This is a genomic window from Chitinivorax sp. PXF-14 (assembly GCF_040812015.1).
Classification (GTDB): domain Bacteria; phylum Pseudomonadota; class Gammaproteobacteria; order Burkholderiales; family SCOH01; genus JBFNXJ01.
This window is the reverse complement of the sequence record NZ_JBFNXJ010000001.1, coordinates 394,682-451,308: the sequence shown is the minus strand read 5'-3', so window position 1 is coordinate 451,308 and position 56,627 is coordinate 394,682. Positions and strand designations below refer to the sequence as shown.

The 56,627-nt window shown below is 57.9% G+C and carries 58 protein-coding genes and 4 tRNA genes (2 of these 62 running past the window's edge); 16 read left to right on the top strand and 46 right to left on the bottom strand.

What is annotated here, in order from left to right; all coding sequences use genetic code 11:
- Together mog and ABWL39_RS02145 are read left to right on the top strand one after the other, a co-directional pair.
- On the top strand, positions 1 to 345 hold the 3' portion of the coding sequence (gene mog / locus ABWL39_RS02150; protein ID WP_367786717.1) for a molybdopterin adenylyltransferase. The gene continues 240 nt to the left of window position 1, outside the view; only the last 345 of its 585 coding nucleotides appear in the window; its start codon lies off the left edge, out of view; the stop codon is at positions 343 to 345.
- The gene (locus tag ABWL39_RS02145) at positions 342 to 1,019 is read left to right on the top strand and encodes an alpha/beta hydrolase (RefSeq protein ID WP_367786715.1); all 678 of its coding nucleotides are present in this window, start codon (positions 342 to 344) and stop codon (positions 1,017 to 1,019) included. Before mog ends, ABWL39_RS02145 begins: the two co-directional genes overlap by 4 nt.
- 58 nt (positions 1,020 to 1,077) lie before the next feature.
- On the opposite strand, the gene ABWL39_RS02140 is transcribed toward ABWL39_RS02145, so the two are convergent.
- The 5 genes from ABWL39_RS02140 to ABWL39_RS02120 all read right to left on the bottom strand — a co-directional run bounded on the left by ABWL39_RS02140 (position 1,078) and on the right by ABWL39_RS02120 (position 7,118).
- Positions 1,078 to 2,760, bottom strand: a complete 1,683-nt coding sequence (locus ABWL39_RS02140) for a hypothetical protein (RefSeq protein WP_367786711.1) — start codon at positions 2,758 to 2,760, stop codon at positions 1,078 to 1,080.
- 160 nt (positions 2,761 to 2,920) lie between these two features.
- A complete protein-coding gene (locus ABWL39_RS02135) occupies positions 2,921 to 4,615 on the bottom strand; it encodes a hypothetical protein (RefSeq protein WP_367786709.1) in 1,695 nt (564 codons plus the stop codon).
- A gap of 25 nt (positions 4,616 to 4,640) precedes the next feature.
- Positions 4,641 to 4,985, bottom strand: a complete 345-nt coding sequence (locus ABWL39_RS02130; RefSeq protein ID WP_367786708.1) for an STAS/SEC14 domain-containing protein — start codon at positions 4,983 to 4,985, stop codon at positions 4,641 to 4,643.
- Between the two features lie 103 nt (positions 4,986 to 5,088).
- Positions 5,089 to 5,949, bottom strand: coding sequence for a DMT family transporter (locus ABWL39_RS02125; RefSeq protein ID WP_367786706.1), 861 nt, complete (start codon positions 5,947 to 5,949; stop codon positions 5,089 to 5,091).
- Positions 5,950 to 6,011: 62 nt separating this feature from the next.
- Positions 6,012 to 7,118 (bottom strand): aromatic ring-hydroxylating dioxygenase subunit alpha, encoded by a 1,107-nt coding sequence (locus ABWL39_RS02120; protein WP_367786704.1) that lies wholly within the window; start codon positions 7,116 to 7,118, stop codon positions 6,012 to 6,014.
- 552 nt (positions 7,119 to 7,670) lie between these two features.
- On the opposite strand from ABWL39_RS02120, the gene ABWL39_RS02115 reads away from it, so the two are divergent.
- From ABWL39_RS02115 to folE2, 4 genes are all read left to right on the top strand, one after another.
- Complete coding sequence (locus tag ABWL39_RS02115) at positions 7,671 to 7,913, top strand: exodeoxyribonuclease VII small subunit (protein ID WP_367786702.1); 243 nt, start codon at positions 7,671 to 7,673, stop codon at positions 7,911 to 7,913.
- A complete protein-coding gene (locus ABWL39_RS02110; protein ID WP_367786701.1) occupies positions 7,910 to 8,806 on the top strand; it encodes a polyprenyl synthetase family protein in 897 nt (298 codons plus the stop codon). Before ABWL39_RS02115 ends, ABWL39_RS02110 begins: the two co-directional genes overlap by 4 nt.
- 41 nt (positions 8,807 to 8,847) lie before the next feature.
- Positions 8,848 to 10,704, top strand: coding sequence for a 1-deoxy-D-xylulose-5-phosphate synthase (dxs, locus tag ABWL39_RS02105; RefSeq protein WP_367786699.1), 1,857 nt, complete (start codon positions 8,848 to 8,850; stop codon positions 10,702 to 10,704).
- 125 nt (positions 10,705 to 10,829) lie between these two features.
- The gene (folE2, locus tag ABWL39_RS02100; protein WP_367786697.1) at positions 10,830 to 11,630 is read left to right on the top strand and encodes a GTP cyclohydrolase FolE2; all 801 of its coding nucleotides are present in this window, start codon (positions 10,830 to 10,832) and stop codon (positions 11,628 to 11,630) included.
- A gap of 125 nt (positions 11,631 to 11,755) precedes the next feature.
- On the opposite strand, the gene ABWL39_RS02095 is transcribed toward folE2, so the two are convergent.
- From ABWL39_RS02095 to tpiA, 29 genes are all read right to left on the bottom strand, one after another.
- Positions 11,756 to 11,831: transfer RNA gene (locus tag ABWL39_RS02095), tRNA-Thr, on the bottom strand.
- 62 nt (positions 11,832 to 11,893) lie between these two features.
- Positions 11,894 to 11,970, bottom strand: a tRNA-Pro gene (locus ABWL39_RS02090).
- Positions 11,971 to 12,029: 59 nt separating this feature from the next.
- Positions 12,030 to 12,407, bottom strand: coding sequence for a MerR family transcriptional regulator (locus tag ABWL39_RS02085; protein WP_367786695.1), 378 nt, complete (start codon positions 12,405 to 12,407; stop codon positions 12,030 to 12,032).
- Positions 12,382 to 12,690 carry an integration host factor subunit alpha gene (locus ABWL39_RS02080; protein ID WP_367786693.1) on the bottom strand — a complete coding sequence of 103 codons (309 nt, stop codon included), beginning with the start codon at positions 12,688 to 12,690 and terminating at the stop codon, positions 12,382 to 12,384. Before ABWL39_RS02080 ends, ABWL39_RS02085 begins: the two co-directional genes overlap by 26 nt.
- A gap of 9 nt (positions 12,691 to 12,699) precedes the next feature.
- On the bottom strand, positions 12,700 to 15,060 hold the full coding sequence (gene pheT / locus ABWL39_RS02075) for a phenylalanine--tRNA ligase subunit beta (RefSeq protein ID WP_367786691.1): 2,361 nt from the start codon (positions 15,058 to 15,060) through the stop codon (positions 12,700 to 12,702).
- A gap of 18 nt (positions 15,061 to 15,078) precedes the next feature.
- The gene (gene pheS, locus ABWL39_RS02070; RefSeq protein ID WP_367786689.1) at positions 15,079 to 16,062 is read right to left on the bottom strand and encodes a phenylalanine--tRNA ligase subunit alpha; all 984 of its coding nucleotides are present in this window, start codon (positions 16,060 to 16,062) and stop codon (positions 15,079 to 15,081) included.
- A 102-nt stretch (positions 16,063 to 16,164) separates the two neighbouring features.
- Positions 16,165 to 16,524, bottom strand: coding sequence for a 50S ribosomal protein L20 (rplT, locus tag ABWL39_RS02065; protein ID WP_367786687.1), 360 nt, complete (start codon positions 16,522 to 16,524; stop codon positions 16,165 to 16,167).
- Between the two features lie 12 nt (positions 16,525 to 16,536).
- Complete coding sequence (gene rpmI / locus ABWL39_RS02060) at positions 16,537 to 16,737, bottom strand: 50S ribosomal protein L35 (RefSeq protein ID WP_367786685.1); 201 nt, start codon at positions 16,735 to 16,737, stop codon at positions 16,537 to 16,539.
- 139 nt (positions 16,738 to 16,876) lie between these two features.
- The gene (infC, locus tag ABWL39_RS02055) at positions 16,877 to 17,395 is read right to left on the bottom strand and encodes a translation initiation factor IF-3 (RefSeq protein ID WP_367786918.1); all 519 of its coding nucleotides are present in this window, start codon (positions 17,393 to 17,395) and stop codon (positions 16,877 to 16,879) included.
- A 26-nt stretch (positions 17,396 to 17,421) separates the two neighbouring features.
- A complete protein-coding gene (gene thrS, locus ABWL39_RS02050) occupies positions 17,422 to 19,332 on the bottom strand; it encodes a threonine--tRNA ligase (protein ID WP_367786683.1) in 1,911 nt (636 codons plus the stop codon).
- 177 nt (positions 19,333 to 19,509) lie between these two features.
- A tRNA-Val gene (locus ABWL39_RS02045) sits at positions 19,510 to 19,586 on the bottom strand.
- 57 nt (positions 19,587 to 19,643) lie between these two features.
- Positions 19,644 to 19,943, bottom strand: coding sequence for a DUF2818 family protein (locus tag ABWL39_RS02040; RefSeq protein WP_367786682.1), 300 nt, complete (start codon positions 19,941 to 19,943; stop codon positions 19,644 to 19,646).
- Entirely contained in the window at positions 19,940 to 21,403 is a 1,464-nt protein-coding gene (gene nuoN, locus ABWL39_RS02035; protein WP_367786681.1) for an NADH-quinone oxidoreductase subunit NuoN, read from the bottom strand. Before nuoN ends, ABWL39_RS02040 begins: the two co-directional genes overlap by 4 nt.
- A 29-nt stretch (positions 21,404 to 21,432) precedes the next feature.
- The gene (locus ABWL39_RS02030; protein WP_367786679.1) at positions 21,433 to 22,926 is read right to left on the bottom strand and encodes an NADH-quinone oxidoreductase subunit M; all 1,494 of its coding nucleotides are present in this window, start codon (positions 22,924 to 22,926) and stop codon (positions 21,433 to 21,435) included.
- A gap of 42 nt (positions 22,927 to 22,968) precedes the next feature.
- Positions 22,969 to 24,999, bottom strand: a complete 2,031-nt coding sequence (gene nuoL, locus ABWL39_RS02025; RefSeq protein ID WP_367786677.1) for an NADH-quinone oxidoreductase subunit L — start codon at positions 24,997 to 24,999, stop codon at positions 22,969 to 22,971.
- A 49-nt stretch (positions 25,000 to 25,048) separates the two neighbouring features.
- Positions 25,049 to 25,354, bottom strand: coding sequence for an NADH-quinone oxidoreductase subunit NuoK (gene nuoK / locus ABWL39_RS02020; protein WP_367786675.1), 306 nt, complete (start codon positions 25,352 to 25,354; stop codon positions 25,049 to 25,051).
- Positions 25,355 to 25,385: 31 nt separating this feature from the next.
- The gene (locus ABWL39_RS02015) at positions 25,386 to 26,021 is read right to left on the bottom strand and encodes an NADH-quinone oxidoreductase subunit J (protein WP_367786674.1); all 636 of its coding nucleotides are present in this window, start codon (positions 26,019 to 26,021) and stop codon (positions 25,386 to 25,388) included.
- A gap of 51 nt (positions 26,022 to 26,072) precedes the next feature.
- Positions 26,073 to 26,561, bottom strand: a complete 489-nt coding sequence (nuoI, locus tag ABWL39_RS02010; protein WP_367786672.1) for an NADH-quinone oxidoreductase subunit NuoI — start codon at positions 26,559 to 26,561, stop codon at positions 26,073 to 26,075.
- 18 nt (positions 26,562 to 26,579) lie between these two features.
- Positions 26,580 to 27,626 (bottom strand): NADH-quinone oxidoreductase subunit NuoH, encoded by a 1,047-nt coding sequence (gene nuoH / locus ABWL39_RS02005; protein WP_367786670.1) that lies wholly within the window; start codon positions 27,624 to 27,626, stop codon positions 26,580 to 26,582.
- Positions 27,627 to 27,628: 2 nt separating this feature from the next.
- The gene (nuoG, locus tag ABWL39_RS02000; protein WP_367786668.1) at positions 27,629 to 29,995 is read right to left on the bottom strand and encodes an NADH-quinone oxidoreductase subunit NuoG; all 2,367 of its coding nucleotides are present in this window, start codon (positions 29,993 to 29,995) and stop codon (positions 27,629 to 27,631) included.
- A 37-nt stretch (positions 29,996 to 30,032) separates the two neighbouring features.
- The gene (nuoF, locus tag ABWL39_RS01995) at positions 30,033 to 31,328 is read right to left on the bottom strand and encodes an NADH-quinone oxidoreductase subunit NuoF (protein WP_367786666.1); all 1,296 of its coding nucleotides are present in this window, start codon (positions 31,326 to 31,328) and stop codon (positions 30,033 to 30,035) included.
- On the bottom strand, positions 31,329 to 31,802 hold the full coding sequence (gene nuoE, locus ABWL39_RS01990) for an NADH-quinone oxidoreductase subunit NuoE (protein ID WP_367786664.1): 474 nt from the start codon (positions 31,800 to 31,802) through the stop codon (positions 31,329 to 31,331).
- Positions 31,802 to 33,055, bottom strand: coding sequence for an NADH-quinone oxidoreductase subunit D (locus ABWL39_RS01985; RefSeq protein ID WP_367786662.1), 1,254 nt, complete (start codon positions 33,053 to 33,055; stop codon positions 31,802 to 31,804). The genes nuoE and ABWL39_RS01985 overlap by 1 nt, the downstream gene beginning before the upstream one ends.
- Positions 33,048 to 33,641: an NADH-quinone oxidoreductase subunit C gene (locus ABWL39_RS01980; protein WP_367786660.1), complete on the bottom strand. Its 594-nt coding sequence runs from the start codon at positions 33,639 to 33,641 to the stop codon at positions 33,048 to 33,050. The genes ABWL39_RS01985 and ABWL39_RS01980 overlap by 8 nt, the downstream gene beginning before the upstream one ends.
- A gap of 12 nt (positions 33,642 to 33,653) precedes the next feature.
- Positions 33,654 to 34,130: an NADH-quinone oxidoreductase subunit B family protein gene (locus tag ABWL39_RS01975; RefSeq protein WP_367786659.1), complete on the bottom strand. Its 477-nt coding sequence runs from the start codon at positions 34,128 to 34,130 to the stop codon at positions 33,654 to 33,656.
- Positions 34,121 to 34,477 (bottom strand): NADH-quinone oxidoreductase subunit A, encoded by a 357-nt coding sequence (locus tag ABWL39_RS01970; protein WP_367786657.1) that lies wholly within the window; start codon positions 34,475 to 34,477, stop codon positions 34,121 to 34,123. The genes ABWL39_RS01975 and ABWL39_RS01970 overlap by 10 nt, the downstream gene beginning before the upstream one ends.
- Positions 34,478 to 34,582: 105 nt before the next feature.
- Positions 34,583 to 34,667: transfer RNA gene (locus tag ABWL39_RS01965), tRNA-Leu, on the bottom strand.
- 8 nt (positions 34,668 to 34,675) lie between these two features.
- Positions 34,676 to 35,014, bottom strand: coding sequence for a preprotein translocase subunit SecG (secG, locus tag ABWL39_RS01960; RefSeq protein WP_367786655.1), 339 nt, complete (start codon positions 35,012 to 35,014; stop codon positions 34,676 to 34,678).
- A 13-nt stretch (positions 35,015 to 35,027) separates the two neighbouring features.
- Positions 35,028 to 35,756, bottom strand: a complete 729-nt coding sequence (gene tpiA / locus ABWL39_RS01955) for a triose-phosphate isomerase (protein ID WP_367786653.1) — start codon at positions 35,754 to 35,756, stop codon at positions 35,028 to 35,030.
- A gap of 187 nt (positions 35,757 to 35,943) precedes the next feature.
- Between tpiA and pstS the strand changes: the two genes are divergently transcribed.
- The 4 genes from pstS to pstB all read left to right on the top strand — a co-directional run bounded on the left by pstS (position 35,944) and on the right by pstB (position 39,776).
- The gene (pstS, locus tag ABWL39_RS01950) at positions 35,944 to 36,990 is read left to right on the top strand and encodes a phosphate ABC transporter substrate-binding protein PstS (protein ID WP_367786651.1); all 1,047 of its coding nucleotides are present in this window, start codon (positions 35,944 to 35,946) and stop codon (positions 36,988 to 36,990) included.
- Positions 36,991 to 37,119: 129 nt separating this feature from the next.
- A complete protein-coding gene (gene pstC / locus ABWL39_RS01945) occupies positions 37,120 to 38,121 on the top strand; it encodes a phosphate ABC transporter permease subunit PstC (RefSeq protein ID WP_367786649.1) in 1,002 nt (333 codons plus the stop codon).
- An 11-nt stretch (positions 38,122 to 38,132) separates the two neighbouring features.
- Positions 38,133 to 38,975 carry a phosphate ABC transporter permease PstA gene (gene pstA / locus ABWL39_RS01940; protein ID WP_367786648.1) on the top strand — a complete coding sequence of 281 codons (843 nt, stop codon included), beginning with the start codon at positions 38,133 to 38,135 and terminating at the stop codon, positions 38,973 to 38,975.
- 27 nt (positions 38,976 to 39,002) lie between these two features.
- The gene (pstB, locus tag ABWL39_RS01935; protein ID WP_367786916.1) at positions 39,003 to 39,776 is read left to right on the top strand and encodes a phosphate ABC transporter ATP-binding protein PstB; all 774 of its coding nucleotides are present in this window, start codon (positions 39,003 to 39,005) and stop codon (positions 39,774 to 39,776) included.
- Between the two features lie 68 nt (positions 39,777 to 39,844).
- On the opposite strand, the gene glmM is transcribed toward pstB, so the two are convergent.
- The 4 genes from glmM to ABWL39_RS01915 all read right to left on the bottom strand — a co-directional run bounded on the left by glmM (position 39,845) and on the right by ABWL39_RS01915 (position 44,733).
- Positions 39,845 to 41,212, bottom strand: a complete 1,368-nt coding sequence (glmM, locus tag ABWL39_RS01930) for a phosphoglucosamine mutase (protein ID WP_367786647.1) — start codon at positions 41,210 to 41,212, stop codon at positions 39,845 to 39,847.
- On the bottom strand, positions 41,209 to 42,045 hold the full coding sequence (gene folP / locus ABWL39_RS01925) for a dihydropteroate synthase (protein WP_367786645.1): 837 nt from the start codon (positions 42,043 to 42,045) through the stop codon (positions 41,209 to 41,211). The genes glmM and folP overlap by 4 nt, the downstream gene beginning before the upstream one ends.
- An 82-nt stretch (positions 42,046 to 42,127) precedes the next feature.
- Positions 42,128 to 44,029: an ATP-dependent zinc metalloprotease FtsH gene (gene ftsH, locus ABWL39_RS01920; RefSeq protein ID WP_367786644.1), complete on the bottom strand. Its 1,902-nt coding sequence runs from the start codon at positions 44,027 to 44,029 to the stop codon at positions 42,128 to 42,130.
- A 68-nt stretch (positions 44,030 to 44,097) separates the two neighbouring features.
- Positions 44,098 to 44,733 carry an RlmE family RNA methyltransferase gene (locus ABWL39_RS01915; RefSeq protein ID WP_367786642.1) on the bottom strand — a complete coding sequence of 212 codons (636 nt, stop codon included), beginning with the start codon at positions 44,731 to 44,733 and terminating at the stop codon, positions 44,098 to 44,100.
- A gap of 64 nt (positions 44,734 to 44,797) precedes the next feature.
- On the opposite strand from ABWL39_RS01915, the gene yhbY reads away from it, so the two are divergent.
- On the top strand, positions 44,798 to 45,220 hold the full coding sequence (gene yhbY / locus ABWL39_RS01910; protein ID WP_367786640.1) for a ribosome assembly RNA-binding protein YhbY: 423 nt from the start codon (positions 44,798 to 44,800) through the stop codon (positions 45,218 to 45,220).
- A 56-nt stretch (positions 45,221 to 45,276) separates the two neighbouring features.
- Here the strand turns inward: yhbY and ABWL39_RS01905 are convergent, their stop codons facing one another.
- The 8 genes from ABWL39_RS01905 to ABWL39_RS01870 all read right to left on the bottom strand — a co-directional run bounded on the left by ABWL39_RS01905 (position 45,277) and on the right by ABWL39_RS01870 (position 53,270).
- Positions 45,277 to 45,714 (bottom strand): DUF4149 domain-containing protein, encoded by a 438-nt coding sequence (locus tag ABWL39_RS01905; protein WP_367786638.1) that lies wholly within the window; start codon positions 45,712 to 45,714, stop codon positions 45,277 to 45,279.
- 24 nt (positions 45,715 to 45,738) lie between these two features.
- Entirely contained in the window at positions 45,739 to 46,215 is a 477-nt protein-coding gene (gene greA, locus ABWL39_RS01900; protein WP_367786636.1) for a transcription elongation factor GreA, read from the bottom strand.
- A 75-nt stretch (positions 46,216 to 46,290) separates the two neighbouring features.
- Positions 46,291 to 49,506: a carbamoyl-phosphate synthase large subunit gene (gene carB / locus ABWL39_RS01895; protein WP_367786635.1), complete on the bottom strand. Its 3,216-nt coding sequence runs from the start codon at positions 49,504 to 49,506 to the stop codon at positions 46,291 to 46,293.
- Between the two features lie 12 nt (positions 49,507 to 49,518).
- Positions 49,519 to 50,676: a glutamine-hydrolyzing carbamoyl-phosphate synthase small subunit gene (gene carA, locus ABWL39_RS01890; protein WP_367786634.1), complete on the bottom strand. Its 1,158-nt coding sequence runs from the start codon at positions 50,674 to 50,676 to the stop codon at positions 49,519 to 49,521.
- A 177-nt stretch (positions 50,677 to 50,853) separates the two neighbouring features.
- Positions 50,854 to 51,336, bottom strand: a complete 483-nt coding sequence (locus ABWL39_RS01885; protein ID WP_367786632.1) for a MarR family winged helix-turn-helix transcriptional regulator — start codon at positions 51,334 to 51,336, stop codon at positions 50,854 to 50,856.
- On the bottom strand, positions 51,333 to 51,815 hold the full coding sequence (locus ABWL39_RS01880) for a glutathione peroxidase (RefSeq protein ID WP_367786631.1): 483 nt from the start codon (positions 51,813 to 51,815) through the stop codon (positions 51,333 to 51,335). Before ABWL39_RS01880 ends, ABWL39_RS01885 begins: the two co-directional genes overlap by 4 nt.
- A gap of 155 nt (positions 51,816 to 51,970) precedes the next feature.
- The gene (dapB, locus tag ABWL39_RS01875; protein ID WP_367786629.1) at positions 51,971 to 52,777 is read right to left on the bottom strand and encodes a 4-hydroxy-tetrahydrodipicolinate reductase; all 807 of its coding nucleotides are present in this window, start codon (positions 52,775 to 52,777) and stop codon (positions 51,971 to 51,973) included.
- A gap of 46 nt (positions 52,778 to 52,823) precedes the next feature.
- A complete protein-coding gene (locus ABWL39_RS01870) occupies positions 52,824 to 53,270 on the bottom strand; it encodes an outer membrane protein assembly factor BamE (RefSeq protein WP_367786628.1) in 447 nt (148 codons plus the stop codon).
- Between the two features lie 113 nt (positions 53,271 to 53,383).
- On the opposite strand from ABWL39_RS01870, the gene fur reads away from it, so the two are divergent.
- The 5 genes from fur to ABWL39_RS01845 all read left to right on the top strand — a co-directional run.
- Positions 53,384 to 53,809, top strand: a complete 426-nt coding sequence (gene fur, locus ABWL39_RS01865) for a ferric iron uptake transcriptional regulator (protein WP_367786626.1) — start codon at positions 53,384 to 53,386, stop codon at positions 53,807 to 53,809.
- Positions 53,810 to 53,882: 73 nt separating this feature from the next.
- On the top strand, positions 53,883 to 54,602 hold the full coding sequence (gene aat / locus ABWL39_RS01860) for a leucyl/phenylalanyl-tRNA--protein transferase (RefSeq protein WP_367786624.1): 720 nt from the start codon (positions 53,883 to 53,885) through the stop codon (positions 54,600 to 54,602).
- Positions 54,599 to 55,384, top strand: a complete 786-nt coding sequence (locus tag ABWL39_RS01855; protein WP_367786622.1) for an arginyltransferase — start codon at positions 54,599 to 54,601, stop codon at positions 55,382 to 55,384. Before aat ends, ABWL39_RS01855 begins: the two co-directional genes overlap by 4 nt.
- A gap of 74 nt (positions 55,385 to 55,458) precedes the next feature.
- Positions 55,459 to 56,481 (top strand): quinone-dependent dihydroorotate dehydrogenase, encoded by a 1,023-nt coding sequence (locus tag ABWL39_RS01850; protein ID WP_367786621.1) that lies wholly within the window; start codon positions 55,459 to 55,461, stop codon positions 56,479 to 56,481.
- Between the two features lie 17 nt (positions 56,482 to 56,498).
- On the top strand, positions 56,499 to 56,627 hold the start of the coding sequence (locus ABWL39_RS01845) for a class I SAM-dependent methyltransferase (RefSeq protein WP_367786619.1). Its footprint extends 642 nt past the window's final position; only the first 129 of its 771 coding nucleotides appear in the window; the start codon lies at positions 56,499 to 56,501; the stop codon falls past the right edge of the window.

Below are 56,627 nucleotides of genomic sequence, written 5' to 3'. Positions count from 1 at the left end.
CGGGACGTGACGCCGGAGGCCACGCTAGCGGTCGCGGACAAGGTGATGCCGGGCTTCGGCGAGCAAATGCGCCAGATCAGCCTGCACTATGTCCCCACGGCCATCCTGTCACGCCAGGTCGGCGTGATTCGCAAAGGTGCGCTGATCCTCAACCTGCCGGGACAACCCAAGGCCATCAAGGAAACACTGGAAGGCGTGCGGGACGAAGCCGGGCAATCGATCGTGCACGGCATTTTCTCAGCCGTCCCATACTGTCTCGATCTGATCGGCGCGCCTTATGTCGAGACGAACGAATCGGTGTGCAAGGCGTTCCGCCCCAAGTCGGCACAAAGGCCGGCAACGTGAGCGAAGCATACCTGCCCTGCGAAGAGCTCGACTGCCCGGATGCACGGTTCAGCGTGATCTGGCTGCATGGCCTCGGTGCCGATGGCTACGATTTCGTTCCGGTGGTGCCCGAGCTCAGGCTGCCTGACAGTCTGCGCGTACGTTTCGTCTTCCCACACGCGCCGCAGCGCCCGGTCACCATCAACGGCGGCTATGTGATGCGCGCGTGGTATGACATCCTCGAGACGGGCAATCTCTCGCGTCGGCTCGACGAAGCCACGATTGTCGAATCGGTGGCACAGATCCACGCCCTGATCCGGCGCGAGATCAGCCGCGGCATTCCGGCCGAACGGATTGTCCTGATCGGATTCTCGCAAGGGGGGCTGGTCGCCCTGACGGCCGGCCTGAGTTTGGCTGAGCGCCTGGCTGGCGTCGTGGCGCTATCCACCTACTGGCCGACCATGCAAGAGCCGGCGCTACAGGTGGCGTCAGGCTCGACCTCCATTCCCGTTTTCCAGGCCCACGGCGAATTCGACCCGGTCGTCGGCCTGCCACTCGGCCGCGCGGCATACGAGCGGCTCGTGTCTCTCGGCCAGACCGTCGAGTGGCACGATTACATGATGGAACACGAAGTCTGCCGAGAGCAGTTGCGGGACCTCTCCCTCTGGCTACAGGCAAGGTTTTCAGCCGTTTAGGACAATAAAAAACGGGCGCAGAAAGCGCCCGTTTTTCTTCACCGTCGGCGGCAATCGATCATGCCACGTCGGATTCGACACGAACCCAGACCCAATCGGTCCCCTTGGCCAAGACTTCGCGGGTCCTCACCTTGAGCTCGCGCCCCATCGAAATCATGGTCAGCGGCTTGTCCTGCGCGTAATCGGCCGATCGAATGACAAGCCCGTTCACCTTTTGCGGATTCGACTTGGCCGGGGTAAACACGCCAAGGCCATTTGACAGCATGGTAGCGGCATCGACCCCCTGAATCGTGTAGCCACTGTTGCGGCTATCCCGCTGCTTGACCTCGACCGCGACCGGTGAATACGCCAGCACCTGCAAACCAGCATACATCTGCCCGTCGCCGACACGCGACAGGCGACGCACGACGGCCAATTGCCAATGGTCGGTGCGCTCCGGGCGTAGCCCTACCAGCACATCGAGACGAATCCAGTCATTCTCGACGACCGGCAACACGGCGCCATAGCCGCCATCGCTCTCGTTATTGACCACCCAAGTCTCGTACTCGCCAATCGTGTGCTTCTGGAAGTTCTCGGCCAGCGCCTGGGCCTGACGCTGACGGGTGCGCTCGGTGACAAAGCCGTACTGGCGCATGTCGAGCATTTCCTGGACGTCGACGTCGAGCTTCTTTTCCCGCGTTGTCGTGCGCTCGTTGTCGTATTTCACATGCATGAAGATTTCCTTCATGCCGTACATCACGTCGAGCATTTTCTTGACCTGCACACGATCACTGACGCGATGCGCCTGCATCGCGGGATCGGGCGACCAAGCGGCATCCAGCAGCTTGATCAGCTCCGACGCGCCCGGCTGGCGGAAAGCTTCGTCCAGTGTCAGCGCCTTGCCACCTTCAAGCGCATTGCGCGCAGCCGTCACCTGCTCGGAAAGATCCTGCGTTCCCCAGTAGCGACCAAGGCTCACGGCCGGCACATCCCCCATCAGCTTGACGACCGGAGCTGACCCAGCCAGGTCGACCAGATAACGGTGCCGCCCCGGATGGAATTTCCGCTCCATCACCATGTGGTGTGACCAGATATCCAGCCACTGGTCCGTCATGTCCAGCTGGCGCGGGCTGAGCGCGCCGGTATTGATCGTGGCGAGCATCATGATCTGCAGATACTCATCCGCACAGGAGGTGTTGCGGGCCTTGATGGAGTCGTACAGCAGGAAGGAGTCGCTATCGACGCCCCTGAGCTCGGACAGCCGGTACAGCTGGTGTATGGTCGCCCAGAACTTCTTCTCGGGCGCCAGAAAGCGGAAGTATTGCCACTTCGCCTGCATGCCCAGGTAGCGCAGGGTACGGGCGAGCACCCTGGGCAACATCGGCCCGATGGGCGACTCGGTGTTCTCGCGCGACTCTTTGATGAAGATCAGGTAGGCATGGATCATGTGGTGAGCCAGCGTCATGATCTGATGCCACAGCTTGCTTTCCAGCGTTTTCGGCATACGCGGGTTCTGCAGGTACTGCAGACATAGCGTTTCGTACGATTGCTGCACCTGGTCATCCAGCCACATCAACGCCTGCAGTGACGACGCCGTCGCACGCGCATCGCCGCCAATGAACTGGTTGACTACCTCCGCCACGGCCTGTTCGGTGGACGACACATCGCCGGACTGCACCTTCTTCCACCAGAGTTGGGCGGACTTCAGATTGTCCAACGGATCCACCGTCTTTTTCCACGGCAGGTTGAGCTTGTCTAGCATGGGCGATGCAATCCACTTAACAGGCGTATCCATGTGCGTGCATTCAAAATGAGAGCTATAGCTCTAATATAAACGCACAGCGGCAGAAATGCCAATAAAATATGTCACAAATCAGATATTGATCAGCCCCGTCAGCCCCGGCCCTTGCCAGGAGCCGATGTCAGCATTCGGGGCCAGACAGCTGGCACAACACATTGAACTCGACGATCTCGAACCCATCCCCCTGCTCACGCAGGGAAATGGGCTCCAGCAAATAAACCAGATCGCGCTCGGCCAGTCGATACTGGCGCCCGATCAGGTAGATCCCGCCGCGCATCAGTACCGAGCAGGTCTCCGCCCCGGCAATCGATGTCCCGACAAGCAAGGCATATTCCTCGCCGAGCTGTCGCTCCGGATCGGGCCGATCGAGCTCGATCCGCACGGGCGTCACGCAGGCGGCCACGACTTCGACCCCGATATGAATCTGGCGCTCCATGTCGTACTGCAGACGTCGAACGACGCCGACCTGCCAGTCAGCCAGGCGGTCGGTCTTGATCCCGGTCAGCGCGCCGATACGCAGCCAGTCGCCATGCAACTGCGGCAGCACCGCACCGAACCCGCCCAGGCTGATGTCCTGCACCAGCCAGCTTTCCGCACGTTGTTCGATATCGGATACGGGCGGCACAACCTCATGCATCAGGCGCTGGGTTTCGTCGGTGACGAAGCCATAGGTGTCGATGTCGCGCTTCTGCCGCTCCAAGTAGTCGCGCGCGTCGGCACCGCCAGTGCAGGGATTCAGGCGCGCGAACATCACGGCACGCGCCACGTCGGCAAAGCCGTGCACGACCGTCAACCGGCCATAGGCCGGCAGGCGGGGCCATTTGCGTTCGGGGGGCGTGAGGCTCCAGTAAAACAACAGGTGTTGTAGCACCTGGCGCAGACTCGATACTGGCGCACCGACACCCGAACCACTGGCGCTGATGGCGGAGGGATTGTCGAGCGCGCGGGCCAGTTCCTGCAGCCGAACCGAGGCCATGCTAGGGCCGATAAAGCGCATGCGCGGGTTCAACGCCATGCCCATGACCAATCGGCCGGGCGGCTGCTGCGCGGAGAGGTCGAAATAAAATGCGCTGCGACTATCGGGCTCGGCCCCGACGACGAGATATTCGGCCACGTCGTCGATGGTCCGCTCGGCCAGGTCGATTTGCTGAGGCAACAGGCTGTCTGGCGACGAGGCCGCCAGGAACAGGGTTTTCAGGAATTCAGCCTGGGCGCAGCTCGGCTTCTCGCTGTGCTCATACAGTGACACGCTCGTCGTCTGCAGCCCCTGGGCCTCGACGAACAGCCACAATCGCGACAAGCCGCCCCACACCAGGTCCTCGACCGGCCCATAGTGAAGCTGCATGGCCTTGTGCAGCATCGAAACCGCATGCAGGCCACGCGAAGCCAGCATGGCAACCTGCGGTTTGGCGGCATCGGCACCGCGCGCGCCCATCGCGTAGGCATCGAGGACAAACAGGTAGGCACTGACGAGTGCCTTCCAGTAATCGCACAAGGCACGCCAGATGGCGCGCTCACGGAATTTCGCGGTACGGGTCTGGGTCAGGTATTCGCGCTGCAGCTTGCGCTGAAACCCGTAGCCCGCGTCGTCGAGCAACAGCAGAATGCTGGCCCGGACGTTGAGCTTGTAACCGCTGGCATGCGTCACCGACTCCACCCAGGCAGTAATCTCCTGCAGCGACTTGTACGGGTCACCCTGCGGCAAATCAGCCAGCAAACGTTGCGCGGCCTTGAGGTCGCGCATCGGGTGGTCGGGCTTGGGCGAAATGCGGCGCAGCCAGCTGGTCATGGACGAGAAGGAATCGTACTGAGACACGGTTTATTATTGATTTTCCACGTGTTTACTCGACGATCCAGGCTTCGGCGGCCTCGAAGGCATCGAACAGCTGTACATCGACATCAATGAAGAGGCGGGACACCCAGGCACTCCATGCCACCCATTGGTCGCGCGTCACCACGGCAATCTTGCCGAAATCGTTGGCATGCGCCCGGGTGAACTTGATCTCTTCCCACGCCATGTCGAGCGTGTATCCCGCCATGTCGCGCAGGTCCAGCAGCAGATTGGGTTTGCCGTGAAAGCGGATGGCGTACAGGACGTTTTCTTCGAACAGCTTGTAGTCAGCCAGCGCGAACTCACCAAATACCGCCACATTAACGCCGTAATCCTGTTGCTGGATCGTGATCATATTGTTTTCCCATCCCTGTCGGCCCATTGCTGGGCCAATGTCATATATTTGCATTGTAGTGTATGACAGGCGCACATGCACAGCGGCGCGCGGCTTCACACGGTCATTTGCGGCGTGCGGTCAGTAATGTGGCGAGTACGCCGGCCAGCATCACCAGCAGCATGCCCAGCCATGCCGACAGCGGCGGCACGTGCTGCCACAGCAGCCAGCCGGCCAGCGTCGAGAACACTACCGTACTATAGGCCAGGCTGGCCACCACCAGCGTCGCCCCGGTTGCGTAAGCCCGCGTCAGCGCCAGCTGCGCCAGTGTGGCAGAGCCGCCCATGCCAAGCAGGATGCCGGCCCCGGCCCAGTCGACAGGGCTGAAGCGATGCAGCAGCATCCATGCCCCCGAAGCGAACGTCGAGAACAGGGAAAAATAGAATACCACTCGCCATTCCGGCTCACCGGACTGGCCCAGGCTCTTCACATTGATCATGGCGATGGCGGCGAGAAAGCCCGATGCGAGGCCAACCAGCCCGTCGATCAGCTGATCATGTGCCAGCGTTGGCCGCAGCAGCAGCACGACCCCGGCAAACCCCAGCGCCAGCGCGAGGAGCAGCGGCAAGGGCGGCCGTTCGCGATAGAGCAGCACCAGCAGCGGCGCGATGAACAGGGACGAGGTGTAGTTCAGCGTTACCGCAGTCGGCAATGGCAGGCGCGTAATGGTAACGAAATACAAGGCCAGCGCGGAGAAGCCGGCGACACTGCGATTGAGGTGCAGGCGCCAGTTTGGCGTGCCCAGCGGATGGCCTCTGGCGACGATGATGGCCCATACCACCAGCAAGCCGACAAATGCCCGGTAGAACACCAGCTCCGCCGGCGTGAAGTAACGGGAGCCAATCTTGACGAACACGCCCATGCAGGCGAACAGGAGGCTGGCGAGCACCATCCAGAGCGCACCACGGGAGGAGATATTCAGCATTCAGCAATGACAAAGGGCGGGATCAACCCGCCCTTCACAGTCAGGATAGAACCCCGATTGTATTACAAGCGTGGCTCGATCTCGCGCCGCAGGAACTCATGGAAATGCCGCATGCCATCCTCCATCGGTGACTGGTAGGGGCCGACTTCGTTCCGCCCTTCGAGCCACAGGGCACGACGCCCCTCATCCATGCGCTCGACGATTTCCTTGTCCTCGACGCCGGTCTCCATGTAGGCGGCCTGCTCTGCCTCGGCGTACTCGGGCTCGAAGAGCACGATGTCTTCCGGGTAGTAGAACTCGATAACGTTGATGGTCTTGTCCACGGCGGTCGGGATCAGCGTCGACACCACCAGGCAATGCGGATACCACTCGACCATGATATTGGGGTAGTACACCAGCCAGATCGCGCCATGCTCCGGCGGCTCGCCGTTGCGATAGTTGATGACGGATTCCTGCCATTTCTGGTACGCAGCGGACCCTGACTTTTTCAGCTCGTCCAGCACCCCCACCGTCTGTACCGAATACCACTCACCAAATTCCCACCTGAGCTGATCGCAATCGACAAAATTGCCCAGGCCAGGGTGGAACGGCACTACATGATAGTCCTCGAGATAGACTTCGATGAACGTCTTCCAGTTGCACTTCAGCTCATCGACCTCGATCTTGTGCAACATGTAGTTGGAGAAATCGAGATCCTGCGCCACACCGAGCTTCGCCAAATCCTGGCGCACGTCGCGCGGGCCATTGAACAGCATGCCGTTCCAGTTCTGCAGCGGCGACTTGTTCAAATGCAGGCAAGGGTTTTGCGGAAAATGCGGGGCACCGAGCAATTCGCCGGCATTGCTGTATGTCCAGCGGTGCAGCGGGCACACGATATTGGGGGTATTGCCACGGCCCTTCAGCATGATGGCCTGACGATGGCGGCAGACATTGGACAGCAGCTCGACGCCCTGCTCGTTGCGAATCAACGTCTTGGCATGCCCGAACCATTCCAGTGTTTGATAGTCGTTGACGTTGGGCACCATGAGCTCGTGCCCAATGTAGCCCGGGCCGTTCTTGAACAGCACCTCCCTTTCTATCTCAAGGATATGTTCATCAAAGTACCAATGAACCGGGAGCTGCGGCTCGGCCGCTACGTGCAACGCGTTTGCGTTAGCCAGATCAGACATGTTCCAGACCCCTCTGTGAAGTCAAGTCATTCCGAGTCTCGCCAGGCGAGTTTACGGATGTGTTTAAAGATGAAAAAAGTGGAGGGCGCGTATTGTGCCCCCTTTACCCCCCCCCGGGCAAGCAATATTTGAAGCAAAAACATCCAAAAAATGAAGACCATAGCCAACCAACCAATTCACCCCAACCAGTCGGCAGCGGGTATGTGCAGAGGGGCCAGAGGGACCGGCAGCCCCTGCAGACGGTAAATAGACGCAATTCGCCCCGGTATTATGCAAGCACGGGACGCTTGTCGAGCATTCAAGGGGCGTTGCCGGCAAGCGTCATACAAGCTTTCTCCTTCTCACCCTCCGGCACGACAGGCGGTTTCCTCCGGATGGCGAGGATGACATGGGCGTTCCTGCACGGCTGGCCTACACTGAAGGCGATCGACCCTGACCCGCCACAGGGTCTCCACCTGCACTTGGGGCGTAACGCATTGGCCGCAAATTGGCCAGCCAAGGCTTGATCCGGTAAGATTAGGGGTTGCCCGAAAGTGAAAAACCGACCCCGGCATGGCCAAAACCGCTAAAGTCCCCGCACCCGAATCATTTGAAACCGCCCTGGCCGAGCTGGAAGGCCTGATCGCCGGCATGGAAAGTGGCAATCTGCCACTGGAAGCCGCACTCAACGCCTACAAGCGTGGCGCGGAATTGCTGCAATACTGTCAAGGCAAGCTGGTTGACGCCAGGCAACAGGTGGAAGTGCTGGAGCAGGACGGCCTGAAACGCTTTGGCAATGACGAGGAGGACGCATGAGCACCCCTGACTTTCTCGCCTGGGCAGGCAGCCGGCAGCAACATCTCGAAGGCACGCTGGCACGCCTGCTGCCCACCGCCGGCAGCTCCCCCGCCCTGTTGCACGATGCCATGCGCTATGCCAGCCTGGGCGGCGGCAAGCGGGTACGCCCCCTGCTGGTCTACGCAGCGGGCGAGCTGTCGCAGGCCAGCGCCGCTCACCTCGATATTGCCGCTGCATCGGTCGAACTGATCCACGCCTATTCGCTCGTGCATGACGATTTGCCTTGCATGGACGACGACACCTTACGCCGCGGCAAGCCGACCGTTCACGTTCAGTTCGACGAAGCCACCGCATTACTGGCCGGCGACGCCCTGCAAACCCTGGCTTTTGACCTGCTGGCCAACCATGCGGCGGCACGAGACGTGCAGTCGCAGCTGAAGATGCTTGGCCTGCTGGCACAGGCAGCAGGCTCGCACGGCATGGCGGGCGGGCAGGCAATCGACCTGGCTTCTGTCGGCCAAGCGCTCACGCTGCCTGAGCTTGAACACATGCACATCCTCAAGACTGGCGCGCTGATTCGCGCCTCGGTCATGCTGGGCGCCCTGGCCGGCGGCACGCTTGACGATGAGGAACGCACCCGCCTGGACCACTTCGCCAAATGTGTCGGCCTCGCCTTCCAGGTGGTCGACGATGTACTCGACGCCGAAGCCAGCACCGCCACGCTGGGAAAGACCGCCGGCAAGGATGCGGAGCACAACAAGCCAACCTATGTCTCGCTGCTCGGGGCCAGGGATGCCAAAGCACTTGCGGCGGATTTGCAGGCCGACGCGCAAGCCAGCCTTGCAGGCTTTGGCGAGCGCGCCCACCGCCTGGCCGAGCTTGCCGACTTTATCGTTACCCGCCAGTTTTAGCCCCCACCCTGCCGCCACCCCACGGCAGGCAAGGAAATTCGATGTACACGCTACTCAATACCATCAATCACCCCGCCGATCTGCGCCAGCTCGACCGCAAGTCACTCAAGCAGGTTGCCGACGAATTGCGCGAATTCCTGCTCGAATCGGTCAGCAAGACGGGTGGCCACCTGGCCTCCAATCTTGGTGCGATCGAGCTCACCATTGCCCTCCATTATGTTTACCACACGCCTGACGACAGGCTGGTGTGGGACGTCGGCCACCAGAGCTATCCGCACAAGATATTGACCGGCCGCCGGGAAGCCATGGCGCGCCTGCGCATGAAAGGCGGGCTTGCCGGCTTCCCCAAGCGGGAGGAAAGCGAATACGACACCTTTGGCGTCGGCCACTCCTCCACCTCGATCTCGGCAGCACTGGGCATGGCCGTGGCGGCCAAGCTCAAGGGCGAAGACCGCAAGACGGTAGCCATCATCGGCGACGGCGCCATGACTGCGGGCCAGGCCTTCGAGGCCCTGAACAATGCGGGCGCGATGGATGCCAATATGCTGGTCATCCTCAACGACAACGAGATGTCGATCTCGCCCAACGTCGGCGCGCTCAACAATTACCTGGCCAAGCTGATTTCGGGCAAGTTTTTCAACACCGTGCGCAAGGGTGGCAGCAAGCTATTGGAGTCCATGCCCCCCGTGCATGAATTCGTGCGCCGCGCCGAGGAACACACCAAGGGCATGTTTACGCCCGGCACCTTGTTCGAGGAGTTCGGCTTCAACTATATCGGTCCGATCGACGGACACGACCTCGACGTCCTGATTCCGACCCTGCAGAACCTGCGCGAACTCGACGGCCCGCAGTTCCTCCATATCGTGACCCGCAAGGGGCAAGGCTACAAGCTCGCCGAGAACGACCCGGTGCTCTATCACGGCGTCAGCAAGTTCGACAAGGCAAATGGCATCGCGGGCGGCAAGGGCGGCGGCAAACCGAGCTACACCCAGATCTTTGGCGACTGGCTGTGCGACATGGCGGCACTCGACAAGCGCCTGGTCGGCATTACGCCGGCGATGCGCGAAGGCTCGGGACTGGTCCGCTTCGAGCAGGAGTTCCCCGAGCGCTATTTCGATGTCGGCATCGCCGAGCAGCATGCCGTCACCTATGCCGCAGGCGTTGCCTGCGAGGGCATGAAACCGGTCGTGGCGATCTACTCGACCTTCCTGCAGCGCGCCTATGACCAGTTGATCCACGATGTGGCCATCCAGAACCTGCCAGTCGTATTCGCAATCGACCGCGCAGGACTGGTCGGGGCAGACGGCCCAACACACGCCGGCAGCTTCGACATCGTCTACCTGCGCTGCATTCCGAACATGGTGGTCATGGCGCCATCCGACGAGAACGAATGCCGCCAGATGCTGTATACCGCCTTCCAGCTCGACCAACCGACTGCGGTGCGCTATCCGCGCGGCACCGGCCCCGGCGTCAGCATCGAGAAACAGATGACTACCCTGCCAGTGGGCAAAGGGGAAATCCGCCGCACGGGCCAGCACGTCGCCATCCTAGCGTTTGGCTCCATGCTCCAGCCCGCCTTGGCGGCAGCCGAGCAACTCGATGCAACGGTAGCCAACATGCGCTTCGTGAAGCCGCTCGACACCACACTGGTATTGCAACTGGCAGCAGCACACACCTTATTGGTAACGGTCGAGGAAGGCAGCATCATGGGCGGTGCAGGCTCCGCCGTTGCCGAAGCGCTCATGCAGGCTGGCGTTGCAGCAAATGTGCTGCAGCTCGGCCTGAAGGACGAATACGTCGAACACGGAGACCCCACCCTCCTGCTCGCCGATTGCGGCCTCAATACCGAAGGCATCCTCGCATCGATCAACAAGCGTTTGATTCAATTGCAGCAATAGGCATTTTCTATCGCTGCGCCCGTTCAAATCGGATAAACTTCTTAATCCCGAGTTGTTTTATCGGGTATTGACCCCATCTTGACGCTACCTCGTCATTGCGGTCGTTACCCTTAGCAGGAAAAGCCATGAAACCAGTCGATACACAAGCCATCGCCGACGTACAAAATTCGCCAGATCATCGTAATCTGGCCATCAACAAAGTAGGCATCAAGTCCATCCGCCATCCGCTGAAGGTTGCGGACAAGAGTGGTGGCGTGCAGCACACCATCGCGGTCTTCAATATGTATGTGCATCTGCCCAAGCATTTCAAGGGCACGCACATGTCGCGCTTTGTCGAAATCCTCAACAGCCATGAGAAGGAAATCTCGGTCGAGTCCTTCGAAGCCATGGCTCGCGAAATGGTGGAGCGCCTGGAAGCCGAGTCCGGCTATATCGAAATGAGCTTCCCGTATTTCATCAACAAGTCAGCCCCGATCTCTGGTGTGCAGAGCCTGCTGGACTATGACATCACATTCGTCGGTGAAATTCGCGACGGCCAGTATCGCCAGACCATGAAGGTTCTAGTCCCGGTCACCAGCCTCTGCCCCTGCTCGAAGAAGATTTCGGAACGCGGCGCGCACAACCAGCGCTCTCATGTGACCATTACCGCACGCACCAACGACCTCGTCTGGATCGAAGACATCGTCCAGCTAGTTGAGGCACAGGCGTCATGTGAGCTGTACGGCCTGCTGAAGCGCCCCGACGAGAAGTTCGTCACCGAGCGAGCCTACGACAACCCGAAATTTGTTGAAGACATGGTACGGGACGTTGCCGCGCAGCTCAACCGCGACAGCCGGATCGACGCCTATGTCGTGGAGTCCGAGAATTTCGAATCCATTCACAACCATTCGGCCTACGCACTGATTGAAGCAGACAAGACAGCCTGATTCAGCACAGCAGATGAACAAAAAAGCGGGCTTAAAGCCCGCTTTTTCATTGCCCAATAGCACGGCGGCAAAAGCCATCCCAAAAAAACAACGGGGACTTACGATTGTAAGTCCCCGTCAATATTTGGTGCCGCCTGTCGGATTCGAACTGACGACCCCCTGATTACAAGTCAGGTGCTCTACCAACTGAGCTAAGGCGGCGTTTCAACTATCGTCGATAGTTGATTTACTACTAACCATCCATCTGGATGGCTTTTTAATTCTGGTCGGGGCGGCGGGATTCGAACTCGCGACCCCTTGCACCCCATGCAAGTGCGCTACCAGGCTGCGCTACGCCCCGACAAGAGCGCTGCATTATAGCAAAGCGAGCCAGAAAAGCTAGCCCCGGACCACAAAAAATCAGGAGTCGAGATAGCTAAGCAAATGCAGCAACTCGGCGCGCACGGACTCCATGCTCGCCACGGCCGCAGGCTCACCGCCCACATGTTCGAACACATGAGGCCGCCCGCCCTCCTCGTCTAGGCGGTGACGGGCACCACTGATGGTGAAGCCCTGTTCGTACAGCAAAGAACGGATCCGGCGAATCAGCAACACCTCATGGTGCTGATAATAGCGCCGGTTACCGCGCCGCTTTACCGGGCGCAGCTGTGTAAACTCCTGCTCCCAGTAACGCAAGACGTGCGGCTTGACGCCGCACAAGTCGCTAACCTCTCCGATCGTAAAATAACGCTTGGCCGGAATAGGCGGCAGATCAGTTGTCGGAACCGCTTCCACCATAGTGTTTCTCAACCATTCCCTTTAGTTTTTGGCTGGCGTGAAAAGTAACGACCCGTCGCGCCGTAATAGGAATTTCTTCTCCGGTCTTGGGATTCCGGCCCGGACGCTGCGGCTTGTCGCGCAGCTGGAAATTGCCAAAACCGGATAACTTCACGCTATCTCCCTCCTCGAGAGACAAGCGAATTTCCTCAAAAAAAGACTCCACCATGTCTTTTGCTTCACGCTTGTTGAGCCCAACCTTCTCAAACAACAAGTCAGCAAGCTCCGCTTTCGTCAGCGTCATGAATACTCCCTACATTCTAAGTTTCGCGCCATGCTTTTCATGCACCGCAGCCACAAGACGTGCCACCGCTCCATCGACCTCCTGGTCGGTCAGGGTCTTGTCCGCATCCTGCAACAGGATACGGAATGCCAGGCTCTTGCAGCCCGCATCAACGCCTTTGCCGCGATATACATCGAACAATGCTATCTCGCTGATTATACTGATTTTTTCAGACACAAGCGAGTCAAGCAAGGCTTGTACCGATACATGCTCATCAACAACAACAGCAATGTCACGGCGCACAGCCTGGAATTTGGATATGGGTGCGGCCTGCGGCAACTCGCTCGCGGCCAAAATTCCAAGCTCCAATTCGAACATAACCGGCGCACGGTTCAGGTCATATTTCTGCACCCAATTGGGATGCAATTCACCGAGCCAGCCAACTAGCTTGTCATCGAACCAAACCTTCGCACTACGCCCCGGATGCATAGCCGGATGCGGTGCCGCCTCGAAACGCAACGGCCGGGGCCAGAACAGGGCCTCGACGTCAGCCTTGACGTCAAAGAAATCGACTGCTTGCGCCGCAGCCCCCCACTGCTCCTGGACGCGAGGACCATAAGCCAGTCCTGCCAGCCGCTCGGGCTGCTCGAGCTGATTGTCGGCCCGCAAAAACACCCGCCCAACCTCAAACAGGCGAACCCGTTCATGCTTGCGATTCAGATTGTGCTGCAGCGTCGCGATCAGCCCCCCCAGCAATGTGGAGCGCATCACGCCCATTTGGCTGGCGATCGGGTTGATCAGCTTGACTGGCGCAGTATTCCCAGCCAAGTCCATTTCCCACTGCTCATCGACAAATGCATAGTTGATGACCTCCTGGTAACCACACCCAACCATCCCTTGCTTGATCAGCGGGAGTGCACGTGCGCCAGTCGGCTGCGGCAACATCGACATTTGACCGAGCGGGGGGCGCACGGGAACGGTGTCATAACCGTATAGGCGTGCCACCTCCTCGATCAGGTCCTCCTCGATCACGAGATCGAAACGGAACGATGGCGGCTGGACCTGAATCACGTCGCCCGCAAGCGAGCAACGCAAGCCAAGGCGTTCCAGCATGGCAACAATCGCCCCGGCCTCCAAGCTCACGCCAAGTACCCTGGCGATCCGGCTGACTCGCAAATTGACGGCATGGCGTACCGGCAAGCTGGCACAGGCTTCGCTCACGGCGCCGGACTCACCGCCACAAATATCGAGAATCAGCTCGGTCGCACGCTCCAATGCGGTACGTTGCAGCTCGAAATCGACACCTCGTTCGAATCGGTAGGAGGAGTCCGACCCAAAACCGAGCCGACGCGATTTGCCATGGATGACGGCTGGGTCAAAATATGCGCTTTCCAGGAAAATATCCTGGGTTGCGGCCGAAATCGCGCTGTCCCCCCCCCCCATAATCCCGGCCAATGCCAGAGGCTTGGCGTCATCGGCAATAACCAGCATGTCCGGCTCGAGCGCGATGGTCTTGTCGTTCAGCAGCGTGATCTGTTCACCGCCACGGGCCAATCGTGCATGAACTCGCCCCTCGATCTTGGCCAGATCGAAGGCGTGCATGGGCTGCCCAAGTTCGAGCATCACATAGTTCGTCACGTCGACGATGGCCGAAATGCTGCGCACCCCGCTACGCGCGAGTCGCCGCACCATCCACAGGGGCGTCGGGGCATTAAAATCGACGCTGCTGACGACGCGACCGCAATACCGCGGGCACGCCTCGGGCGCGTCAAGCACTACCTCGAGCTGTTTAGCACTCGACTCGGCGATATCGTGACGTGCGGGTACAGGCACGGTCATTTCGTTCAGCGCGGCAAGCTCACGGGCAATGCCGGACAGGGATAGGCAATCAGCACGATTCGGCGTCAGCTTAAGCGTGAACACGCGGTCGTTGAGCCCGAAATATTCGCGGAAATCTTCACCCACAGGTGCGTCGACGGGTAACAACAACAAGCCATCGATGCCATCCGGCATACCCAGCTCATCACCGGAGCACAGCATGCCAAACGACTCGACACCGCGCACCTTGGCCTGCTTGATCTTGAAATCGCCGGGCAGATTTGCACCGACCAACGCACACGGCACCTTCACCCCCGGCGCGACGTTTGGGGCGCCACACACGATCTGTATAGGTTCGACCTGGCCAATATTGACTTGGCACACGTTGAGGCGATCTGCATTTTCGTGGCGCGTCACACTCAGCACCTCGGCGACGACCACCTTATCGAAGTCAGGTGCTGCAGGCTGGTTTTCCTCTACCTCAAGCCCCGCCATCGTCAACTGGTGCGCCAGCTCTTCACTATTCAACGGCGGGTTGACGAGGGTTCGCAACCATTGTTCAGAGAATTTCATATTCCGGTTCCACGCAAATCAGTTGAACTGCTTGAGAAAGGCGAGATCGTTCTCGAAGAACAGGCGCAAGTCGTTGACGCCATAGCGCAGCATGGCAAAGCGATCGAGACCGATGCCAAAAGCGAAACCCGTGAAACGCTCGCTGTCGATACCGACATTCCTCAATACGTTCGGGTGCACCATGCCGCACCCGCCGATCTCTAGCCAGCCCCGGGCACCAAGCACATCAATTTCAGCGGAAGGTTCGGTAAACGGAAAGAATGAAGGGCGGAAACGCACCTGCAGATCGTCTCGCTCGAAAAATTGACGCAGGAAGTCGATCAACACCGCCTTGAGGTCGGCGAAACTGACTCCCTCGTCAACCCACAGCCCCTCCATTTGATGGAACATCGGCGAATGGGTGGCATCGGAATCGACGCGATACACCCGCCCGGGGGCAATGATCTTGATCGGTGGCGGGTTCTGCAACATGTAACGGATTTGAATGGGGGAGGTATGGGTACGCAACACATCCCCGCCCTCGACGTAAAACGTATCCTGCATCGCCCGTGCGGGGTGATCTTTCGGAATATTGAGTGCTTCGAAGTTATGGAAGTCTGTTTCGATTTCGGGGCCATCTGCAACAGCGAAGCCCATGGAGCGGAACAAGTCCTCGATACGCTGTTGCGTCAGCGTCACCGGATGCAAACCACCAACCTGATTGCCGCGGCCTGGCAGTGTCACATCGAGCGCCTCGGCGGCCAGCTGCTGTGCGAGCTTTGCCGCATCCAGTTCGCCTCTTCGCGCCGACCATGCTGACTCGAAGCCCTGCTTTGCCTGGTTGATAGCGGCGCCAACAGTCCGTTTTTCTTCGGGCGGAAGTTTGCCAAGCTGCTTCAGCAATTCAGTCAGTTCACCACTCTTGCCAAGATAGCGAGCCTTGACTTGCTCCAACTCGACCTGGTCCTGCGCCGCTTGCAGCTCGGCCAAACCGCGATCAAGTATCATGTTCACGTTTTGCATGGTACATCCGCCCTATTTTTACCACCTGCGCCGACCCCTGCCGACGCGCAAAAATTCGAAAAAAAAGGGAGGCCTTCGCCTCCCTTTCATGATCCAGACAGCTTAAGCAGCGAGGCCAGCTTTAGCTTGCTCGACGATGCGAGCAAAAGCAGGCTTGTCAAACACTGCCAGATCAGCCAGCACCTTACGGTCGATCTCGATCGCAGCCTTCTTCAGACCATTCATGAAGCGGCTGTATGTCAGGCCACACTCACGGGACGCTGCGTTAATACGCGCAATCCACAGCTGACGGAACTGACGCTTGCGTTGACGACGGTCACGATAAGCGTACTGACCCGCCTTCATTACCGCCTGCTTGGCAATACGGTAGACGTTTTTACGACGACCGCGATAGCCCTTGGCCAGTGCGAGAACCTTTTTGTGACGGGCGCGTGCCGTTACACCGCGTTTAACTCGTGGCATATTTCAATCTCCTTAAGCAGCGTAGGGCAACATCGCACGAACATGACCCATGTTCGTGGGATGAACCATTGTCGTACCACGCAGTTGACGCTTGTTCTTCGTGGTCTTCTTGGTCAGGATGTGGCGCTTAAATGCTTTGCTACGCTTAACGCCACCGTTGCCCAGCACCTTGAGGCGCTTCTTGGCGCTGCTCTTGGTTTTCATCTTCGGCATAATGCTCTCCTTGTTGATCGACAAGAGGTGGCTACGACTGCAGCACTTGAAACCCCAGTGTCATCACATTTGTCGCGTTACCTGTGCACGACAAATTCACACTGTCGCGACGCGTCTTTCGTCATCGCAACAAATACGGTTACTTCTTCTTGGGCGCGATCACCATAATCATCTGGCGACCCTCCATCTTCGGGAACTGCTCGACCACGCCAACTTCGGTCAGGTCACCCTCAACGCGCTTCAACAGTGCCACGCCAAACTCCTGGTGCGCCATCTCTCGGCCGCGGAAACGCAGCGTAATCTTCGCCTTGTCCCCTTCCTGCAGGAAGCGGATCAAATTACGCAGCTTGACTTGATAGTCACCCTCATCGGTTCCGGGACGGAATTTGATTTCCTTGACCTGGATTTGCTTCTGCTTGAGCTTGGCTTCGTGCCGCTTCTTGCTTTCCTGGTATTTGAACTTGCCATAGTCCATCAGGCGGCAAACCGGTGGGCTAGCCTGTGGTGCAATTTCAACCAAGTCAACATCAGCCTCTTCCGCCATACTCAGCGCCTGCGCCAAGTTAACGATACCGAGCTGCTCTCCTTCCACCCCTACCAAACGAAGCTCCGACACATTGATCTCGCCGTTGATTCGTGGTTCGCGTTCCTGAGCTATAGCAGTGTCTCCAAGTCTTACAAAAATTAAACCGTGCTACCCGGCAGGTCCTGACGCAAGCGCTCAATCAGCGCGTCAATCGTCATTTGACCCAAGTCTTCACCTTGGCGGGTACGCACGGCAACCAAGCCTGCAGCCTTCTCTTTGTCACCCAAAATCAACTGATATGGGAGCCGCTGCAAACTATGTTCGCGGATTTTATAGGTAATTTTCTCATTTCTCAAGTCCGCAATGGCGCGGAAACCTGCCAACTTCAGTCGCTCAGTCACATCGCGAACATAATCGGCCTGCGACTCAGAGATATTCATCACCACCATTTGCACAGGCGAAAGCCACAATGGCAGGCTACCCGCATAGTTTTCGATGAGGATGCCGATGAACCGCTCCAGCGAGCCTAGGATTGCTCGATGTAACATGACCGGCACATGCTTGCCATTGTCCTCAGCCACGTACTCGGCTCCGAGCCGCTGCGGCAGCACAAAGTCGAGCTGCAGCGTACCGCACTGCCACACCCGCCCGATCGAGTCCTTCAACGAAAACTCGATCTTCGGGCCATAAAATGCCCCCTCCCCTGGCTGCAGGTCATATACCAGGCCCTTAGCCTTCAACGCCTCAGCCAAGGACGCCTCGGCCTTGTCCCACACCTCATCGGAGCCTGCACGTTTCTCCGGTCGAGTGGAAAGCTTGACGAGAATCTCGGCAAAGCCAAAGTCCGCATACACTTTCTGCAGCAGCTCGATGAACGCCATCGATTCCGACTGGATTTGATCTTCCGTACAGAAAATATGCGCATCATCCTGGGTAAAGCCACGCACGCGCATGATGCCATGCAGCGAACCAGAGGGCTCATTGCGGTGACAGGCCCCGAACTCGGCCAGGCGCAGCGGGAGGTCACGATAACTCTTCAACCCCTGATTGAATATCTGAATATGACCAGGGCAGTTCATCGGTTTCACGGCGTAGTCACGCTTCTCCGACTCCGTCGTAAACATGTTCTCCCGGTAGTTTTCCCAATGCCCAGAGCGCTCCCACAAGACACGATCCATGACGAGCGGCGTACGCACCTCCTCATAACCGTGCTCGCGCAGGACGCACCGCATGTACTGCTCGACGGTCTGCCACACGGTCCACCCCTTGGGGTGCCAGAACACCATACCCGGCGCTTCATCCTGCAGGTGGAAGAGATCTTGCTGGCGGCCGATCTTTCGATGATCCCGTTTCTCAGCCTCTTCCAACTGATGCAGGTACGCGTCCAGATCCTCCTTCTTGGACCAGGCAGTCCCGTAGATGCGCTGCAGCATCTCGTTGCGTGAATCGCCGCGCCAGTAGGCGCCGGCCACCTTCATCAACTTGAAGACCTTAAGCTTGCCAGTAGACGGTACATGCGGCCCCCGGCACAGATCGACAAAATCGCCCTCTCTGTACAGCGACACATCCTCTCCAGATGGAATCGAGCCGATGAGCTCCGCTTTATATCGCTCACCGATGCTCTCGAAGAATCGCACCGCTTCGTCACGCCCCCATACCTCACGGGTAACAGGATGATCTCGCTTGGCCAGCTCACTCATGCGCTTTTCGATGGCGCCCAGATCTTCAGGCGTAAATGGGCGCTTATAGGAAAAGTCATAGTAGAAGCCATTCTCGATAACCGGGCCAATGGTCACCTGGGCTTCGGGGAACAGCTCCTTGACGGCATAGGCCAGCAAATGTGCAGTCGAATGGCGAATCACCTCAAGGCCGTCCACGTCGCGGTCGGTAACAATCGCAAGCGCGACATCGCGATCGATGAGACAGGAGGTATCGACCAGCTCGCCATCAACTTTGCCGGCCAAGGCCGCACGGGCCAGGCCAGCGCCAATACTCGCAGCAACCTCAGCCACAGTCACCGGATTGTCGTACGAACGTTGCGAACCATCGGGAAGCGTTATGACAGGCATAGGAGGAGCCTTTCCATCCACAATTGCAGTTAATTGAAATACCGTCTAAAACAGGCAAAAAAAAAGTGCGGTGTAGCCGCACTTTTTTCAAGGACAAACCCGAACGACCAGTCACACCCTAGCAATATAACGCCAAGCTGCAAGTTCGAAACATCGACAGATTTTCCTCTTATTCGTTGGTAGGCGCGATTGGACTCGAACCAACGACCCCCACCATGTCAAGGTGGTGCTCTAACCAGCTGAGCTACGCGCCTAAGGAGCTACGCATTATAGAGAGACTTTTTGTTTGTTGCAATAGCGATTGCAAATCTCTATATGCTTGGCTTCTGCCACAGATATTTCATTACAAATCCAGGCAGAGAAAATATCAGAAATGCAAAGAAAGTGACTGCATAAAATTGCCAATGCTGGTCGTGGGGCGGTCCGAACCGGCCTTCGAGCAATCCAGCCACCACACCACAACAAAAATACAAGAACACCCATTCAGCAAGCCGCCACGCCAGATTCTTTATCATGCCTCCAAGCTTCAGAAAGAAAATCCGATCGCTCAGGAACGGCAAATTGGCGGCAACAATGGCCGCCAATAATAGAGTCAGGGCTGCAAGATTCACGACAAGCGGACGCTTTGCTTGATTGCTTCAAGGCAAACGCTCATCAGGCTGCTCGGCAGAATACCGAAGAACAACACCAACAAACCGTTTATAGTCAATACCAGCTTGGCTCCCAGGACGCCAGACAAGCTCGCTTGGCTCTCACCTTCATCTGCCGACTCGAAGAACATCAGCTTGATCACACGCAGATAATAAAACGCGCCGATTAAGGAGAACATGACTGCAGCAACAGCAAGCCAATACAGCTTGATGTCCACGATCACGGTAATTACCTGCAGCTTGGCCCAGAAGCCGATGGTGCCGGGTATCCCCGCCATGGAGACCATCAACAACAACATCACGAACGCAAACCAGCGACTGCGATCCGCCAACCCCTTGAACGAGTCAAGCGAATCGGCCTCACTGTCTTTATTCGCCAGCAACAGCAACACGCCGAATGCGCCAAGCGTCATGAGCACATAGGCAAGCGCATAAAACATCGATGCAGCGTAGCCATTGACAGCCCCGGACAGGATGCCAAGCAGCAGGAACCCCATATGGGAGATGGTCGAATAGGCCAGCATCCGCTTGATACTGGTTTGAGCGATTGCAGTGATGTTGCCGATAGCCATGGAAGCCACGGCAAGAATCATCAACATGGGCTGCCAATCCTTCAACAACCCACCGAGGCCAATTACCAAAATACGGATGACAAACGCAAAAGCAGCGAGCTTAGGTGCGGAACCAATGAACATTGTGACGGCAGTCGGCGCCCCTTGATACACATCGGGTACCCACATATGGAATGGTACCGCGCCCAACTTGAAGGCTACGCCGGCCACAATGAACACGACACCCAGTGCGAGCAAAGCAGACTTTGCCTCACCGCTGGCAATCTTGGTAGCAACGGTTTGCAAATCCAAAGATCCGGTTGCGCCATAGATCATCGACATGCCATAGAGCAACATGCCGGAGGCCAACGCACCGAGAACGAAATACTTCATTGCCGCTTCGGTCGCAATCGCAGAGTCGCGCTGCAACGCCACCAAAGCGTAGAGCGACAATGACAGCAACTCCAGCCCCAGATACAGCGTCAGCAGGTTATTCGCCGAGAGCATCACCATCATGCCCAGCATGGCGAACAAGCTCAGCGAGAAAAATTCTCCACGAAAAATTGCGCGATCAGCAAGATATTGCCGCGAATACACAAATATTGCGCCCGTCGCCAGATAAGTCCCCAGCTTGAGCACTTCGGCCATCGGATCATCAACAAAGAAATTGTTGAATGCATAGGAGACCGTCGGAGACATCGTGCTCCAAGTCAGGTAGGCACAACCAACGAGCGTCAGTAGTGACAGATAGTAGCTCGCAGCGCTCGGCTCTTCCTTGGTAAAGGCGTCAACGATCAAGATGACCGCTATTGCACACAACAGGAAGGTTTCGGGCAGTGCTGCCAAGAGGTTCATGCTAGCAAAGTTCATTACACGTGTTTCCTCAGTCTGCTCGTCGCTTAAATCTTGCTTCTGGCGACGTGCGCAATCAGATCATTCACCGACGCGTGCATCTTCGAGATGAACATCTCGGGGTAAAGCCCCATCCCCAGAACGGTCACCGCCAGCACAGCAAGCAAGAGGAACTCGCGCCCGTTGATATCTGTCAGCTCAGCAACATGCTCGTTGGCAACGTCGCCGAAGATGACCCGCTTATACATCCAAAGCGTATAGGCTGCACCAAAAATCAGTGTAGTGGCGGCAAGGAAGGCGTACCAGAAGTTGGCTTTTACTGCCCCCATGATGACCAGGAATTCGCCCACAAAACCGGAGGTTGCCGGCAAGCCAGCATTCGCCATGCCGAACAGCATCATGAAGGCGGCAAATTTAGGCATCGTATTGACCACACCACCGTAGTCCGCAATCTGTCGCGAATGCATACGGTCGTACATCACGCCGATACATGCAAACATGGCTGCCGAAACAAAGCCATGGGACAGCATCTGGATCAGCGCGCCTTCAACCCCCTCGTTGGTCAACATGTCGCCGGAGAACATGAACAGGCCCAACGTAACAAAACCCATGTGGGCGATGGACGAATAGGCCACCAATTTCTTCATGTCAGCTTGAACAAGGGCAACCAAGCCGATGTACACCACCGCGACCAGCGACAGGAAAATCATCACGCCGGAAAGGGCGTGGCTCGCGTCGGGAGCAATCGGCAAGCTGAAACGCAGGAAACCATAAGCACCCAGCTTGAGGGTGATTGCCGCCAGCACCATGGAACCGCCCGTTGGCGCCTCCACGTGGGCGTCTGGCAACCACGTGTGCACGGGCCACATCGGCACCTTGACGGCAAAGGACAGGAAGAAAGCCACAAACAACCACTTCTGGACATCGAGAGGCAGATGCAGATTGTGGTAGTCCAGGATGGAGAAGCTGTTACCCGCCTGAATGTACAGGTAGATGAAGGCAACCAGCATCAGCAGCGAACCCATCAGGGTATACAGGAAGAACTTGACCGCTGCATAGACCCGGTTCGGTCCACCCCACACGCCGATGATCAGGTACATCGGGATCAGCATGGCTTCAAAGAACGCGTAGAACAGAATGGCATCCAATGAAGCGAAAGAACCATTGATCAGACCAGACATGATCAGGAACGCAGCAAAGTACTGCGCTACCCGCCGTTCGATCACTTCCCAGCCAGCAATCACCACGAGCAAGGTCGTGAAGCTGTTCAACACCACGAACAGCATCGAAATGCCGTCTACGCCGAGATGATAGTTGATGTTGAAACGGCTGATCCACGGAGCCATCTCCTCGAACTGCATACCACCATGCAAGGACTGGAACTCGGTATATAGCGGCAAAGACAGCAGGAAACCGGCCGCTGCGCCTATCAGGGCTATCCAGCGAGCCAATCCCGCGTTGCGATCCCCGCCAGTGGCCAGGACTAGCACACCAGCGATGATTGGCGTCCAGATGACCAGACTCAGCAAATGTTCACTCATGACTAACCTATCTAAATCTCAGCGTTTTCGTTATTCGATTTCTTAGCCAACCAAAGCCTTGCCAAAGAAAAGCAGCAGGACAAGTGCGCCAATGATCATTGCGAAAGCATAGTGGTAGATGTAACCAGACTGCAGCTGCCGCACGACACGGGAGAGCCAGCCAACCAGCTTGGCCGAACCATTAACCATCAATCCGTCAATGATGGCGACGTCACCAACTTTCCACAGGCCCATCCCGAGCAGACGGCTTCCCTTGGCAAACAGATTGAAGTACAGATCGTCCATGAAATACTTGCGCTCAAGGAGCGTGTAAACAAGCGAGAACCGGTCCTTGATCGCGGCCGGAATATCGGGACGACGCAGATAGAAGAACCAAGACACCACGACGCCGCCCAGAGCGAGCCAGAATGGCAACGACGTCAAGGCATGGACCCCCATCGCAGCCGCACCATGGAACTCCTCCTTGAGCTCAGCCATGACGTGGTGATTTTCGCCAACGAAGATGACATTCTTGAAGAAATCGCCATACAGCATCGGCTCGATTGCGATGTAGCCGATCACCAGCGAAGGAATAGCCAGCAGCACCAGCGGCAACGTGACAACCCATGGCGTCTCGTGCGGCTTTTCACCCGGAGCCAGACCATGATGATGATCATCGGACGGCTCTTCGTCGTCATGATCCGCGTGATGGTCGTGTGCTTTACCAAAACGCTCGTCGCCATGGAACACCAGGAAGTACATGCGGAACGAGTAGAACGCGGTCACAAATACACCGGCAACAACGGCAAAGTAGGCAAAGCCACTACCCGGGATATGCGATGCCTTGACGGCCTCGATAATCGAATCTTTCGAATAGAAGCCCGATAGGAATGGCGTACCGATCAGGGCAAGAGAGCCAACCAGGGAGGTGATCCAGGTGATTGGCATGTACTTGCGCAATCCACCCATGTTGCGAATATCCTGATCATGGTGCATGCCAATGATCACCGAGCCTGCTGCAAGGAACAGCAGCGCCTTGAAGAACGCGTGCGTCATCAGGTGGAACACAGCGACGGAGTACGCCGACACCCCCAACGCAACAGTCATGTAGCCCAGCTGCGATAGCGTCGAATAAGCCACGACACGCTTGATGTCGTTTTGAATGACGCCGAGGAACCCCATGAACAGAGCGGTGATCGCACCGATCACGGTGATGAAGGACAACGCGGCATCCGACAGCTCATAGATCGGAGACATGCGCGCCACCATGAAAATACCTGCAGTCACCATGGTTGCGGCATGGATCAAGGCGGAAATCGGTGTTGGGCCTTCCATCGAATCGGGCAGCCAGACATGCAGTGGAAACTGTGCCGACTTACCCATTGCGCCAACGAACAGCAGAATGCCGGTCACCGCCAGCAGCGGCCATTGCATATCGCCGATCAGATTAATGGTCTGGTCCTTCAACGCAGGCACGGCCTGGAACACCGTGTGGTAATCCATGGAACCCGTATGCGCAAACACCAAGCCGATACCCAGTACAAAACCGAAGTCGCCCACCCGGTTGACCAGAAACGCCTTCAGGTTGGCAAAAATCGCCGTCGGACGCTTGAACCAGAAGCCGATCAAGAGGTAGGAAACAAGACCAACGGCCTCCCAGCCAAAGAACAGCTGCACGAAGTTGTTGGACATCACCAACATCAGCATCGAGAAGGTAAATAGGGAGATGTAGCTGAAGAAACGCTGGTAGCCAGGATCGTCATGCATGTAGCCGATCGTGTAGATGTGCACCATCAGCGAAACGAAGGTAACTACGCACATCATCATGGCAGTCAAGTTGTCCACCTGAAAACCAATGGACAGATCGATACCATTGATCGTCAGCCAGGTGTAGACATTTCCGTAGTAGGCCTGCCCACCGCTCAACAGGTAATTGAGCGTATAGGCCGAGCCGACAAAGGCAAGCGCAACACCCAGGATGGTTACACAGTGTGCCCCCGTGCGGCCGATTACACGACCGAACAGGCCGGCCAGGATCGCGCCTAGCAGCGGTGCCAGCGGAATCATAAGGTAGAGCGTTTGCATGTCTGTCATGGTGATGCGTTTTCTTATTAAACCTGTAAAGTCGACTTGGGGAACGCGATCAGCCCTTCAGGCTGTCGAGCTCTTCCACATTGATAGTGTTCAGGTTTCTGAACAGTACGACCAAAATGGCCAACCCGATTGCGGATTCCGCCGCAGCCACAGTCAGGATAAAGAACACGAAAATCTGACCTGCTGCGTCATTCATGAATTGCGAGAAGGCGATAAAGTTCATGTTCACCGCGAGCAGCATCAATTCAATCGCCATGAGCAGAACAATGATGTTCTTACGATTGAGAAAAATACCCAGGATGCTGATGGCGAACAATATGGCGCCCAGAACGAGATAGTGCGTCAGCGAGAGCACGAAGATCCCCTTTTATTATCCAGAATGGCGCTTACTTGGCCGATTGTTCTGCGACGTCGGTCGGTTGCGGTTTTTCCGCCGCCATTTTGACGACACGTACGCGATCCGCGCGCTTCACCTTAGCCTGCTGGCCAGGGTCCTGATACTTGGTGTCCTTGCGGCCACGCATGGTAAGTGCAATTGCTGCAACGATCGCCACAAGCAACACGATCGCGGCAATCTCGAACGGATAGACAAACTGCGTATACAGCACCTTGCCGAGCTCCTTGGTATTGCTATAGCCGGCGGGATGTTCCGGCAGCTGCGAGACACCTGCGACACCACTATTCTTTCCGGTAAACACCAACGCCATTTCGACAACCATAAGCAAGGCGACCGCCGAAGCTAGGGGTAGGCTCTTCCAAAAACCTGTGCGCAATTTCTCGAAATTGATGTCGAGCATCATGCATACGAACAGGAACAACACCATCACTGCACCGACATAGACAAGCACCAGCGAAATGCCGAGGAATTCCGCCTGAATCAACAACCAGAGCCCGGCGCCGCTAAAAAAGGCCAGTACCAAATAAAGTGCGGCGTGCACAGGATTCTTTGCAGTAATAACCCGAGCGGCCGATCCTAGAAGAATGGCAGCCAATACGTAGAAGACTAGCGTCTGAAAAGTCATGACCAGACCTTGTTGTTATGCATGGGTATCAACCGAATTTCGGTCGGGCATTTATCGATATTGCGCGTCGACTTCACGCGCCTTTGCAATCTCAGCTTCATATTTGTCGCCAACGGCAAGCAGCATAGGTTTGGTGTACAGCAAATCTCCCCGCTTCTCGCCGTGGTATTCAAAAATATGCGTCTCGACAATCGAATCAACCGGACAGGACTCCTCACAAAATCCACAGAAAATACATTTTGTCAGGTCAATATCGTAACGGGTCGTGCGACGCGTACCGTCATCCCGTTGCTCGGATTCAATCGTGATCGCCATCGCTGGGCAAACAGCCTCGCACAACTTGCACGCAATACAGCGCTCTTCGCCATTTGGATAGCGACGCAAGGCATGAAGTCCACGGAAGCGCGGCGACATCGGCGTCTTTTCGTCCGGGAACTGGACGGTAATCTTGCGCTGGAACATATGGCGGCCAGTCAGGGCCATCCCTTTTACCAGTTCCAGCAAGAAAAATGTCTTAAAGAAATTCTGCAACTTGTTCATTTACTCGACCTCTGCCTCTTACCACAGCGAGTATGGAGACATCATCCACACGCCCAGCACCGCAACCCACACCATCGTTACGGGCAAGAAAATCTTCCAACCCAAGCGCATGATCTGGTCATAACGGTAGCGCGGGAATGTTGCACGGAACCACAGGAAGCAGAACAGAATGAATGCCACCTTGGCCGCGAGCCAAATGAAACTTGGCGCGCCAATGAGCCCCCACGAGGCCGGGAACGGAGACAACCACCCCCCCATGAACATGATCGAAGTCAGCGCCGAGATCAGGATCATGTTTGCATATTCAGCCAGGAAGAATATGGCAAACACCATCCCCGAATATTCGACGTGGAAGCCGGCCACGATTTCGGACTCACCCTCAGCCACGTCAAAAGGCGCCCGGTTGGTCTCCGCAACCCCGGAGATCAGGTAGACGAGGAACATCGGGAACAGCGGGATCCAGTTCCAGCTCAGCGCACTACCACCGAACAGACCCTTGCCCTGAACGTTGACGATCTCGACAAAATTCAGGCTTGACGACACCATCAACACACCGACCAATGCAAAGCCCATCGCCACTTCATACGACACCATCTGTGCTGCCGACCGCATGGCGCCAAGGAATGCGTATTTTGAATTGGAAGCCCAACCAGCAAGGATGATGCCGTATACGCCAATCGACGACACCGCCATGATGTACAGCACGCCAGCATCGATATTGGACAGCACCATCTCTGGTGTGAACGGTATGACCGCCCAAGCAACCATCGCAGGTGCAATCGACAGCACCGGAGCCAATACGAACAAGCTCTTGTTGGCGCTCGTTGGCAGAACAATTTCCTTGAGCATCAACTTGAGGGCGTCGGCGATCGGCTGCAGCAGACCAAGCGGCCCTACACGGTTGGGGCCGATACGGATCTGCATGTAACCAATCACTTTGCGCTCGGCAAGCGTCAGATAAGCCACACAGCCGAACATCGGCAATACGATTGCCACAATCTTCAGTAGCGTCCAGACGGTTTGGCCTGCAGGTGCCCCAAGCAAATTTTGGAGAAATTCCAACATGATCAGGCACGCTCCACTTCAATCGTTCCGAACATTTCGCCGAGGCCTGCGGTCAAGGGATGGGCTGCCGGCACCAGCACGGTTCCTTCTGCCTGTGCCGCATCAACTTTCAGTGCCAACTCGGCAGTTACGCCGCCCTGCTTGACCTTGACTCGATCCCCCTGCTTCAGGCCAAGTCGCTCGGCATCATTAGAGGACAAGGACGCCACAGGCGTTGCCGCATCTTTGGTGAGTTGCAGGGACGGAGCACGGCGCACCAATGCATCGGCCTGATAAATCGGCACTTCACCAACGCGCTGCAACCCTGTTACAGGCTGAGCACCCGCCACCTCGAACTGAACGCCATTTCCAAGTAATTCGCGCAGCGCTGGTTCACCAATCGACAACAGTTGATCTCTGATTTCTTCCGAGGAATTGAACTCGAAGCCAGGAACATCGAGCAGATTACCCAGGACGCGCAGGACCTTCCATGCCGGACGAGTGTCTCCTAGCGGTTTGACCACACCGTTGAAGCTTTGAGCCACACCCTCGGTGTTGACGAAGGTCCCGGAAGTTTCGCTGAACGGAGCAATCGGCAACAACACGTCAGCATAGTCCAGGGCTTGATGCTTGAATGCGCTGAACACGACAACCATATCGGCCTGCTTCACCGTCGCCAGGGCCTGTTGCGAATTGTTGCTGTCCAGTTCGACTTCGGTGTTGAGCAACAGATATGCCTTCAACGGACTAGCCAGCATCTGCCCTGCGTTTTTACCGACGACACCAGCACGACGCAATTCCGCGTGCAGCGGGTGAGCGCCCGCCAGCGAGGCACCGACAGTATTGGCCGCCTCAGCAAATTCGCCGCATTGCGCACCGGTAACGCTTGCAATGGCGTTGGCAAGCATGCGAATGGTGTAATACTGGGGATGATGTTGAGCCAGTTGTCCCAGCAGGATCGCAGCATCCTCACCCTTGACCAGACTATCGGCGATACGAGCCGCACACTCAGACACCGACACAGACGCCACCAGGGCACTGAGCTCCGCAGGCAACGTTTGCTGCTGTTGCGACGACGCAGCCTTAAGCACTTCTGCCAAGACGGCGACAAACTCGGATGGCGCGACAACGAATTGCTCATGCGTCTTGCACAGGAGGTCATACCCAACCGGGTTGATGACCGACAGCTGGCCACCTTTTTTCACCGTATGACGCAGCCGTGCAGCGATGAGCGGTTGTTCCTTGCGAACATTGGAGCCGACGAGCAACACGCTATTTTTGGTGCTCAAACTCGCAATCGACTGGCCCAGCCACGCGATGCCGCTTTCCTTGCCATCTGCACTGAAGTCTGCCTGGCGAGTACGGGTATCGATATTGCCGCTGCCAAGTGCACGGACCAGGCGCTGCAACAGGTAGAGTTCCTCGAGCGTGCTGTGCTGGGTAGCCAGCGCGCCGATCGCCTCAGCGCCATGGCGCAGCTTGATATCCTTGAGGCCGTGGACAACGTAATCAAGCGCAGTCTGCCAGTCCACCTCCTGCCACACCCCACCATGCTTGAGCATAGGCTTGGTCAAACGCTGCTCGGAGTTGAGCGCCTCGTAAGAGAAGCGATCACGGTCAGCCAACCAGCATTCGTTGATGGATTCGTTTTCACGGGGCAGCACGCGCATCACCTGCCCCTGCTTGACCTGAACAACCAGGTTTGCGCCCAGGCCATCATGCGGGCTGACCGACTTGCGACGCGACAGCTCCCAAGTCCGCGCACTATAGCGGAACGGCTTGGAGGTCAACGCGCCAACCGGACATAGATCAATGACGTTGCCGGAAATTTCGGAATCGACGGTCTTATTGATGAACGGCAGGATCTCGGAATGCTCGCCGCGATTGGCCATCCCGATCTCCTGGAATCCGCCGATCTCTTCAGTGAAGCGAACACAACGCGTGCAATGTATGCAACGCGTCATGTCGGTCGAAATCAGCGGCCCCATGTTCTTGTTGACGACCACGCGCTTCTCCTCCTGATAACGCGAAGCACTGTTGCCGTAACCCACAGCCAAGTCCTGCAACTGGCATTCGCCCCCCTGGTCACAGATTGGGCAATCCAGCGGGTGATTGATCAGCAGGAACTCCATCACACCCTTCTGCGCCTTGCTTGCCAGCGTGGAATGGGTATGTACCTTCATTCCATCCGTGACCGGCGTCGCACAGGCCGGCAACGGCTTCGGTGCCTTTTCAACCTCAACCAGGCACATGCGGCAGTTGGCTGCGATGGACAGTTTCTTGTGATAGCAGAAGTGCGGAATGTAAGTACCAATCGAGTTGGCCGCTTCCATGACGGTCGAGCCGTCTGGCACTGTGAGTTTGTTACCGTCGATTTCGATTTCGAGCATAGCGATCAGCTACCTGTTGCACGATCCGGTTACCGGATCAACACCATTTGTGGTCAACCAGACACTTCTTGTGTTCGATGTGATACTCGAACTCCGAGCGGAAGTGCTTGGTGAAACTACGTACCGGGAATACGGCTGCATCTGCCAACGCACAGATTGTGCGCCCCGCCATGTTATTGCCGACCGAATCCAGCAAATCCAGGTCGTCCGGATGTCCGAGGCCGTTTTCAATCCGGTGTACGACGCGATACAGCCAGCCAGTCCCCTCACGACACGGGGTACATTGGCCACAGGACTCTTCGTAATAGAAGTAGGCTAAACGCTCAAGCGCCTTGACCATGCACACGTCTTCATTCATCACGATGACAGCCCCGGAGCCAAGCATCGACCCGGCTTTTGAGATGCTGTCATAGTCCATTGTCAGGTCCATCATGACCTGACCCGGCAGGACCGGCGCCGACGAACCACCGGGAATGACGGCCTTGAGCTTCTTGCCGCCCCGCATGCCGCCAGCCATCTCCAACAACTGGGCAAAAGGCATGCCCAAGGGAATTTCGTAGTTACCGGGCCGAGTCACATGACCGGACACCGAGAACAGCTTGGTTCCGCCGTTGTTTGGCTTGCCCAGCTCGAGAAACCTCTGAGCACCGTCCTTGATAATGAACGGTACCGAAGCAAACGATTCAGTGTTATTGATCGTGGTCGGCTTACCGTAGAGGCCGAAGCTCGCGGGGAACGGCGGCTTGAAGCGCGGTTGCCCCTTCTTCCCCTCCAACGACTCGAGCAATGCGGTTTCTTCACCACAGATATATGCGCCGTAGCCATGGTGGGCAAACAGGTCGAACGAGAATCCGGAGCCGAGAATATTATCGCCCAGCAAGCCCGCCTGACGGGCTTCATCGAGCGCAGCCTCGAACAGTTCGTAGACTTCGAAAATTTCACCGTGAATGTAGTTGTAGCCCCGCTTCGCCCCCATGGCATAGCCTGCGATGATCATTCCTTCGATCAGGGAGTGCGGGTTATAACGCATGATGTCGCGGTCCTTGAATGTCCCGGGCTCACCTTCGTCACTATTACAAACAACATACTTATCGCCGGGGAACTGGCGCGGCATGAAGCTCCACTTCAATCCCGTCGGAAAGCCAGCACCACCGCGGCCGCGCAAGGAAGAGCTCTTGACCTCCGCAATCACGTCATCCTGAGTCACTTTCGACTCCAGAATACGTGTCAACGCTTGATAGCCACCGCGCGCGCGATAGGCATCCAGCGTCCAGCAGTTTGGATCGCGAGTATCGACACCCTCAAAGATCACACCACTTTCAAAGACTGCCATTTACTTCAACTCCGCCAGCTTTTGATCAATGGCTTCATGGGTCATGAAGCTGCACATCTGGTGATTGTTGAGCAGCATCACCGGAGCATCCCCACAGGCCCCCATGCACTCGCCTTCTACCAGCGTGAACTTGCCGTCGCCTGTTGTTTCACCGTAGGCGATGCCCAGCTTCTGCTTGAGGTACTCACCGGCGTCAACGCCACCGGACAAGGCACAGGGCAAATTGGTACAGACCGTCAACTTGTGCCGACCGACGGGTTTCAGATCGTACATATTGTAGAAGGTCGCCACCTCATAGGCCGCGACAGGCGCGATACCGATGTAGTTGGCAACGAACTCGATGGTCTCGGTTGCAAGCCAGCCCTTTTCGGCCTGAGCGATGCGCAATGCCCCCATCACAGCGGATCGAGCCTGATCTGCCGGATACTTGGCGACTTCCCGGTCAATTTTTGCGAGGGATTCAGCGGACAGCATTAGCGGTCAATCTCCCCAAATACGATATCCTGCGTCCCAATGATTGCCACTGCATCCGCAATCATGTGGCCACGCGCCATTTCATCCAGCGCAGCAAGGTGCGAATAGCCGGGAGCCCGAATTTTCAAGCGATACGGCTTATTTGCCCCATCCGACACCAGGTAAATGCCGAACTCACCCTTGGGATGTTCCACCGCCGCGTAAGCCTCACCTACGGGCACATGCATGCCCTCGGTAAACAGTTTGAAGTGGTGAATCAGCTCTTCCATGTTCGTCTTCATATCGAGGCGGGAAGGTGGCGCCACCTTGTGGTTATCCGTGATGACGGGGCCCGGGTTCTTGCGCAGCCAATCAACACACTGCTTGATGATGCGATTGGACTGGCGCATCTCTTCCATGCGCACCAGATAACGGTCGTAACAATCACCCTCGACGCCGACAGGAATATCAAAATCAAGATCGGCGTACACCTCGTACGGCTGCTTCTTGCGCAAATCCCACGCGATGCCGGAACCACGCAGCATGGCGCCGGTGAAGCCAAGCGCCAATGCGCGCTCCGGCGACACAACACCAATCCCGACAGTACGTTGCTTCCAGATACGGTTGTCGGTCAGCAGCGTCTCGTACTCGTCCACGCACGTCGGAAAACGGGCCACGAAATCATCAATGAAGTCGAGCAGCGAACCCTGACGATTTTCGTTCAGCTTGGCAAGTTGTGCCGCATTCTTGAGCTTGGAAAAGGTGTACTGCGGCATCGAGTCAGGCAGATCGCGATAGACCCCGCCCGGACGATAATACGCTGCGTGCATGCGTGCACCCGACACTGCCTCGTAGCAGTCCATCAGGTCTTCACGCTCACGGAACGCATAGAGGAACATCGTCATCGCGCCGATATCGAGCGCGTGAGCTCCGATCCACAACAGATGATTCAGAATCCGGGTAATCTCATCGAACATCACCCGGATGTACTGAGCACGGACCGGAACATCGAGTTGCAGCAATTTCTCGATCGCCATGACGTACGCGTGCTCGTTGGACATCATCGACACGTAGTCGAGGCGATCCATGTAAGGAACAGACTGAAGGAAGGTCTTGTTCTCAGCGAGCTTCTCGGTCCCGCGATGCAGCAGCCCGATATGTGGATCGGCGCGCTCAATCACTTCGCCATCGAGCTCGAGCACCAAGCGCAACACACCGTGCGCAGCGGGGTGCTGCGGGCCGAAGTTGAGGGTGTAATTACGGATTTCAGCCACCGTAGCTCTCCTCGCGGATGATGCGCGGAACGATTTCGCGCGGTTCGATGGTGACGGGTTGATAGATCACACGCTGCTGTTCCGGGTCGTAACGCATTTCGACGTAACCGGACAACGGGAAGTCCTTGCGGAATGGGTGACCGACAAAACCATAGTCAGTGAGGATACGACGAAGATCCGGGTGGCCACGGAAGACGATACCGTAAAGGTCGAATGCCTCACGCTCGAACCAGTTAACCGCTGGCCACGTCATGACCATGGAATCGAGCACCGGCATTTCATCATCATCGGCAAACACGCGGACGCGAAGACGCCAATTATTCTTGACGGACAACAGGTGGTAAACGGCGGCAAAGCGTGCGCCATCCCATGCACCGTCGCCATAGGCACTATAATCGACGCCACAGACATCGATACACTGCTCGAAGGCCAATTCAGACGAATCACGCAACACAGTGGACACTACCAGCCAGTCAGCCGACTTGATCACGATAGTCAACTCGCCAAGGCGCGAAACCCGGGAAACCAGCTTTCCTGCCAACGCGCCATCAAGGGCCGCGCTCAATTTTTCCAACTTCTGCCCCATATTCATTCCTGCTCAACGAGCGATCGTATAGGTTCGCTTAATCTTGTTCTGCAGCTGAATGATGCCGTAGAGCAAGGCCTCGGCCGTCGGAGGGCAACCCGGGACATACACGTCAACCGGCACGATGCGATCACAGCCACGAACAACGGAATATGAGTAGTGGTAGTAACCACCACCATTGGCACAGGACCCCATCGACAGAACCCAGCGCGGCTCAGGCATTTGGTCGTAGACCTTGCGCAACGCGGGCGCCATCTTATTACATAAGGTGCCTGCAACGATCATCAAATCGGATTGACGCGGGCTCGGGCGAAATACAATGCCAAAACGATCAAGGTCGTAACGTGCTGCGCCGGCATGCATCATTTCAACAGCACAGCAAGCGAGACCGAAGGTCATCGGCCAGAGGGAACCCGTACGCGTCCAGTTGATCAGCTTGTCAGCCGTAGTAGTGACGAAGCCCTTTTCCAATACGCCTTCTATTCCCATTCCAGCGCCCCCTTCTTCCACAGATAAACAAAGCCAACAACCAATTCGATCAGGAACACGACCATGGTGATCAGACCGGGCATACCCAGATCCTTCAGCGCCACACCCCACGGCAGGAGGAAGGCGGTCTCCAGATCGAAAATAATGAACAGGATGGCAATGAGGTAGTAACGGACATCGAACTTCATCCGCGCATCTTCAAACGCCTCAAAGCCACACTCATATGGCGACAGCTTTTCGGCGTCCGGACGACTGGTCGACAATATCCAGCCCAGAAAAATTGGTCCAACCCCAACCAGCAAGCCAACCACGACGAACAACAGTATAGGGAAATAGTTTTGCAGCATTTGCACTCCACAACCGCATCAATAGCCACCAAGGATGGGCACACCCCTGATCATGTTTTTATCTTTGTAGAGCAAATCAGACGGCCACGTCTGATTTCAAAAACCTGGTGCCGACAGTGAGACTCGAACTCACACGGGTCGCCCCACTACCCCCTCAAGATAGTGTGCCCACCAATTTCACCATGTCGGCAAATTATTCTAGTCAGGAATTCCAGCCGGTTTAGGCTGGGGCGCTCCAGTAGAGGACGGTGCAACAGGAGCTGTTACATGCCCCCCCATCACCCCGAGTGCGCCTGATTTCTTGGCATCAAGCGACACCAAGCCGAGGCAGGACACAAAGAAGACCAGCGCAAGCACGGCAGTAGAACGGCTCAGGAAGTTGGCAGAACCGGATGCGCCAAACAAGCTGCCTGATGCGCCGCTACCAAATGCGGCCCCCATGTCCGCACCCTTGCCATGCTGCATCAGCACGAGAACAATCAAACCCAGCGCAGCCAACACATTGATGATCTGCACTACCGTCTTCAAAATTTCCATTTATTGTATCCAATCACTTTGCTGCACTGCAAATTCGCAAAAAGGAGTCGGCGACAAGTGACGCCCCACCAACCAGGACCCCGTCAACCGCGTGCAGGGACAACAGCTGCCCAGCGTTATCTGGCTTAACGCTGCCGCCATAGAGCAAGGCGACACCATCACAATTCGCATCGCGCAATGCGGCCCGCATCGCAACATGCATCTCGGCCACATCATCGAGTGTCGCAGCAACACCCGACCCAATAGCCCAGACAGGCTCATAGGCCACCAACACCCGAGCAAAGGACTCCGCGCCAATACCATTGATCACAGCATTCAATTGATCAAGCACTACGCGCTTGGCAAGCCCACGCTGACGCTGCTCCAGGTGCTCACCCACGCACACGACCGGCGTCAAGCCATGACGCAGCGCAGCACGCACCTTCTCCACGACCAACGCATCGTTCTCACCATACAGCGCGCGGCGCTCGGAGTGGCCAACGATCACGTGAGAGCAACCGACATCTCGAAGCATGGGGCCGGACACCTCACCGGTGTATGCGCCTTCATCCCTGTACTCGAGATCCTGCGCCCCCACCTTGACAGCAGAGCCGGCCAGCAAATCAGCGGCCATCAGCAAATAGGGATATGGAGGACAGACAACGCTCGGAAGATTGGCGTCCCGCAGCAATTGCAGGAGCTCAGCCGCCATTGCGCGACTGCCAAACATTTTCCAATTACCTACAACGAGTTTCTGAGACAAGGCGCCCGCCCCCGATCTGCAAAGCCTCGAGATTATACGCCCACCGCGGAAATAGCGTCAAACCTGCAACCGCGATGGCAACGGCGTCCATTTGTAATATTTCTGCAATCTTCCTAACCTAATATGTGCTCCGCTGGATCCACCAAGTCTTGTTTTTACAATGAATTTGTCTGCTTTGGAGTCGTTAATGAAAGCCACATTCGCCCGCGGCCTGATTGCTGCGTCCATTTCTGTAGCCGCCTTCCATGCCCCGAGCGCTCTGGCCGCCGACATCACCGGCGCCGGTGCCACCTTCCCTTACCCTCTGTATGCAAAGTGGGCCGAAGCTTATAAGAACAAGACCGGCATCGGCATGAATTACCAGTCGATCGGTTCTGGCGGTGGCATCAAGCAGATCAAGGCTAAGACGGTCGACTTTGGTGCATCGGATAAGCCACTGACCCCCAAGGAACTGGCCGAAAGCGGCTTGATGCAGTTCCCGACAGTGATGGGTGGCGTTGTCCCAGTCATCAATGTGCAAGGCGTTGCCGCAGGCCAGATCAAGCTGTCGCCAGCAGTGCTGGCCGACATCTTCCTCGGCAAGGTCACAAAATGGAATGATCCGAAGATTGCCGCCACCAACGCCGGCGTCAAGCTGCCTGACCAGAACATCACCGTCGTCCATCGTTCGGACGGCTCTGGCACCACCTTCATTTTCACCAACTACCTCTCCAAGGTCAGCGCGGAATGGAAGGAAAAGGTTGGCGAAGAAGCGTCGGTCAAGTGGCCCTCCGGCATCGGTGGCAAGGGTAACGAGGGCGTAGCCAACTACGTCAAGCTGACCCCGGGCTCGATCGGCTACGTCGAGTATGCCTACGCACTGCAAAACAAGATGGCGTTTACCCAACTGCAGAACCGTGACGGCCAATATGTCGCGCCGAGCGAAGAAAGCTTCAAGTCCGCTGCCGCACAGGCAGACTGGGAAAAGGCCGAGGGTTTCTACGAGATTCTGACCAACGAGCCGGGCAAGAACAGCTGGCCGATTACCGGCGCCACCTTCATCCTGGTGCATAAGGCACAAGACAAGCCGGAAAGCGGCAAGGAAGTGCTGAAGTTCTTCGACTGGGCCTATGCAAACGGCGACCAGCTGGCCCTGCAACTCGACTACATCCCGCTGCCCGATAGCGTTGTGAAGCTCGTGCGCAACGCATGGAAGAACCAAGTCAAGGACGCTGCGGGTAAAGCGCTATACTAAGCGCCGTTCAATGCGACAGGTATGTCAATCCGCAAGCGGATATATCGGCCTGTCGCATTCCTCGATCCATGACGAAAGGGGCCTCGGGCCCCTTCCGTCGTCTTACAGCAATTTGGTAAACGAGGCCAAATGATGCACGACCCCACTGCCGCGTTGACGCCCTCCTCCTCGCGCCAAACCGTTAGCACCACACCCAGATCGCAAGGGCAGTTTTACGACGAGCTGTTCCGCCATATCACCCGCTTCTTCGCATTTTTGGTGTTGGCGGTGCTGGCTGGCATCATCGTGTCGCTCTGTTACGGCGCCATGCCTGCGATCAAGGCGTTCGGCTTCAAATTCCTGACCTCCGCGGAGTGGGACCCTGTCTCCCAGCAATTTGGCTCGTTGATTCCGATTTACGGCACACTCGTTACATCGGCAATCGCCCTGCTGATTGGCATTCCAGTCAGTTTTGGCATTGCGGTCTTTCTGACCGAGCTATCACCAGCCTGGCTGAAGCGGCCACTCGGCATTGCCGTCGAACTGCTCGCCGGCATCCCCTCGATCATTTATGGCATGTGGGGGCTTTTTGTGTTTGCGCCGTTTTTTTCGCAGAACATCCAGCCTTGGGTGAACGCGCATATTGGCCCCCTTCCGGTAATCGGCCAGTTTTTTAGCGGCCCGCCCATGGGGATTGGCATGTTCACGGCAGGGCTGATCCTGGCGATCATGGTCATTCCGTTCATCACCTCGGTGATGCGCGACGTATTTGAGATTGTGCCGCCCATGCTCAAGGAATCGGCCTACGGCCTCGGCGCCACGACCTGGGAAGTCGTGCGCAACGTCGTGCTGCCCTACACCAAGACGGGTGCCATCGGCGGCATTATGCTCGGCCTCGGTCGAGCGTTGGGAGAGACGATGGCCGTCACCTTTGTGATCGGTAACGCACACGACTTCAGCACATCGCTGTTCATGCCCGGCAACAGCATTGCCTCGGCGCTTGCCAACGAATTTACCGAGGCAGTGGGCGATCTATACACCTCGGCATTGATCGAGCTGGGGCTCATCCTGTTCATCATCACCTTCATCGTATTGTCCTTCTCCAAGCTGCTTCTGCTGCAGCTCAAGAAGGGTGAAGGCCAGTCGTCGTAAGGAGCGGCACCATGAATCAATCAATTTACCGCAGACGCAAGCTGGTCAATTATTTCAACCTGATCATGTCGATCTGTACCATGGCGTTTGGCCTGTTCTGGCTCGTCTGGATCCTGGCAACCCTGTTCCAGCACGGCTTCAGCGCCCTGTCTTCCGCCCTGTTCACGCAGATGACCCCGCCACCGGGCTCATCGGGTGGATTGCTGAATGCGATCGCCGGCAGCCTGATGATGGCGGTCGTTGGCACGGCGATTGGCACACCGATCGGCATTCTCGCCGGCACCTATCTCGCGGAGTTCGGCGAACGTGGCTGGCTGGCGCCGGTAACCCGCTTCATCAACGACATTTTGTTGTCTGCACCGTCGATCGTGATCGGTCTCTTTGTGTACGAGATCTACGTTGCACAGATTGGCCACTTTTCGGGCTGGGCCGGCGCCATCGCATTGAGCCTGATCGTGGTACCGGTCGTAGTGCGCACCACCGAAAACATGTTGCGACTGGTGCCCAACAGCCTGCGTGAAGCTGCGGCGGCACTTGGAACCCCCCGCTGGAAGGTCATCACCTTTGTTACGCTGCGCGCCTCTCGAGCAGGCATTTTGACCGGGATACTGCTGGCCGTGGCCCGTATCAGTGGCGAAACGGCACCGTTGCTGTTCACCGCGCTGAATAACCAGTTCTGGAACGCCAATATGAACGCGCCCATGGCCAACCTCCCTGTCGTCATCTTCCAGTTCGCCATGAGCCCATACGAAGACTGGCAGTCCCTGGCCTGGGGCGGTGCACTGCTGATCACCGTCAGCGTATTGACGCTCAACATCATCGCTCGCTCGCTCTTCCGCCAACAAACGAATTGATCGCCCATCATGCGCAGAGAATTTGAAATGACTCAGCAAACTCAAAGCGGCAGCAAGCTGTCGATCCGTAACCTGAATTTCTACTACGGCAATTTCCATGCCCTCAAAAACATCAATATGGAAATACCGGAAGCCAAGGTGACGGCTTTCATCGGGCCTTCCGGTTGCGGCAAATCCACGCTGCTCCGCACCTTGAACCGAATGTATGAGCTGTATCCGAAACTGCGCGCCGAAGGCGAAATCTCCCTCCACGGGCAAAACATCCTGGACAAGGGTGTCGATCTGAATCTGTTGCGCGCCCGTATCGGCATGGTGTTTCAGAAGCCAACGCCGTTCCCGATGTCGATCTACGACAACATCGCCTTTGGCGTGAAGCTGTACGAGAAGCTCAGCAAAAACGATATGGACGACCGCGTGGAATGGGCACTGCGCAAGGCCGCGCTGTGGGAAGAAGCGAAGAACAAGCTGAGACAAAGTGGCAACGGCCTGTCCGGTGGGCAACAACAGCGCCTGTGCATTGCGCGTGCCATAGCGGTGAAGCCAGAAGTGCTACTGCTAGACGAACCAACGTCTGCACTCGACCCGATTTCGACCGCACACATTGAAGAGTTGATACACGAACTCAAGAGCGACTACACGATTGTCATCGTCACGCACAATATGCAGCAGGCAGCGCGCGTTTCGGATTACACCGCCTACATGTACCTGGGCGAGCTGATCGAATTTGGCGAGACCGACGCGATCTTCACGACACCGAAGAAAAAAGCCACGGAAGACTACATCACAGGCAAGTTCGGCTAATTATGGCTATTGCCTGTTGTACATAAAAAGGGCCGGTTAACCGGCCCTTTTCACATCAGTATACCAAGTCAGACACCGGCAGCCTTTTCCACGACATCTGCGATACGCTCGGCCCAGCGCTTAATCTTATCGGCGCTCTTGCCCTCCAGCATGACCCGAATGACCGGCTCGGTGCCGGAAGCACGCAACACCACACGTCCAGAATCCTTCAACTCGCACTCGGCCTCGACCAATGCCGCCTGCACGGGCAGCGAGCCGCGATGATCGAAGCCCTTTGGCACGCGCACATTGATCAGTACTTGCGGGTATAGCGTTAGCTCCTTGGTCGCCTCCCCGAGGGAAATGACGCTACGATGGGCTCGCAGCGAGTGCAACACCTGGAGCGCTGAGACGATGCCATCGCCGGTCGTATGCTTGTCGAGGCAAATCAAATGTCCCGAGCTCTCACCACCGAGCAGCCACCCTCTCTCCCGCAACATTTCGAGTACGTAGCGGTCACCAACCGCTGCCCGCGAAAACGGGATATTGAGCCGGGAAAAAGCATGCTCCACACCGAGATTCGTCATCACCGTGCCAACTACCCCGCCATCCAGCAAGCCAAGGCGCTGCCGGTGCTTGGCAATCAGGTACAACAGCTTGTCACCATCATAGGAGGTGCCGTCACCGTCGACCATGATCAGACGGTCACCATCGCCGTCCAGGGCAATCCCCAGGTGGGCCTGGTGCTCGACAACGGCCTGCTGCAACGCCGATGTGCTGGTCGCGCCGACGCCATCGTTGATATTGGTGCCGTCGGGCTGATTGCCGATCACGACCACATCGGCACCAAGCTCGTGGAACACATGAGGAGCGATCACATAACTCGCGCCATGCGCACAATCCACAACCAGCTTGAGGCCACGTAGATCCAGGTCAGCCGGGAAAGTACTCTTGCAGAATTCGATATAGCGCCCAGCGGCATCCTCCATACGGCGCGCCCGTCCGAGTTGATCGGATGGCACGCAGATCATGGGCTCGTCGAGTGCCGCTTCGATCGCACGCTCGACCTTATCCGGCAATTTGACGCCGCCGGCAGCAAAGAATTTGATCCCATTATCTTCATAGGGATTGTGCGATGCGCTGATGACCACCCCAGCCTGCAAGCGCAAGGCCCGCGTCAGATAGGCGATACCGGGGGTCGGCATCGGGCCGATCAGGACCACATCAACGCCGGCGGCCGAGAAACCCGCTTCGAGCGCGGATTCCAGCATATAGCCGGAGATACGCGTATCCTTGCCGATGAGTACCGTCGGGCGCTGCTCCGGGCGCAATCGACGATCCGCCGTGGCAAGGACACGGCCAGCTGCATAGCCAAGCCTCATCACGAAATCTGGGGTAATAGGCTCCTCACCTACTCGTCCACGCACGCCATCGGTACCGAAGTATTTTCTCGTCATTCTTCAATCGCATTCAAAATTGTCAACGCATCACGCGTGGCTTTCACATCATGCACCCGAACGATCTTTGCGCCACGCTGCACGGCCAGTAAAGTTGCCGCAACGCTGGCATGCACACGCTCTCCGACCGGCGCGCCGGTCAATGCGCCGAGCATCGACTTGCGGGACAGTCCCACCAGCAGCGGGGAGCCAAGTTGCGCAAACACCGACAAGTGTTTGAGTAAGTCTATGTTGTGAGCCACACTTTTTCCAAAACCGAAGCCTGGGTCCACAACGATGCGGTTCAAGGCAATACCTGCCGCCTCCGCAGTTGCCATTCTAGCATTCAGATAAGCACCCACCTCCTGCACCACGTCTACATACCTGGGTTCTTCCTGCATGGAATCAGGATTGCCCTGTTTGTGCATGAGGCACACGGCGACCTCGGAGGCCGCCACTACTGCCAGAGCTCCCTCCGCCTCCAGCGCGCCGATATCGTTCACCATATCCACGCCGAGTCGGATGGCCTCGGCCATCACGGACGTCTTGCGCGTATCGATGGACACGGGCAGCCCGAGAGGGATCAACCGCTCCAGCACAGGTGCGACACGGTCGATCTCCTCTTGCACGCTGACGGTCGGTGCATTGGGTCGTGTCGACTCCCCGCCAACATCCAGCATATCGGCACCTTCGGCAATCAGGCACTCCGCATGTGCCAATGCCTGATCGGCATCGTTGTAGCGCCCGCCATCGGAGAACGAATCTGGCGTGACGTTGACAATCCCCATGATCAGCGGGCGTTTCAAGGCAAAAAGATAGCGGCCAAGTTGCAAGGAGACAGGGAGTTGGGACATACACGAAGCAAGCATGTGAAAGGATGAACGCCGCGCAGAGAAAGAAACCGACCTTGAGGTCGGTTTCTTTGGCAGGTGGCGCTTAGACTTCTTGTGCCGGCGTTACAGAAGGTGCTGGCGCAGAAGGAGTTGTGTCGGTTGGCGGCACGGGTTTCGATGGCTGACGCGGTGGGCGCGGTGGGCGACCCGCCATGATGTCTTCGATCTGCTCGGCATCGATGGTTTCCCATTCCAGCAAGGCTTTGGTCATCGCCTCTACCTTGTCGCGATTCTGTTCCAGCAGGCTGCGCGCCAAGTGGTACTGGGCGTCGATAATACGGCGAATCTCGCCATCGACCTTCTGCATCGTGGCTTCGGACAGGTTCTTGTGCGTCGTTACCGAACGGCCAAGGAACACCTCCTGCTCGTTGTCGCCATAAACCATCGGGCCAAGCTCGTCTGACATACCGTAGCGAGTCACCATATCCCGCGCCAGGCGAGTGGCACGTTCGAAATCGTTCGAAGCACCCGTCGTCATCTGGTTCATGAAAACCTCTTCGGCAATACGGCCACCAAACAGGATCGAGATTTGCTGCAGCATATAGTCACGGTCATAGCTGAAGCGATCCTGCTCCGGCAGCTGCATGGTCACACCCAACGCACGGCCGCGCGGGATGATCGTGACCTTGTGCACAGGATCGGACTTCGGCAACAGCTTGGCCACAACCGCATGACCGGACTCGTGGTAGGCCGTATTCTTGCGTTCCTCTTCACTCATCACCATGGTGCGCCGCTCGGCACCCATCATGACCTTGTCCTTGGCTCGCTCGAAATCGTCCATATCGACCAGGCGCTTGTTCTGGCGGGCGGCAAACAACGCAGCCTCGTTGACCAGATTGGCCAGATCCGCCCCGGAGAAGCCCGGCGTGCCGCGCGCGATCACATCTGCACGAACATCAGCAGCGATCGGCACCTTGCGCATGTGAACGCCAAGAATCTGCTCGCGGCCACGGATATCCGGCAGCGGCACGATAACCTGGCGGTCGAAGCGGCCCGGACGCTGCAGGGCTGGGTCCAACACGTCAGGACGGTTCGTTGCCGCGACAACGATGATGCCGGAGTTGGCTTCAAAACCATCCATCTCCACCAGCAACTGGTTAAGAGTTTGTTCACGCTCATCATTGCCACCACCCAGGCCAGCGCCGCGCTGGCGACCTACCGCATCGATTTCGTCGATGAAGATGATGCAGGGTGCATTCTTCTTGGCTTGCTCAAACATGTCGCGAACACGGGCCGCGCCAACACCGACAAACATCTCGACGAAATCGGAGCCGGAAATCGAGAAGAACGGTACCTTGGCTTCGCCTGCGATCGCTTTGGCCAGCAAGGTCTTGCCGGTACCCGGCGAACCAACGAGCAGCACGCCACGAGGAATGCGGCCACCCAGGCGCTGGAACTTGCTTGGATCACGCAGGAACTCGACGATCTCCGATACCTCTTCTTTGGCTTCGTCACACCCGGCGACATCGGCAAAGAGGATGGGGTTGCTCGACTCTTCCAGCATGCGGGCACGGCTCTTTCCAAAGGAAAACGCCCCCCCCTTGCCGCCCCCCTGCATCTGGCGCATGAAGAAAATCCACACACCGATCAACAGCAGCATCGGGAACCAGGAGATAAACACCTGCATCAGGAAGGATTGTTCCTGCTCGGGCTTGGCACCGAAACGGACATTGTTCTTCAGCAGATCCCCCACCAGACCAGGATCATACGGGGCCAGAGTCGAAAACGAGGTGCCATCCGCACGCTTGCCGGTCAACATCTGACCGCGCAGGGGATTGCCCTCGATCTCCACCGACTGCACACGCCCGCCACGCACTTCCTCGATAAACTCGGAATAAGCCATCTGGCTCTGGGATTCATGGCGTTTGCTGAATTGGTTGAACACCGTCATCAGCACGAGGCCGATGATGAGCCAAATTGCGATGTTCTTGCCAATGTTATTCACGTTCACTCCTTACATTGCGTGTGCGAGGCACAAATCTGCTTTGATTCTAAACCCTCTGCTCAGGGCTGTCAGTAATCGTCGGGGGCCTCACCGCCCTCGAAAACCGCGTCAAATTGGGCAAGTTTATCCTTCCCCAGCAGGTAAATTTCGTTGCTGCGGTCACGCGAGGCCTTCGGTTTGCGTGTCAACACCTGCTTGAACGTGCCCTTCAGCAAAGCCAGATACTCGGGGTAACCACTACCTTGGAACGCTTTGACCAAGTAATTGCCGCCGGGTTTCAGGTGATGCTGGGCAAAATCGAGCGCAAGCTCGATCAGATGCAGGCTGCGGGGCATATCCATCATGGCATTACCAGCCATATTGGGGGCGATGTCCGAGATTACAAGATCGACCTGGCGCCCTTGAAGCAGGGACTCGAACTCGCGCAGCACGGACTCCTCGCGGAAATCCCCCTGCAGGAAGGTCACGCCCGCCAGTGGATCCATCGGCAGGATGTCGAGCGCGAACACGTGGCCATGCTTGCCCACCTTCTGCGCGGCGATCTGCGACCAGCTTCCAGGCGCCGCGCCAAGGTCGACCACAACCATGCCCGGCTTGATCAGATGGTCTTTGTCGGCAATTTCCAGCAACTTATATGCTGCACGTGAGCGGTAGCCATCCTTCTGCGCCATTTGCACATAAGGATCGTTGAGGTGTTCGCGCATCCACGCCTTACTGGTTCTGCTTGGCTTCATGAGTTACAATACGTGGTTTTTCAGAGGGTTAACAATGATCGAATTGACGCCGATCCAGCGCCGTTTTCTGCGCGCCGAAGCTCACCACCTGAACCCGACGGTGATGATCGGCAACAACGGTCTCACCGAAGCGGTTATTCGCGAGCTGGCACGCAGCCTGGACGCCCATGAGCTGGTCAAGGTACGCGTGCTTGGCGACGACCGGGATGCACGCGAAGCCTTGATGCAGCAAATTTGCAGCGACCTCGACTGCGCTCCGGTTCAGCACATCGGCAAACTGCTGGTAGTGTATCGCCCCGGCAACGAACCGAAAATCGAATTGCCCGACGGCAAGATCAAACCAGCCAAACCGGTTCCGGCCAAGGTGGAAAACCCCACCAAGAAAAAAGCCGCCAAACCCATCGTGACCGGTCGCCCCGGTGGCAACACCAAACGCCGGATCAGCAGCAAGCGCTGATTTCCAGCTGGCAAAGGCAATCAAAGGGCAGCACAGAGGCTGCCCTTTTTCATTGATCAATTTGGCTTAGTGACAAGGGCCAGACCCAGCAAGCACTCACCAAAATAGATCAGACTAGAAATTGCATGGGCCGTAGCAAAACCGCCGCCAAACAGGCCCTCGGCGACGTTGCCGGCCTGTTGCTTCAACTGCGTGATCCACGGATGGATGGCAAAGTGATTCAAGGCCGTCAGCAGCAACATCAGGATGACGATCCAGAAGCCGCCCTGCTTCATGCCGCCAAAACCAGTCGTGAACAAGGCGTGAAACAGCAGATACAAACCACAGACGATGCCAATCCACGCCATGGCGACGAACAAATGGCCGGCGACGGTGCCGGCAAGTGGGTTGGGCAATACATGAAACAGCATCGGTGCCACCATGGCGCCAACAATCCAGAGCCCGCCCACCCATAAGGTCAGGGTGATATTGCGCAATGCGTCAGGAAAACTCATCTATATGTCGCCCAAATCCGCACGTTAAATGTATTTGACGTCCAGCACTTCGTATTCGCGAATTCCGCCTGGCGCCAACACTTCGGCGACATCACCCGCATATTTGCCGATCAGGGCACGCGCGATCGGAGAGCTGATCGAGATTTTCCCCTGCTTGATGTCAGCCTCATCGTCGCCGACGATCTGGTAAGTCACCTGATCGCTGCTCTCGAGGTCTTCGAGGTCAACGGTTGCACCAAATACGATGCGGCCATCAGCGTCGATCAGGGTAGGATCGATGATCTGGGCGTTGGAAACCTTGCCCTCCACCTCGGCAATGCGCCCCTCGATAAAGCCCTGACGCTCCTTGGCCGCGTCGTACTCGGCATTTTCCGACAGGTCGCCGTGCGAGCGCGCTTCGGCGATCGCTGCAATCACGTTTGGACGCTCGATGGTTTTCAGGCGATGCAGCTCTTCCTTCAAAAGCTCCGCGCCTCTCACGGTCAGCGGGATCTTGTTCATTCGTATTCACTCCAATAGCAAAAGAACAGGCCGCCGTCATCCAAAACGGCGGCCCTGCACATTGATGACAATAGTTTACCGGCTAGCGGCGATTTGTTGGTGCAGACTTTGCACGTCGTACACCTGCAGCTCGGCCATGTGGGCCATGCCAATGGTTGCGGCACGCGCGCCGGCCAGCGTGGTGTAGATCGTCAGGCGGGCCTGCTGCGCCGCGTGGCGGATGTAGTAGCTGTCCTGGATCGCCGAACGCTTTTCCTCAACGGTGTTGAACACCATCTGGATCTCACCGTTCTTGATCTGGTCGACGATGTTGGGACGGCCTTCATTGACCTTGTTGACGGCAGTCACCGGGATACCGGCTTCGGCAATCGCCGCGGCCGTACCCTTGGTCGCAAACAGGCCAAAGCCCAGCTGATGCAGGTTGCGCGCAACCTCGACCACACCGGCCTTATCCTGCTGCTTGACGCTGATGAACACATTGCCACTGGTCGGCAGCTTGATCGACGCGGCCAGCTGCGACTTGACGAAGGCTTCGGCAAACGTCGCACCGACCCCCATCACCTCGCCGGTGGACTTCATTTCCGGCCCGAGGATCGAATCGACACCAGGGAACTTGATGAACGGGAAGACGGCTTCCTTCACCGAGTAGTAAGGCGGAATCACCTCCCCCTCGACGCCCTGAGCATCGAGGCTGATGCCGGCCATGCAGCGCGCAGCGATCTTGGCCAGCGGCAGGCTGGTCGCCTTCGATACGTACGGCACTGTACGCGAAGCACGCGGGTTCACCTCAAGCACATAGACGTCGCCATTCTGGATCGCGAACTGAACATTCATCAGGCCGACGACGCGAAGCGCCTTGGCCATCGCGACAGTCTGGCGGCGCAGCTCGTCCTGAACCTCCTTGCCAAGGCTGTACGGTGGCAGCGAGCAGGCGGAGTCGCCGGAGTGCACGCCAGCTTGCTCGATGTGCTCCATGATGCCGCCGATCATGACGCGCTCGCCGTCGCTGATCGCATCCACATCGACTTCGATCGCATCGTTGAGGAAGCGATCGAGCAGCACCGGGCTGTCGTTCGATACCTTCACGGCCTCACGCATGTAGCGCTCGAGGTCAGACTGCTGATGCACGATTTCCATTGCACGGCCGCCCAGTACGTAGGACGGACGAACAACCAGAGGGTAGCCGATTTCCTGGGCCAGCAAGATCGCCTCACCGGGCGTACGCGCGGTGCGGTTCGGCGGCTGGCGCAGGCCAAGCTCCTGCAGCAGCTTCTGGAAGCGCTCGCGGTCTTCGGCCGCATCGATCATGTCCGGCGTCGTACCGATGATGGGCACGCCGTTGGCTTCGAGTGGCTTCGCCAGCTTCAGCGGGGTTTGGCCGCCATACTGGACGATCACGCCAACCGGCTTCTCGATGTGGACGATTTCCAGTACGTCTTCGAGCGTCAGCGGCTCGAAGTACAGGCGGTCGGCCGTGTCGTAGTCGGTGGAGACGGTTTCCGGGTTGCAGTTGACCATGATGGTCTCGTAGCCGTCGTCCTTCAGGCCGAGTGCCGCATGCACGCAGCAGTAGTCGAACTCGATGCCCTGGCCGATGCGGTTCGGGCCGCCACCGAGGACGATGATCTTCTTGCGGTCGGTCGGCTGCGACTCGCACTCTTCCTCATAGGTCGAGTACATATAGGCTGTGTTGGTCGAGAATTCGGCCGCGCAGGTATCGACGCGCTTGTAGACCGGGCGCACGCCCAGCTCCCAACGCTTGTTGCGCACATTGCTTTGATGCTCGCCGAGTAGTGTCGAGATGCGGCGATCGGAGAAGCCCTTGCGCTTCAGGCGACGCATGGTGGCACGATCAACCTCGCCGATCTTCATGTCCTTGAGCGCTTGCTCTTCGTTGACGATGTCCTGGATCTGGATCAGGAACCAGACATCGATCTTGGTCAGCTCATGCACCTGCTCAAGCGTCATGCCCGCGCGGAAGGCATCGGCGATGTACCAGATGCGCTCCGGCCCCGGATCAGCCAGTTCGGTTTCGATCTTTTCCAGATCCGTCGTGACTTCATCGAGACCATAGTGGCCGGTTTCGAGGCCACGCAAGGCCTTTTGCAGCGACTCCTGGAAGCTGCGGCCGATCGCCATCACCTCGCCGACCGACTTCATCTGCGTGGTCAGGCGATCGTTGGCTTGCGGGAACTTCTCGAAGGCGAACTTCGGAATCTTGGTAACGACGTAGTCGATCGACGGCTCGAACGAGGCCGGGGTCTTGCCGCCGGTGATGTCGTTCTTCAGCTCGTCAAGTGTGAAGCCTACTGCCAGCTTGGCCGCAACCTTGGCGATCGGGAAACCGGTAGCCTTCGATGCCAGCGCCGAGGAACGCGACACGCGCGGGTTCATCTCGATCACGATCATCTCGCCGTTGGCCGGATTGATCGCGAACTGAACGTTGGAACCACCGGTATCGACGCCAATCTCACGCAGCACTGCCAGCGAGGCATTGCGCATGATCTGGTATTCCTTGTCGGTCAACGTCTGCGCCGGCGCAACGGTGATCGAGTCGCCGGTGTGCACACCCATCGCGTCGAAGTTCTCGATCGAGCAGATGATGATGCAGTTGTCGGCACGGTCGCGCACGACCTCCATCTCGTATTCTTTCCAGCCGAGCACCGATTGCTCGATCAGCAGCTCGTGCGTCGGCGAGGCCTCGAAGCCACGCGTACAGATCGCCAGGAACTCTTCCTTGTTGTAGGCGATACCGCCGCCCGAGCCACCCATCGTGAACGACGGACGGATCAGGGTCGGGAAGCCGACTTCGAGCTGGCCAGCCAGCGCCTCTTCCATCGTGTGGGCAATGAACGACTTCGGGCACGACAGGCCGATTTTTTCCATCGCCAGCTTGAACTTGCCGCGATCCTCCGCCTTGTCGATGGCTTCCGGCTGCGCACCGATCAGCTCGACCTTGTAACGTTCGAGCACGCCATGGCGCCACAGGTCCAGTGCGCAGTTCAGCGCAGTCTGGCCGCCCATGGTCGGCAGGATCGCGTCAGGGCGCTCCTTCTCGATGATCTTCTCGACCATCTGCCAGGTGATGGGCTCGATGTAGGTGACGTCGGCCATGTTCGGGTCGGTCATGATCGTGGCCGGGTTCGAATTGACCAGGATGACCTTGTAACCCTCTTCGCGCAGCGCCTTGCAGGCCTGGGCGCCGGAGTAGTCGAATTCGCAGGCCTGGCCGATGACGATCGGGCCGGCGCCAATGATGAGAATGCTCTTGATGTCTGTCCGTTTTGGCATTGTGAGTCCTCGTTACTTGCGTTCAGCCATCAGCTTGATGAATTTATCGAACAGGTAGGCCACGTCGTGCGGGCCGGGGCTCGCTTCCGGGTGTCCCTGGAAGCTGTAGGCCGGCTTGTCGGTGAGCGCGATGCCTTGCACCGTGCCATCGAACAGCGAGCGATGCGTGATGCGCACATTGGCTGGCAGGCTGGCTTCGTCGACCTGGAAACCGTGGTTCTGGCTGGTGATCATGACCTGCTTGGTGTCGAGATCCTGCACCGGATGGTTGGCGCCATGGTGGCCAAACTTCATCTTGCTGGTCTTGCCGCCGCTGGCCAGGCCGAGCAGCTGGTGGCCAAGACAGATACCGAAGATCGGGATGTTCTTGTCGAGCAGCGTCTGAATCGCCTTGATCGCGTAATCGCAAGGCTCCGGGTCGCCCGGGCCGTTGGACAGGAAGACCCCGTCCGGATTCAGCGCCAGCGCCTGCTCCACCGTTGCGGTAGCCGGCAGCACGGTCAGCTTGCAGCCGCGCTCGGCCAGCATGCGCAGGATGTTGTGCTTGACGCCATAATCGAAGGCGACGACGTTGTATTTCGGTGCGGTCTGCTCGGTGTATCCTTCGCCGAGTTTCCACTCCTTGGTGTGCCAGTCGTAGGGCTCGCTGCACGACACCACCTTAGCCAGATCGAGGCCCGCCATCGAGCCGAAGCTCTTGGCCAACTCGACGGCCTTGGCCGCATCGATATTGTCGCCGGTGATGATACAACCAGGCTGGGCACCCTTTTCACGCAGGATGCGGGTCAGCTTGCGGGTATCGATATCGGCGATCGCGACGACGTTATTCGCCTTCAGATAATCCGACAGCGACTGCTCGCTACGCCAGTTGGAGTGCAGCATCGGCAAATCGCGAATGATCAGGCCGGAGGCGAACACCTGGCGCGACTCGGCGTCTTCCGGGTTGACGCCGACGTTCCCGATGTGCGGGTAGGTCAGCGTGACCAGTTGCTTGTAGTAGGATGGATCGGTCAGGATTTCCTGGTAGCCGGTCATCGCCGTGTTGAAGACCACTTCACCGATCGTGTGGCCATCGCTACCAATGGAAATCCCGTGGAACAATGTGCCGTCGGCTAGCGCGAGCAGTGCAGACTTGAATTGAGACACCAGCGGCTCCTGAAGAATGTGCATTACATCGGGAACAGGCTTCGCAACCGCGGACACCGGATCAACCTCGACCAGCCGGGATGCCAACGCCAGACCCCTCCGTAAGATGGGCGTAACAAAACGGGATAGGCAAAGGGCCTATCCCGTCGGTATGCGTTGAATTTCCAGCAATTTTACCTTAACAAACGGCAAATTTCAAATCTAAACACCGGCCTTCAGATTTCGCAGCTGCCCCAGCAATTTCTGCAGCTGCTCCCTCATCCCGGCGGCCTCGCCGAGTTGGGCCTCGAAATCACATTGCATCTGCCCTCGCATGGCGACGGCCTGCTCGCGCAACGCCTTGCCTGTGGTGGTCAGATGGATCAGCACCTGGCGCTCGTCCAGCCCGCTACGGGTGCGGCTAACGAAACCGCTCGCTTCAAGGCGCTTGAGCAGCGGCGTCAACGTCCCCGAATCGAGGAACAGGCGCTCGCCGATCGCCTTGACCGTCACCCCGTCGCCTTCCCACAGCACCAGCATCACCAGGTACTGCGGGTAGGTCAGTTGCAGCGGCTCGAGGTACGGCTGGTAGGACTGCACCACTGCACGTGACGCGGCGTACAGGGCAAAGCATAGCTGCTGGTCCAGCAGCAGGCCGTCACTGCCATCCAGCCCGCTCGGCGCTGGTTTTTGGCATTCGCTCACAGCAGCTTCTCAACCTCTTTCGCAAGCTCTTCGGGCTTGGTGGTCGGCGCGTAGCGGTCCACCACCTGGCCGCGGCGATCGACGAGGAATTTGGTGAAGTTCCACTTGATACCTTCGGTCCCAAGGATACCCTTTGCCTCGCCCTTCAAGTGTTTGTAAATCGGGTGCGTATCGTCGCCGTTCACGTCGATCTTGGCGAACATCGGAAACGACACGCCATAGTTGAGCTGGCAGAACTCGGCAATCTCGCTCTCGTTGCCGGGCTCTTGCGAGCCGAACTGGTTGCACGGAAAACCCAGCACCACCAGGCCCTGGTCCTTGTACTGTTCGTACAGCTTTTCCAGGCCTTCATATTGCGGCGTGAACCCGCACTTGCTTGCCGTATTGACGATCAGCATCACCTTGTCCTTGAACTCGCTCAGAGAGGTTTGCTTGCCATCGATACGCGGGGCGGAAAGGTCATACAGGGAAGCGGCCATGACAGACTCCTTGGGTTAGCGATCCATTCGATGCGACAACAATAGCAAACATTTAAATTGTTAACAATTTAAATTAATGGGCCGGATGATGTAGTAAAGCCGCAAAAGAAAATGGCCAGCCCAAGGGCTGGCCATTTGCATCGACACGCTGCCGCCTACTTCAGACCCAGCACGTCCTGCATATCGTACAACCCGGCAGATTTGCCTTGCAGATAACGCGAGGCGCGCACCGCCCCCTGAGCGAAGGTGGCGCGGCTCGATGCCTTGTGCGTGATCTCGACGCGCTCACCCATGGTGGCAAACACCACGGTATGGTCGCCAACCACGTCGCCGCCGCGCATCGTGGCAAAGCCAATCGTCGACGGATCACGTTCGCCGGTCACACCCTCCCGCCCATACACGGCACACTCCTTGAGGTCACGTCCCAGTGCCTGGGCCACGACTTCGCCCATGCGCAGCGCGGTGCCCGACGGTGCATCGACCTTGTGGCGGTGGTGCATCTCGACGATCTCGATGTCGTAGCCCGTATTCAGTACTTTGGCCGCCATTTCCAGCAGCTTGAGCGTGAGGTTGACGCCGACACTCATATTGGGGGCGAACATGATGGCGATATCCTTGGCGCCATCGGCCAGCCTTGCCTTCTGCTCGTCGTTCAAACCAGTGGTGCCGATCACCATGGCCACGCCAAGCTTGCGGCAGATGTCGAGGTGGACGAGCGTCCCCTCGGGCCGGGTGAAGTCGATCAGCACATCCGCGCCCTGCAAGGCGGCCTCGATGTCTGCACGCACCGGCACATCCGGCGCCCCCGGCACCAGCAAGGAAGCGGATTGCCCGAGCAGATTGCTGCCGGCATGCTCCAGCAGCGCATACAGGGCGCAACCCTCTGCCTGCATCACGGCTTCGATGAGGGTACGGCCCATACGGCCGCCAGCGCCCGCAATGGCGATATTCAGTGTAGTCATGATTGAATCCGGTAATGTGCCGCTCGTGGCGGCATGGTCTCAGCGCTTACTGGGGCTTGCTGCCGTCAGGCGCCTTGGCGCCCTCGCTCTGGGCCTTACGCGACGCGGCTTGGCTGGCTTGCTCAAGGGTCTTCTCACGCTCGCTCTTCGGCGCCGGCGCGGCAATGAAGCCCTTCTGCGGCGGGAAGGTCTCTCCCTCGAATTTCACCGCCTTGTCGCCCTCGAAGTACACGGCGAAGCTCTTGCTGTCGGACAGCTTGCCGTCCTTGACCTCACGGTACAGGTAGTCCCAGCGATTGGCGTGGAACGGGTCGACCAGCAGCGGCGTACCCAGCACATAGCGGACCTGGTTCCGTGTCATGCCAACCTTGAGTTTGGCGGTCATGTCCTCGGTGATGTAGTTGCCCTGCTGAATATCGAGCTTGTATGGGGTCAACACGCTGCAGGCGGAGAGGACGCCCCCGAGTGTGGCGGCAATCAGAATTTTTCGCATTGCGGACAATAACTTGTGTAGCAGTTGGAGAGATGTCGCGAAGGCCGCTGGTTTTGCAACGGCACGCAAACGCTATACTATAACCGAAATCAATAGCCCTGACCTGTATCACCATGAGCAAAGCCAGCGACCTGAAAGACATCGGCCTCAAGGCCACCGCACCGCGCCTGAAGATCCTCAATCTGTTCGAGACCGCAGGGCAACGTCACATGTCTGCAGAAGATGTCTACAGGCTGCTGCTGGCCGAGAACCTCGACATCGGCCTGGCCACGGTCTACCGCGTGCTGACCCAGTTCGAGCAGGCGGGTCTGCTGGTGCGCCATCACTTCGAATCCGGCAAGGCCGTGTTCGAACTCAACCAGGGCGGCCATCACGACCACTTGGTATGCGTGAAATGCGGCAAGGTCGAGGAGTTCTTCGATCCGGAAATCGAGAAACGCCAGGACGCCATTGCCGACAGACATGGTTTCACGATCGAATCCCACTCGATGTACCTGTACGGCCTGTGCGCAAACTGCACCCCCCAGAAGGCCAAGTAAACACGGCTGATTGCGGCCAGACCGTGCACCAGCCGATTCCGACACACGCGGTCGCCGAAGGTTCATCGCCAGCATGCTGAGCTGGCTTGGCGCATCCCACGTATTTCCACCGCTCGAGCGCGCGCTCGTTGCGCCCAACGGCCTGCTGGCGGCGGGCGGCGACCTGTCGCCCGAGCGCCTGCTCTGCGCCTACCGGCGCGGCATCTTCCCCTGGTTTTCGCAGGGTGACCCGATCCTGTGGTGGAGCCCGGACCCGCGCATGGTCCAGTTTCCTGCCGAATTGCGCGTCACCCGCTCGCTGGCCAAGACACTGCGCAACAAACCGTATGAAATGCGCGTGGATACCGCCTTCGAAGCCGTCATGCGTGCCTGCGCAGCGCCACGCGACGCGGATGGCGGCACCTGGATCGTCGAAGAGATCGTCGCCGCGTACTGTCGTCTGCATGAACTCGGCTACGCCCATTCGATCGAATGCTGGATGGACGGCGAGCTGGCTGGCGGCCTCTACGGTGTGGCAATCGGCAGGATGTTCTACGGCGAATCGATGTTCTCGCGGCGTACCGATGCATCGAAGATCGCCTATGTGCACCTGGTCAGACAGCTCGAGCACTGGGGCTTCGGCCTGATCGACTGCCAGATGAAGACAGGCCATCTCGCCAGCCTCGGTGCGCGGGAAATTCCACGGCGCGATTTCGCTGCTAGACTGGAATTGTTGACCCGGGACAGCCACCGCCCCGGCCCCTGGCATTTCGACGACAGTGCAACCCTGATCCCCGAGAAGGCCACCCGATGAGTAAGCTCAGCGAAAATGGCCAGTCACTGATCCAGTTCTATGTGACAGCGCCCTACCCGTGCAGCTATCTGCCGGATCAGCTGGCACGCTCGCAGGTCGCCATCCCCGGCGACCTGATCGATCCGCAACTCTATAGTCAGCTGGTGCGGGCGGGCTTTCGCCGCAGCGGGCTGTTCACCTACCGCCCGCACTGCGACCGCTGCCAGGCTTGCGTGCCGGTGCGCATCCCAGTGCTCGACTTCACCCCCAGCCGCACGCAGCGCAAGGTCTGGCGCCGCCACCAAGGGCTGGTGACACGCATCGTCAAGCTCGCCTACAGCGAGGAACACTACCAGCTGTATCGCCACTACCAGGAGAGCCGCCACGCCGGCGGCGGCATGGACGAAGACAGCCGAGAGCAGTACCGCAGCTTCATCCTGAAAAGCCACGTCGCCAGCATGCTGGCCGAATTCCGCACGGCTGAGGGCGAGCTCAAGATGGTCAGCCTGATCGACGAGCTCGATGACGGCCTATCGTCGGTCTACACCTTCTTCGATCCAGACGACGAGCGGGCGAGCTATGGCGTCTACAACGTGCTGTGGCAGATCGCCCTCGCGCGCAAGATGCACCGCCCCTATGTTTACCTGGGCTACTGGATCGAGCGTTGCCGCAAGATGGCCTACAAGACTAACTTCCAGCCCGTCGAAGGGCTGCGCAGTGGCGTCTGGCGGCGGCTCACCCCACTCGAACTGGAAGTCAATCAGGTCGTGGCTACCACGCCGGCCGGCCCTGCCGGCAAATAGTTTGTCTCGCGCGGCGTGGCAATCGGCGCGATCCGGTATAATTCACGGGTTTTGCCAGAGATATCCGCACACGCATGATGACCACCGTCTACGCCCTGACTCGCCCGCTGCTGTTCGCCCTCGACGCGGAAACGGCCCACGGCCTTACCCTGTCCACACTCGACTTCCTGCATTCCTGCGGCTTTGCCCGCGCCTTTGCCGGCCATGTCGAGACGGCGCCGCGCCGCGTCATGGGCATCGAGTTTCCCAATCCGGTCGGCCTGGCCGCCGGCATGGACAAGAACGGCGACCACATCGATGCATTGGCCGATCTCGGCTTCGGCTACATCGAAATCGGCACGATCACGCCGCGCCCGCAGCCGGGTAACCCAAAGCCACGGCTGTTCCGCCTGCCGCAGGCGGAAGGCATCATCAACCGCATGGGCTTCAATAACGATGGTGTCGACAAGCTGATCCAGAACGTCAGGCAATCGAGCTACAAGGGCGTACTCGGCATCAATATCGGCAAGAATTTCGACACGCCGATCGAGCGCGCCGCCGACGACTATCTGATCTGCCTGCGAAAGGTGTATGAGTTGGCCACCTATGTGACCGTCAACATCTCCAGCCCGAATACAAAGAACCTGCGCCAGCTGCAGCAGAGCGACGAGCTCGGCGGCCTGCTGGCACAACTGAAGGCGGAGCAGCTGAAGCTTGCCGAGCAGTTCGGCCGCTACGTGCCGCTGACCGTCAAGATCGCACCCGATCTCGATTCCGCGCAGATCGGCGCGATTGCGGACCTGCTGGTCGAGCACAAGATCGATGGCGTGATCGCCACCAACACCACGCTGGCCCGGACCGGGGTGGAAAACCTGCCGCACGGCAACGAGCAGGGCGGGCTGTCGGGCGCCCCCGTGCGCACCAAGTCCACCCATGTGATCCGCGAGCTGGCGAGTCGCCTCGATGGCGCCCTGCCGATCATCGGCGTCGGCGGCATACTCGAAGGCTCGCACGCGCAGGAAAAGATGCGTGCCGGCGCGAGCCTGGTGCAGCTCTACAGCGGGCTCATCTATCGCGGGCCGGAACTGGTCGGCGAATGCGTGCGCGCCATCGCCTGATGCGCCGATAGCAGGCCATGTCCGATTACGACGCCACTCGACATGCTTCGCCAGCGGTGCTGCTACCGCTGCTGAAACTGATCGGGCGGCGCCCGGACCAGCTACCGCGCGTGCTCGATATCGGCTGCGGCACCGGCAACTACACG

Bases quoted from the DNA above. Each gene is read 5' to 3' on its own strand.
- glmM (WP_367786647.1), bottom strand. From the start codon at position 41,212: ATGACGAGAAAATACTTCGGTACCGATGGCGTGCGTGGACGAGTAGGT.
- folP (WP_367786645.1), bottom strand. From the start codon at position 42,045: ATGTCCCAACTCCCTGTCTCCTTGCAACTTGGCCGCTATCTTTTTGCC.
- ABWL39_RS02130 (WP_367786708.1), bottom strand. From the start codon at position 4,985: ATGATCACGATCCAGCAACAGGATTACGGCGTTAATGTGGCGGTATTT.
- folE2 (WP_367786697.1), top strand. From the start codon at position 10,830: ATGAAACCAGTCGATACACAAGCCATCGCCGACGTACAAAATTCGCCA.
- carB (WP_367786635.1), bottom strand. From the start codon at position 49,506: ATGCCAAAACGGACAGACATCAAGAGCATTCTCATCATTGGCGCCGGC.
- nuoI (WP_367786672.1), bottom strand. From the start codon at position 26,561: ATGAACAAGTTGCAGAATTTCTTTAAGACATTTTTCTTGCTGGAACTG.
- nuoN (WP_367786681.1), bottom strand. From the start codon at position 21,403: ATGAACTTTGCTAGCATGAACCTCTTGGCAGCACTGCCCGAAACCTTC.
- nuoE (WP_367786664.1), bottom strand. From the start codon at position 31,802: ATGCTGTCCGCTGAATCCCTCGCAAAAATTGACCGGGAAGTCGCCAAG.
- ABWL39_RS01975 (WP_367786659.1), bottom strand. From the start codon at position 34,130: ATGGGAATAGAAGGCGTATTGGAAAAGGGCTTCGTCACTACTACGGCT.
- ABWL39_RS02015 (WP_367786674.1), bottom strand. From the start codon at position 26,021: ATGACTTTTCAGACGCTAGTCTTCTACGTATTGGCTGCCATTCTTCTA.
- dapB (WP_367786629.1), bottom strand. From the start codon at position 52,777: ATGACTACACTGAATATCGCCATTGCGGGCGCTGGCGGCCGTATGGGC.
- pstB (WP_367786916.1), top strand. From the start codon at position 39,003: ATGACTCAGCAAACTCAAAGCGGCAGCAAGCTGTCGATCCGTAACCTG.
- thrS (WP_367786683.1), bottom strand. From the start codon at position 19,332: ATGCCTGTCATAACGCTTCCCGATGGTTCGCAACGTTCGTACGACAAT.
- ABWL39_RS02110 (WP_367786701.1), top strand. From the start codon at position 7,910: ATGAGCACCCCTGACTTTCTCGCCTGGGCAGGCAGCCGGCAGCAACAT.
- pstC (WP_367786649.1), top strand. From the start codon at position 37,120: ATGATGCACGACCCCACTGCCGCGTTGACGCCCTCCTCCTCGCGCCAA.
- ABWL39_RS02140 (WP_367786711.1), bottom strand. From the start codon at position 2,760: ATGCTAGACAAGCTCAACCTGCCGTGGAAAAAGACGGTGGATCCGTTG.
- ABWL39_RS01980 (WP_367786660.1), bottom strand. From the start codon at position 33,641: ATGGGGCAGAAGTTGGAAAAATTGAGCGCGGCCCTTGATGGCGCGTTG.
- ABWL39_RS01915 (WP_367786642.1), bottom strand. From the start codon at position 44,733: ATGCGCGAACACCTCAACGATCCTTATGTGCAAATGGCGCAGAAGGAT.
- yhbY (WP_367786640.1), top strand. From the start codon at position 44,798: ATGATCGAATTGACGCCGATCCAGCGCCGTTTTCTGCGCGCCGAAGCT.
- rplT (WP_367786687.1), bottom strand. From the start codon at position 16,524: ATGCCACGAGTTAAACGCGGTGTAACGGCACGCGCCCGTCACAAAAAG.
- rpmI (WP_367786685.1), bottom strand. From the start codon at position 16,737: ATGCCGAAGATGAAAACCAAGAGCAGCGCCAAGAAGCGCCTCAAGGTG.
- ABWL39_RS01880 (WP_367786631.1), bottom strand. From the start codon at position 51,815: ATGGCCGCTTCCCTGTATGACCTTTCCGCCCCGCGTATCGATGGCAAG.
- ABWL39_RS02085 (WP_367786695.1), bottom strand. From the start codon at position 12,407: ATGGTGGAAGCGGTTCCGACAACTGATCTGCCGCCTATTCCGGCCAAG.
- pstA (WP_367786648.1), top strand. From the start codon at position 38,133: ATGAATCAATCAATTTACCGCAGACGCAAGCTGGTCAATTATTTCAAC.
- ABWL39_RS02030 (WP_367786679.1), bottom strand. From the start codon at position 22,926: ATGAGTGAACATTTGCTGAGTCTGGTCATCTGGACGCCAATCATCGCT.
- ABWL39_RS02115 (WP_367786702.1), top strand. From the start codon at position 7,671: ATGGCCAAAACCGCTAAAGTCCCCGCACCCGAATCATTTGAAACCGCC.
- ABWL39_RS01970 (WP_367786657.1), bottom strand. From the start codon at position 34,477: ATGCTGCAAAACTATTTCCCTATACTGTTGTTCGTCGTGGTTGGCTTG.
- ABWL39_RS02080 (WP_367786693.1), bottom strand. From the start codon at position 12,690: ATGACGCTGACGAAAGCGGAGCTTGCTGACTTGTTGTTTGAGAAGGTT.
- nuoG (WP_367786668.1), bottom strand. From the start codon at position 29,995: ATGCTCGAAATCGAAATCGACGGTAACAAACTCACAGTGCCAGACGGC.
- nuoH (WP_367786670.1), bottom strand. From the start codon at position 27,626: ATGTTGGAATTTCTCCAAAATTTGCTTGGGGCACCTGCAGGCCAAACC.
- ABWL39_RS01870 (WP_367786628.1), bottom strand. From the start codon at position 53,270: ATGCGAAAAATTCTGATTGCCGCCACACTCGGGGGCGTCCTCTCCGCC.
- ABWL39_RS02125 (WP_367786706.1), bottom strand. From the start codon at position 5,949: ATGCTGAATATCTCCTCCCGTGGTGCGCTCTGGATGGTGCTCGCCAGC.
- aat (WP_367786624.1), top strand. From the start codon at position 53,883: ATGCTGAGCTGGCTTGGCGCATCCCACGTATTTCCACCGCTCGAGCGC.
- pstS (WP_367786651.1), top strand. From the start codon at position 35,944: ATGAAAGCCACATTCGCCCGCGGCCTGATTGCTGCGTCCATTTCTGTA.
- nuoL (WP_367786677.1), bottom strand. From the start codon at position 24,999: ATGACAGACATGCAAACGCTCTACCTTATGATTCCGCTGGCACCGCTG.
- fur (WP_367786626.1), top strand. From the start codon at position 53,384: ATGAGCAAAGCCAGCGACCTGAAAGACATCGGCCTCAAGGCCACCGCA.
- nuoF (WP_367786666.1), bottom strand. From the start codon at position 31,328: ATGGCAGTCTTTGAAAGTGGTGTGATCTTTGAGGGTGTCGATACTCGC.
- ABWL39_RS02120 (WP_367786704.1), bottom strand. From the start codon at position 7,118: ATGTCTGATCTGGCTAACGCAAACGCGTTGCACGTAGCGGCCGAGCCG.
- carA (WP_367786634.1), bottom strand. From the start codon at position 50,676: ATGCACATTCTTCAGGAGCCGCTGGTGTCTCAATTCAAGTCTGCACTG.
- pheT (WP_367786691.1), bottom strand. From the start codon at position 15,060: ATGAAATTCTCTGAACAATGGTTGCGAACCCTCGTCAACCCGCCGTTG.
- greA (WP_367786636.1), bottom strand. From the start codon at position 46,215: ATGAACAAGATCCCGCTGACCGTGAGAGGCGCGGAGCTTTTGAAGGAA.
- ABWL39_RS01855 (WP_367786622.1), top strand. From the start codon at position 54,599: ATGAGTAAGCTCAGCGAAAATGGCCAGTCACTGATCCAGTTCTATGTG.
- secG (WP_367786655.1), bottom strand. From the start codon at position 35,014: ATGGAAATTTTGAAGACGGTAGTGCAGATCATCAATGTGTTGGCTGCG.
- pheS (WP_367786689.1), bottom strand. From the start codon at position 16,062: ATGCAAAACGTGAACATGATACTTGATCGCGGTTTGGCCGAGCTGCAA.
- ABWL39_RS01850 (WP_367786621.1), top strand. From the start codon at position 55,459: ATGATGACCACCGTCTACGCCCTGACTCGCCCGCTGCTGTTCGCCCTC.
- ABWL39_RS01905 (WP_367786638.1), bottom strand. From the start codon at position 45,714: ATGAGTTTTCCTGACGCATTGCGCAATATCACCCTGACCTTATGGGTG.
- dxs (WP_367786699.1), top strand. From the start codon at position 8,848: ATGTACACGCTACTCAATACCATCAATCACCCCGCCGATCTGCGCCAG.